General features: G+C 59.4%; 25 protein-coding genes and 2 tRNA genes (1 of these 27 running past the window's edge). 15 read left to right on the top strand and 12 right to left on the bottom strand.

The genetic code is table 11. The features are described from left to right. The 3 genes from ACYASS_RS13015 to ACYASS_RS13005 form a co-directional block, all read left to right on the top strand. On the top strand, positions 1-69 hold the final stretch of the coding sequence (locus ACYASS_RS13015) for an ABC transporter permease (protein ID WP_463586434.1). The gene continues 729 nt to the left of window position 1, outside the view; 69 of the gene's 798 nt are visible here — the last part of the coding sequence; its start codon lies off the left edge, out of view; its stop codon occupies positions 67-69. Between the two features lies 1 nt (position 70). Next, the gene (locus tag ACYASS_RS13010) at positions 71-1,060 is read left to right on the top strand and encodes an ABC transporter ATP-binding protein (RefSeq protein WP_463586433.1); all 990 of its coding nucleotides are present in this window, start codon (positions 71-73) and stop codon (positions 1,058-1,060) included. A gap of 185 nt (positions 1,061-1,245) precedes the next feature. Then, on the top strand, positions 1,246-1,899 hold the full coding sequence (locus tag ACYASS_RS13005) for an HAD family hydrolase (protein WP_463586432.1): 654 nt from the start codon (positions 1,246-1,248) through the stop codon (positions 1,897-1,899). Between the two features lie 166 nt (positions 1,900-2,065). Here ACYASS_RS13005 and ACYASS_RS13000 read toward each other — a convergent pair whose 3' ends face one another. Continuing rightward, complete coding sequence (locus tag ACYASS_RS13000; RefSeq protein WP_463586431.1) at positions 2,066-3,028, bottom strand: NAD(P)H-quinone oxidoreductase; 963 nt, start codon at positions 3,026-3,028, stop codon at positions 2,066-2,068. 142 nt (positions 3,029-3,170) lie between these two features. Here ACYASS_RS13000 and ACYASS_RS12995 point away from each other — a divergent pair, with 142 nt between their 5' ends. Next, entirely contained in the window at positions 3,171-5,252 is a 2,082-nt protein-coding gene (locus tag ACYASS_RS12995; RefSeq protein WP_463586430.1) for a carboxy terminal-processing peptidase, read from the top strand. Positions 5,253-5,658: 406 nt separating this feature from the next. Further along, complete coding sequence (locus ACYASS_RS12990; protein ID WP_463586429.1) at positions 5,659-7,434, top strand: bifunctional diguanylate cyclase/phosphodiesterase; 1,776 nt, start codon at positions 5,659-5,661, stop codon at positions 7,432-7,434. Between the two features lie 106 nt (positions 7,435-7,540). Here ACYASS_RS12990 and ACYASS_RS12985 read toward each other — a convergent pair whose 3' ends face one another. The 5 genes from ACYASS_RS12985 to ACYASS_RS12965 form a co-directional block, all read right to left on the bottom strand. Further along, the gene (locus ACYASS_RS12985; RefSeq protein WP_027899633.1) at positions 7,541-7,900 is read right to left on the bottom strand and encodes a hypothetical protein; all 360 of its coding nucleotides are present in this window, start codon (positions 7,898-7,900) and stop codon (positions 7,541-7,543) included. After that, the gene (locus tag ACYASS_RS12980) at positions 7,897-8,244 is read right to left on the bottom strand and encodes a helix-turn-helix domain-containing protein (protein WP_463586428.1); all 348 of its coding nucleotides are present in this window, start codon (positions 8,242-8,244) and stop codon (positions 7,897-7,899) included. The genes ACYASS_RS12985 and ACYASS_RS12980 overlap by 4 nt, the downstream gene beginning before the upstream one ends. Before the next feature lie 127 nt (positions 8,245-8,371). Then, on the bottom strand, positions 8,372-8,824 hold the full coding sequence (locus ACYASS_RS12975; RefSeq protein ID WP_243249059.1) for a YkvA family protein: 453 nt from the start codon (positions 8,822-8,824) through the stop codon (positions 8,372-8,374). Positions 8,825-9,206: 382 nt separating this feature from the next. Continuing rightward, the gene (locus ACYASS_RS12970; protein ID WP_122667440.1) at positions 9,207-9,956 is read right to left on the bottom strand and encodes an FKBP-type peptidyl-prolyl cis-trans isomerase; all 750 of its coding nucleotides are present in this window, start codon (positions 9,954-9,956) and stop codon (positions 9,207-9,209) included. Between the two features lie 408 nt (positions 9,957-10,364). Continuing rightward, positions 10,365-10,844 (bottom strand): sigma-70 family RNA polymerase sigma factor, encoded by a 480-nt coding sequence (locus ACYASS_RS12965; RefSeq protein WP_463586427.1) that lies wholly within the window; start codon positions 10,842-10,844, stop codon positions 10,365-10,367. Between the two features lie 309 nt (positions 10,845-11,153). On the opposite strand from ACYASS_RS12965, the gene ACYASS_RS12960 reads away from it, so the two are divergent. From ACYASS_RS12960 to ACYASS_RS12950, 3 genes are read left to right on the top strand one after another with little or no spacing between them, the layout of a single operon-like run. After that, positions 11,154-12,320, top strand: a complete 1,167-nt coding sequence (locus ACYASS_RS12960; RefSeq protein ID WP_463586426.1) for an efflux RND transporter periplasmic adaptor subunit — start codon at positions 11,154-11,156, stop codon at positions 12,318-12,320. Then, positions 12,321-14,288 carry a MacB family efflux pump subunit gene (locus ACYASS_RS12955; protein ID WP_463586425.1) on the top strand — a complete coding sequence of 656 codons (1,968 nt, stop codon included), beginning with the start codon at positions 12,321-12,323 and terminating at the stop codon, positions 14,286-14,288. A 7-nt stretch (positions 14,289-14,295) separates the two neighbouring features. Then, a complete protein-coding gene (locus ACYASS_RS12950; protein WP_463586424.1) occupies positions 14,296-15,702 on the top strand; it encodes an efflux transporter outer membrane subunit in 1,407 nt (468 codons plus the stop codon). 200 nt (positions 15,703-15,902) lie between these two features. Here the strand turns inward: ACYASS_RS12950 and pvdP are convergent, their stop codons facing one another. Continuing rightward, the gene (pvdP, locus tag ACYASS_RS12945; protein WP_463586423.1) at positions 15,903-17,528 is read right to left on the bottom strand and encodes a pyoverdine maturation tyrosinase PvdP; all 1,626 of its coding nucleotides are present in this window, start codon (positions 17,526-17,528) and stop codon (positions 15,903-15,905) included. Between the two features lie 329 nt (positions 17,529-17,857). Between pvdP and pvdM the strand changes: the two genes are divergently transcribed. From pvdM to ACYASS_RS12920, 5 genes are all read left to right on the top strand, one after another. Further along, positions 17,858-19,225 (top strand): pyoverdine-tailoring dipeptidase-like protein PvdM, encoded by a 1,368-nt coding sequence (pvdM, locus tag ACYASS_RS12940; protein ID WP_463586422.1) that lies wholly within the window; start codon positions 17,858-17,860, stop codon positions 19,223-19,225. 8 nt (positions 19,226-19,233) lie between these two features. Then, positions 19,234-20,517 carry a pyoverdine-tailoring periplasmic protein PvdN gene (pvdN, locus tag ACYASS_RS12935; RefSeq protein WP_463586421.1) on the top strand — a complete coding sequence of 428 codons (1,284 nt, stop codon included), beginning with the start codon at positions 19,234-19,236 and terminating at the stop codon, positions 20,515-20,517. A gap of 32 nt (positions 20,518-20,549) precedes the next feature. Further along, positions 20,550-21,428, top strand: coding sequence for a dihydropyoverdine dehydrogenase (gene pvdO / locus ACYASS_RS12930; protein ID WP_463586420.1), 879 nt, complete (start codon positions 20,550-20,552; stop codon positions 21,426-21,428). Between the two features lie 280 nt (positions 21,429-21,708). Next, positions 21,709-23,364 (top strand): cyclic peptide export ABC transporter, encoded by a 1,656-nt coding sequence (locus ACYASS_RS12925; protein ID WP_463586419.1) that lies wholly within the window; start codon positions 21,709-21,711, stop codon positions 23,362-23,364. Between the two features lie 125 nt (positions 23,365-23,489). Beyond that, on the top strand, positions 23,490-25,976 hold the full coding sequence (locus ACYASS_RS12920; RefSeq protein ID WP_463586418.1) for a TonB-dependent siderophore receptor: 2,487 nt from the start codon (positions 23,490-23,492) through the stop codon (positions 25,974-25,976). Positions 25,977-26,065: 89 nt separating this feature from the next. On the opposite strand, the gene ACYASS_RS12915 is transcribed toward ACYASS_RS12920, so the two are convergent. The 3 genes from ACYASS_RS12915 to ACYASS_RS12905 all read right to left on the bottom strand — a co-directional run bounded on the left by ACYASS_RS12915 (position 26,066) and on the right by ACYASS_RS12905 (position 54,539). After that, entirely contained in the window at positions 26,066-27,025 is a 960-nt protein-coding gene (locus ACYASS_RS12915; protein ID WP_463586417.1) for an alpha/beta hydrolase, read from the bottom strand. 92 nt (positions 27,026-27,117) lie between these two features. Next, the gene (locus tag ACYASS_RS12910; RefSeq protein ID WP_463586416.1) at positions 27,118-44,877 is read right to left on the bottom strand and encodes a non-ribosomal peptide synthase/polyketide synthase; all 17,760 of its coding nucleotides are present in this window, start codon (positions 44,875-44,877) and stop codon (positions 27,118-27,120) included. Continuing rightward, positions 44,877-54,539, bottom strand: coding sequence for an amino acid adenylation domain-containing protein (locus tag ACYASS_RS12905; protein WP_463586415.1), 9,663 nt, complete (start codon positions 54,537-54,539; stop codon positions 44,877-44,879). The genes ACYASS_RS12910 and ACYASS_RS12905 overlap by 1 nt, the downstream gene beginning before the upstream one ends. A gap of 342 nt (positions 54,540-54,881) precedes the next feature. Between ACYASS_RS12905 and ACYASS_RS12900 the strand changes: the two genes are divergently transcribed. Continuing rightward, positions 54,882-56,015 (top strand): cupin-like domain-containing protein, encoded by a 1,134-nt coding sequence (locus ACYASS_RS12900; RefSeq protein ID WP_463586414.1) that lies wholly within the window; start codon positions 54,882-54,884, stop codon positions 56,013-56,015. 228 nt (positions 56,016-56,243) lie between these two features. On the opposite strand, the gene ACYASS_RS12895 is transcribed toward ACYASS_RS12900, so the two are convergent. Together ACYASS_RS12895 and ACYASS_RS12890 are read right to left on the bottom strand one after the other, a co-directional pair. Then, positions 56,244-56,320: transfer RNA gene (locus tag ACYASS_RS12895), tRNA-Asp, on the bottom strand. Positions 56,321-56,340: 20 nt separating this feature from the next. Beyond that, positions 56,341-56,416 (bottom strand) — tRNA-Val (locus tag ACYASS_RS12890). A gap of 161 nt (positions 56,417-56,577) precedes the next feature. Here ACYASS_RS12890 and rdgC point away from each other — a divergent pair. Then, positions 56,578-57,498, top strand: a complete 921-nt coding sequence (rdgC, locus tag ACYASS_RS12885) for a recombination-associated protein RdgC (protein ID WP_087265406.1) — start codon at positions 56,578-56,580, stop codon at positions 57,496-57,498. Positions 57,499-57,671: the final 173 nt, after the last annotated feature.

Here is a 57,671-nt window from a genome sequence, read left to right as displayed (position 1 = left end):
ATTTCCTACTTCCTCTTCGTGTTGCTGCTGACCCTGGTCGCCAATCGCTTGAATAAGGACAAAGACTGATATGAGTTTTGTCAGCGTCGAAAACCTGCAAAAAAATTACGGCAGCACAGCGGTGTTCAGTGACATCAACTGCACCATCGAGCGCGGTGAATTCGTCACCCTGCTCGGCCCGTCCGGTTGTGGCAAGTCGACCCTGTTGCGTTGCATCGCCGGGTTAACTTCGGTCAACAGTGGGCGCATCGTGCTCGATGGCCTGGACTTGGTGCCAGTCACCCCGCAGAAGCGCAACATCGGCATGGTATTCCAGAGCTATGCGCTGTTTCCCAACATGACCGTGGAGCAGAACGTCGCCTTTGGTCTGCGCATGCAGAAGGTCAATGCCGACGACACCCACAAACGGGTTGCCGAAGTGTTGAAGCTGGTGGAACTGACTGATTTTGCCAACCGTTATCCGCATCAAATGTCCGGCGGCCAGTGCCAACGCGTAGCCCTCGCCCGCTCGCTTGTGACTCGCCCGCGCCTGTTGCTGCTGGATGAGCCACTGTCGGCGCTGGATGCGCGGATTCGCAAACACTTGCGTGAGCAGATACGTGCGATTCAGCGTGAACTGGGCCTGACCACGATCTTCGTCACCCACGATCAGGAAGAAGCACTGACCATGTCAGATCGCATTTTCCTGATGAATCAGGGTCGTATCGTGCAGAGCGGCGACGCCGAAACCCTTTACACTGCGCCGGTGGATGTTTTCGCCGCTGGCTTTATCGGCAACTACAACCTGCTCGAAGCCGAAGACGTCAGCCGCCTGATGCAGCGTCCGATCAACAGCCGCATCGCCATTCGCCCGGAGGCCATTCAACTGAGCCTGACCGGCGAACTTGAAGGGCAAATCCGCAGCCACAGCCTGTTGGGCAACGTGATCCGCTACCGGGTCGAGGCCCGCGGTGTGGAATTGGTGGTGGACGTGCTCAATCGCTCGGCAGAGGATTTGCTGGCTGACGGGACGCGAGTGACGCTGAGTATTGATGCTTTGGCGCTTTGCGAGGTGGCTTGATCACGAGGCGGTGTTAATCCGGCCAAATACCAAGGCCTGATCAATGTCCTCTGTAGGAGTGAGCTTGCTCGCGATAGCATTCTCGAATTTGATGGTTGCGTCACGAATAGAACGCCATCGCGAGCAAGCTCACTCCTACAGAGAACCGCGCCGCAGCTCAGTTAATTTTCAGAGGACAGCTTTTAATGGCTTTAGCAATTTTTGACCTGGATGAAACCCTGATCGCCGGTGACTGCGCCAGTCTGTGGAGCGAGCAGATGGCCAGGCTTGGCTGGGTTGACTCAGCCTCATTCATCAAGCGCGACCACGAACTGATGCAGGCCTACAGCGAAGGCAAACTGGCGATGGAGGACTACATGGCCTTCAGCCTGGAGCCGATGCTTGGCCGTACACCTGAAGAAGTCGACCACCTGGTCGGGCCGTGGGTCGAGGATTACATCGAGCCGATCATTTTCAGTGACGCCACCAAATGCATCGCCGAGCATCGCGCTGCCGGTGACCGGATCCTGGTGATTTCAGCGTCCGGCGTTCATCTGGTAAAACCGATCGCAGAACGCATCGGTATCGATGAAGTGCTGGCTATTGATCTGGACGTGGCTCACGGTGTTTACAACGGCAAGACCGTCGGCACACTGACTTACCGCGAAGGCAAGATCACCCGCCTGATGGAGTGGCTGGACGCCGAAGGTGAAAACCTTGAAGGCGCGAGCTTCTATTCAGATTCACGCAACGATTTGCCGCTGCTGCTCAAGGTGGATCATCCGCATGTGGTGAATCCGGACCCGACCTTGCTGGAACATGCGCAGAAGGCCGGATGGCCGATTCACAGCTGGAAATAACCCGTACATTGACGACCTCGCGGGTGAATCCGCTCCTACGGACTAAATCGGTAGGAGCGGATTCACCCGCGAGGCGTTAGTTCAGACACAAAAGCTTTTGCTGACACGCCGCCTCGCCAACAAGTCGGCTCCTACCGGTTTGGAGCCGGGGTTCCAGACTCAGGCTTTAAGCCAGGCTCTCATCAATCACCAGCACCAGCTTGCCATTGACCTTGTTGGTCGCCAGCTCGGCATAAGCCGCTTCAGCGTCCTGGATCGGGTAGCTGCGGGCCAGCTGTGGTTTGAGGCGGCCTTCGGTGAACAACGGCCAGACGTGCTGCCCCAGATCGCGTAACAGATCAGCCTTGAACGTGTCGTCACGGCTGCGCAAGGTCGAACCCAGCAACTGGATACGTTTGCCCAGAATCTGCGCCATGTCCAGTTGCGCCTCGCGGCCGCCCATCAGGCCAATCAGCACCCAACGACCGTCAACACTGAGCAGCTTGACGTTCAGTTCAGCGTAATTGGCGCCCACTGGATCCAGAATCACATCGAATGGCGCGAAATCCTTCAGGCTGTCCAGGCTTTCATTGCGCACGACACCGCCCTGCGCGCCCAGATCGATGCAGTACTCCAGACGATCCGCCGAGCCAACGCTGACCCAGACCGGGTTGCCGAATGCCTTGCAAAGCTGAATGCCAGCTGAACCAACTCCACTTGCCCCGGCGTGCAGCAATACTTTCTCGCCGGGCTTTAGTCCGGCGAGCTGAAACAGGTTCAGCCAGGCGGTGGCATAGACTTCAGGAATAGCCGCAGCCTCGGCCAGTGACAAGCCTTCCGGGACCGGCAAAACGTGTCGTCCATCGACCACCGCTTCCTCGGCCATTGCCCCGCCAGCCAACAGCGCACAGACCCTGTCGCCGACTTGCCAGGAGGCGCCTGGTCCTACTTCTGCGATCACGCCAGAACACTCCATCCCGAGTATTTCGCTGGCCCCCGGTGGTGGCGGATAGAGCCCGGCACGCTGTAATAAATCGGCCCGATTCAAACCCGCAGCGGCAACTTTGATACGAACTTGCCCTACATCCAGAGCCGGACTTGGCTCATCGACCCATTCCACACGACCTTCAACGCCTTGCAATGCCTTCACAGTGCCTCCATAGTGAGTCTGGACTGAGCCCGAAGCTGAAGCAGCACGGGCTTTCTTGCATTATGCGACCGGATCCGACGGAACCGGCGACTTCCAAAGACGGCCTAATATGCGTTATCAATTGTCCCCGCGTCGAATCAGCATGAAGCATTTCTTACCAAGTACCGCCCTCGCGCTGGTTGTGGGTCTCAGCATTTTGCCGATGTCCGCCAGCTCCTTCGCCGCCAATAGCTGGGATAACCTCCAGCCTGATCGCGATGAAGTGATTGCCAGTCTCAACGTAGTTGAGCTGCTCAAACGGCACCATTACAGCAAGCCGCCACTGGACGACAAACGTTCGGTCATCATCTATGAAAGCTACCTAAAGCTTCTGGACCCGGCGCGCAGCTATTTTCTCGCCAGCGATATCGCAGAATTCGACAAGTGGCGTACCCAGTTCGACGATTTCCTGAAAAGCGGCGATCTGAATCCCGGTTTCACCATCTATAAGCGCTATCTGGATCGCATCAAGTCGCGTCTGGATTTCGCCCTGGCTGAGTTGAACAAAGGCGTCGACAAGCTCGATTTCACCGCCAAGGAAAGCTTGCTGGTGGATCGCAAGGACGCTGCCTGGCCGAAGAACGAGGCCGAGCTGGATGACCTGTGGCGCAAGCGTGTCAAAGACGAAGTCCTGCGCCTGAAGATCGCGGGTAAAGACCCGGCGAAGATTCAGGAAACGCTGACCAAGCGTTACAAGAATCAACTGGCCCGTCTGGGCCAGACACGTGCTGAAGATATCTTTCAGGCGTACATCAACACCTTCGCCATGTCTTACGATCCGCACACCAACTACCTGTCTCCCGACAGCGCGGAAAACTTCGACATCAACATGAGCCTTTCGCTGGAAGGCATTGGCGCTGTGTTGCAGAGCGACAATGACAACGTGAAGATCGTGCGCCTGGTGCCGGCCGGCCCTGCCGCCAAAACCAAGCAAGTTGCACCGGCCGACAAGATCGTCGCCGTCGCTCAGGGTGACAAAGAGATGGTCGACGTGATCGGCTGGCGTCTCGATGAAGTCGTCAAACTGATTCGCGGTCCGAAAGGCTCTGTTGTGCGTCTGGAAGTCATTCCGGCCAGCAATGCACCTAACGACCAGACCACCAAAATCGTTGCCATCACTCGCGAAGCGGTGAAGCTGGAAGAGCAGGCTGCGAAGAAGTCGATCCTGCATTTGAAACAGGATGGTCGTGATTACAAACTTGGCGTGATTGACATCCCTGCGTTCTATCTGGACTTCAAGGCCTATCGCGCAGGTGATCCGCAGTACAAGAGCACCACCCGTGACGTGAAGAAACTGCTGACCGAGCTGCAGGCCGAGAAGGTCGACGGCGTGGTCCTGGATCTGCGCAACAACGGTGGCGGCTCGTTGCAGGAAGCGACCGAGCTGACCAGTCTGTTCATCGACAAGGGCCCGACCGTGCTGGTGCGTAATGCCGACGGTAAGGTCGATGTGCTTGAAGATGAAGATACCGGCGCGTTCTACAAAGGCCCGATGGCCTTGCTGGTCAACCGCCTGTCTGCCTCGGCTTCAGAGATTTTCGCTGGCGCCATGCAGGACTATCACCGCGCGCTGATCATCGGTGGCCAGACCTTCGGCAAAGGTACCGTGCAGACCATTCAGCCCCTCAACCATGGTGAGCTGAAACTGACCCTGGCCAAGTTCTACCGGGTTTCCGGGCAGAGCACCCAGCATCAGGGCGTCGTACCGGACATTACTTATCCGTCGATCATCGATACCAAGGAAATCGGCGAGAGCGCACTGCCTGAGGCGATGCCTTGGGACAGCATCAAACCGGCGATCAAACCGGCCATTGATCCGTTCAAACCATTCCTGGCTCAGCTCCAGACGCGACATGAAACCCGTTCAGCGAAAGACGCAGAGTTCGTGTTCATCGAAAACCGCCTGGCGCTTGCCAAGCAGTTGATGAACGAGAAAACCGTCAGTCTCAACGAAGTGGACCGTCGCGCCGAACACGCAGCTATCGAAGGCAAACAACTGGCGCTGGAAAACGCCCGTCGTAAAGCCAAAGGTGAAGAGCCGCTTAAAGAGCTGAAAAAAGAAGACGAAGATGCTCTGCCGATGGACGACGACAAGACCAAGCCGGAAGACGACGCGTACCTGTCCGAGACTGGTCGCATCCTGATCGACTATCTGGGCTTGAGTTCATCGGTCGCCAAGAAGTAAAGAGGCTCTTGTAGGAGCGCACGGAGGTTACGACGCCCGCGATAACGGTGTGTCAGGCGAATCGCTATCGCTGCCTCGCGTTGCTCGTGAGCTCCTACAGGAATTTGCAACTTCTGTAGGAGTGAGCTTGCTCGCGATAGCTCCAGCACAGGCAATATATTCATCGCCTGACAGACCGAATCGCGAGCATTGTGGATCGCCACCCCGGTCACTCCTACAGGTCCCATGTTTGTTGCGCGACAGCGCAGTGTCAGGACACTGCGCGACCTCGTAAAGAAATTCGAATTGAATCCTGGGGACTGGCTAATTGATAGCAATCGTCATCAAACAGTCATGAATCTGTCGTGAAATAAGGGGGTTAAGCGCACCAGCGCTTAACCCCCTTTTTCTTGCCACCGAGATCGCCATGACCATGACAGAACAGCTGAGCGCATTGAGCTCGATTCTTGCTCGAAGTGATTTGCACAGCCTGTTCCAGCCAATCGTGTCGCTGACGGAGCGTCGTATTCTGGGTTATGAAGCACTCACCCGTGGCCCGTCCAACAGTATCCTGCACTCCCCCGTCAGCCTGTTCGCCGTAGCCCGCCACGCCGGACGGCTAAGCGAGCTGGAAATGGCGTGCCGCGAAAGCGCCTGTCGCCGGTTCAGCGAGCAAAAGCTGGAGGGCAAGCTGTTTCTCAATATCTCTCCCGAATCCTTGCTGGAGGCTGCACACCCGCCCGGCCGGACACTGGAGTTGTTGCAACGCTACAGCATCGCGCCCAGCAAGGTCGTGATCGAACTGACCGAGCAGACGCCGACAGAAGACTTTGAGCTGCTTTACACCGCCCTGCACCACTATCGCGACATGGGTTTTTCCATCGCCATGGACGACCTGGGCGCCGGTTATTCCAGCCTGCGTTTATGGTCAGAGTTGCGCCCCGACTACGTGAAGATCGACCGCCATTTCATCGACGGCATTCACCAGGATGCCGTCAAACGCGAGTTCGTCGGTTCTATGCTGCAAATGGCCAAAGCTTCACGCGCCTCCGTCATCGCCGAAGGTATCGAACTGCCGGAAGAACTTGCGGTACTGAGTGAAATGGGTGTGGAGCTGGTGCAGGGCTACCTGCTGTGTCGCCCACAGGAACAACCGCCTCGCGACGCACGCACCTTGCTACCCAAGCTGGACGCACTGGCGACGCCCACCCTGGCAGACGAAGGCAGCGATTTGAGCGCCCTGCTCAGTGAACAACCCGCCGTTGAGCAGAGCACCCCGACCGCAGCAGTGCTGGAGGCCTTTCGCAAACAGGCAGCGTTGAACTCCATGGCGGTGGTGGATGACCAGGGCCGACCGTGCGGTATCGTGCACCGGCACTCGCTGTCTGAGGTGCTGCTCAAACCCTTTGGCACCGAATTGTTCGCTCGCAAGCCGATCAGCCGCCTGATGAGCGATGATTTTCTCGCTGTCGAACTGAACCAGTCCCTGCAAAAAGTCAGTCGTTTGTTGACCAGTCGGGCCCGTCAACGCATCGAAGAAGACTTCATCATCACCCTTAACGGCAATTACCTGGGACTGGGACGGGTGATCGATGTCCTCAAGCTGATTACCGAGCTGAAGATCCAGCAGGCCCGCTACGCCAACCCGTTGACCTTGCTACCGGGCAACGTGCCGATCCAGCAGTGTCTGACGCGTTTGCTGCAACAGGGGCGCGAATCGATGATCTGTTATGTGGACATCGACAGTTTCAAGCCTTTCAACGACATCTACGGTTACGGCCGGGGCGACGAGGTTTTACTGTGTCTCGCGCAATGCCTGAATGACCGTATCGACCCCAGTCAGGACTTCGTCGGCCATATTGGCGGCGACGACTTCCTGATGGTGCTCGGCTCTGAAGACTGGCAGAAGCGCCTTAATCTGCTGCTGGAGGACTTTCAGAATCAATGTCGGCGCTTCTATCGCGCCGAGCACCTTGAGGCAGGTTGCTTCATTGCCTCCAACCGACAAGGACAGCGTCAGGAATTCCCCCTGCTGTCGCTGTCGATCGGCGTGATTCACCTGCATCCCGAATCATGCGCCGACCTGGACGCCAGCCAGTTGGCCGAACTCGCCTCGGAAGCCAAGCACCACGCCAAAGACATCATGGGCGCGAGCGTGCATGTGATTGATACGCGGGAGTTAGGGTTGGCTCAGGTGGGCTGATGGGCTACTGGTATGAGCACAATCCCATGTGGGAGCGGTGCTTGGTCTGGGACACCAGGGCGACTCCCACCCAGGATTTCATTCCAGATTGACAAATTCTCTGCCGCTACTCGGGATAACTGAACTCAAAAACCCGAACCACTTCCGATGCATGCCATGACGCCGCAGCCACACCATCCGACGGTCCCGAAAACCGTCCCAAACGCTCAACGCATTCAAAAAAGCCGGTACGCGGTAAACGACTCGCGCCCTGGCTGATCACCAGCGAGCTGCGCAATGGTTGCTCTGCCTTGGCGTCGATAGCCGCCAAGTGTTCCAGCGCGGCGGTCAGGGTCTGCATGGCCGGGCTTGGCAACTGCAAACGCTCCAGCAATGCCCGATAGGTCAACAGATGACGTTGTCTACGAGCCTGATCCAGTTCAGCCAACAGCCCATCCCAGTGCTGACGGCTGATACGCACACTCATGACTCCCCCCTCCAGCCCATGACGCCCAGTTCCCAGGCGAGGCTACGGAGAATAGCGGCATCCGGTTTACGCTCGCCGCTTTCGATCATGTCCAGATAAGACGGGCTGATACCGACGGTTCGGGCCAACTGCGCCACTTCCAGCCCCTTCGCTGCACGCAGCGTAGCCAATTGCTCAAGCCCGGGTAACTCGGCAGCGTCGGCGACATTCACTGTCGATGCTGGCGCTGTTTCAGCGCCCGACGGGGTGGAGAAACCGGCTGCCTGCAGTAAAGCCTGATACTGAGCCCAAGGCAGAACTGCGTACTCCGGCTCCCCATCACGAGAAATGACCTGCAGATCCATACAACCCCCATGTAGAACAACTACACATATCGAGTAAGTTTATTCAGATGCTGGCATCTTAACAGCGGTCTGCAACTCCCCGCCCACCTGAATACGTTCCCGGTATCTCGTTCCGCCTCCCCCTCGGTCAGTCCCTGGCTTTTTCCTGCTCCAGCAAGGCTGCTGTCGCCGGCAGACGCTCGACCACAATCAACTTTTCTGGTGACTGACGCGCACGCCAGGCGCGGAAAGCATCCAGCTCGGCATCCAGACTCTTCATGACCCATGCCAGCACGGCAATATCGTCAAGCATGCCGATCCCCGGGATCCAGTCAGGCACGGCGTCCAGCGGGCTGAGGAAGTACATTAACCCCGCCACGATCGACAGGATCGCCTTGGGACTGATTGCTCGATACTCACCTCTCCAGTACGCCAGGCACAACGCCTGCAGCAAGCGCAAATCGTCTTTTATCTTACCCAGACGACTGCCTTCGGCCGAGCCTTTGCGCGCCACCGCAAATAACAGGCCTGGCAAGCGGCCGGCAGCAATCAGCCTCCGCGCCATGGGTAAGTACCGGAGCAAATTCCAGGGTGCCTTCATATCCACTCCCATTGAGTGTCGTCCGTTGCCGATAAACACCCATCCTACAAAAGGGGGTGCCTGATACTCAAAAAGGTTATCCACACAACTTGTGGATAACCTTGTGAACAGAGCCTCTTTTTGAGGCCACAAGCCGCGTTTTACTTGGTCCGCAGTCAAATCGGGCGTTTTTTAGTCACATAAAAAAAGCCATAAAAATCGTTGACTTGAGGCTGATCAGAAGTTACCCACAGCCGCTGTCACAAAAGTGTTGGATCGTCCGACAACGCTCTGGTGCCTTGACGCGTGCCATGTTACTCCGACTACGCATATCTGGATCCGTTCGACCAGAAACGACAACGCCCCGTCGAAACGGGGCGTTGTGTTGAAGCCGGTGCGTCGCTTATTTGGAAGCGGGAGCAGCCGGTTCTTCGTCAGCATCAGGTGCGCCTGCAGCTGCAGGGTCCTTGATACCCAGCAGTTCCAGATCGAATACCAGTACCGAGTTGGCAGGGATCGTCGGGCTAGGGCTCTGTGCGCCGTAAGCCAGATCGCTCGGGATGAAGAGCTTGATCTTCTCGCCAACGTGCATCAGTTGCAGGCCTTCAACCCAACCCGGAATCACGCCACTGACTGGCAGATCAATTGGGCTGCCACGCTCTACGGAGCTGTCGAATACCTTGCCATCCGTCAGCTTGCCTTCGTAGTGAACAGTCACTACGTCAGTTGGCTTAGGCTGCGGGCCATCGGCTTTCTTGACGATTTGGTACTGCAGGCCTGAAGCGGTGGTGACTACACCTTCTTTCTTGCCGTTTTCTTCGAGGAATTTCTTGCCAGCAGCTGCCGACTCTTCGCTCATTTTGGCCATACGCTCTTCGGCACGCTTCTGCAGCGCCGAGAATGCCTCAACCAGTTCTTCGTCTTTCAGTTTCTGGTCTTTCTTGCCGACGGCATCTTCGATGCCCAGTGCTACGGCTTTGGAGTCCAGATCGTCCATACCTTCCTGAGCCAGGCTTTTGCCCATGTTCAGACCAATGCCATAGGACGCTTTTTGTGCCGGGGTTTTCAGCTCAACAGTGCTGGCTTGCTTATCACAACCTGCGAGTACCAGACCGACCAGGGCAATCGCCGCTGCCAACCGATGCTGTTTCATTCTGATTCCTTGTTCATGCGCCAATAGGGCAAACGAGTAAAGCCGCGAGCTTATCAGGGTGCCGCGATCAATGGCTACCGGCATGAGAGGCAGAAAATGCAGATAAGTTCAGGTATCCAAAGGTTTTCTTGGCAAGAGCGTGGGATGTTCAGTTGGGGTTCAGGTCTGAGGGGCAATCGGGCTTGCAGAGACCTGACCTTCTTTTGGTGCGTTTAGTGCATTTTGTGTACATATCCGTTTTCAGGGTAATGGCTAATATTGGTTGCGCATTTACAGCGCCTCACTTTTGATAGATCCGGAAGCCGGCCCAGACAAAAGTAAGGCGCCGTAAGGGCGTAACCAATAGCCGCCATAACTCGGAAACGGATATGTACACAAGATTCACAGGTAGCGATCGCTCATCAGAAATCACCCCTCCCACTGCCTCATCCGCACCCGACAATGCTTCATCGCATTCACAATATGCTTCTCGACCAGACTGTGGGAAATCCCCAGACGCTCGGCTATCTCCGGATGAGACAGCCCTTCAAGCTTGCGCAGCAGAAAGCTCTCGCGACAGAGCTCGGGCAACTCGGCCAGCGCCCGTTGCACCATGTCCAGGCGCTGCCCCGTGTCTATGCTCGCCTGAGGAGACGGGCTGAAATAACGCTCCTCCTGATCAAGCACCTCCAGCGACTCAGTCTGGCGCAACACATTGCGCCGATGACCGTCGATAACCAGGTTCAACGCGGTGCGATACAGAAATGCCCTTGGCTGCTCGATCGGCGTGGAACTCGACCGTTCGAGCACGCGCAGGTAAGTATCCTGGACGATGTCCTCCGCCGCCTGGCGATTTCCCAGCCGGGCGTTCAGAAAAGACATGAGTTCACGATAGTAGTTTTCCAACATCACCTCTGGCCCGCATCGTCGCGGAGCCGATCCTTGAGCATGATCATCGCGCCCCGGGGAGGGACGAGCGGTACTGGCATTTTGTACGCAGGCGCAATTTATAACAATTCTCATCTAGATTTAAAACAACGCGTATAAAAGCTGTAGCAATAATGTGTAACAGACACGCTTTAGCCAACCTCCCTCCTTAATTTCCTGCGCGGGTTTCTCGTCTATTGGGCAGTTCCCCGTTTCTGTCGGCATTAGCGACAGGATCCACCTTGCACCGAGCGTGGTACGACGGGCCGATCCCATTGGCCGGAACCCTGCATGAAACCTCTGCGACGCACCCGACGCGCGCTGTTAATAGCGCTATGCCTGATCCCTGTCGTTGCCCTGGCGGCCTGGCAGGTGTTGCCTGTTGGTCAGGAAAATCTGGCCACCGTGGCAGTGACCCGCGCAGACATAGAAAGCAGCGTCACTGCGCTGGGTACACTGCAGCCCCGCCGCTATGTTGACGTGGGTGCCCAGGCTTCCGGGCAGATTCGCACCATCCACGTTGAAATCGGCGACGAAGTCCAGAAAGGCCAACTGCTGGTAGAGATTGATCCCTCCACCCAGACGGCCAGACTCGACGCCGGACGTTACGCCATCGACAACCTCAAAGCGCAATTGCAGGAACAGCGCGCCCAGCATGAACTGGCAAGGCAGAAATACCACCGCCAGCAAAGCCTGGCCGCTGGCGGCGCTACCCGCGAGGAGGACGTGCAGACCGCTCAGGCGGAATTGCACGCCACTCAGGCGCGCATCGATATGTTCAAGGCGCAGATCGCCCAGGCTCAGGCGAGCTTGCGCAGTGACGAAGCAGAGCTGGGTTACACCAAAATTTATGCACCGATGTCCGGCACGGTGGTGGCGCTGGATGCCAGGGTTGGCCAGACACTCAACGCTCAGCAACAGACCCCGCTGATTCTGCGCATCGCCAAGCTGTCGCCGATGACCGTATGGGCGGAGGTTTCCGAGGCGGATATCGGCCACGTCAAACCGGGCATGACGGCCTGGTTCACGACACTCAGTGGTGGCAGCAGGCGCTGGAACAGTACGGTTCGGCAAATTCTGCCGATTCCGCCCAAGCCCCTCGATCAAATCAGTCAGGGCGGCGGCAGCCCGGCCAGTGCCAGTAAGAGCGGCGGCCGTGTAGTGCTGTACACCGTGCTACTCGACGTGGAAAACCCTGATCACGCACTCATGGCGGAAATGACCACTCAGGTATTTTTTGTCGCCGAACGCGCCCAAAACATCCTGACCGTTCCGGTTGCTGCGTTGCACCGCGATAGCCAGCAACGTCAGACCGTCCAGGTGGTTGCGCGCAATGGCGATATTCAGCCAAGGGAGGTTCGCACCGGCATCAGTGACCGGTTGCGAGTGCAGGTGCTGGACGGGTTGGCGGAAGGTGAGCGGCTGCTGATCGGCCCCGTGTCCGGCAACGGTGGTTGAATGCAAACGCCGCTGATTGACCTGCAAGACATCTGCAAAACCTACGGTGGCGGCGACAAGCCGACTGTCGAAGTATTGCGCGGTATCAATCTGTCAATTCACCCGGGTGAGTTTGTGGCCATCGTCGGCGCTTCGGGTTCCGGCAAATCGACGCTGATGAACATCCTTGGTTGTCTCGATCGCCCGACCTCAGGCGGCTATCTGTTTGCTGGCCAGGCCGTAGCGTCACTGAACAGCGACGAACTGGCATGGCTGCGGCGCGAAGCGTTCGGCTTCGTATTCCAGGGCTATCACCTGATCCCGTCCAGTTCCGCACAGGAAAACGTCGAGATGCCGGCTATTTATGCCGGGCTTCCCGCAGCCGAACGTCACGCACGTGCCGCAGCCCTGCTTGATCGGCTGGGCCTGGCCAGCCGCACCGGTAACCGCCCGCATCAACTGTCCGGCGGTCAGCAGCAACGTGTGTCGATTGCCCGGGCATTGATGAATGGCGGGCACATCATTCTGGCCGACGAACCTACCGGCGCTCTTGATAGCCACAGCGGTGCAGAAGTCATGCTGTTGCTGGACGAACTGGCGCAGCAGGGACACGTGGTTATTTTGATCACCCATGATCGGGAGGTGGCTGAGCGCGCCAAACGCGTCATTGAAATCCGCGACGGCCTGATTATCAGCGACAGCGTATCGGCTGACCTTTCGCAGCAGCCCGCAGCCAGTGGAGCCTTGCAAGCAGTGGACCTGCGTCAGCGCCTGAGCGACGGCAGCAGCCCGAGCGGCGCCTGGAAAGGCGAACTGCTCGATTCGATTCAGGCCGCATGGCGGATCATGTGGATCAATCGCTTTCGTACCGCGCTGACCCTGCTCGGGATCATCATCGGCGTCGCATCGGTGGTGGTCATGCTCGCGGTCGGCGAAGGCAGCAAGCGACAGGTCATGTCGCAAATGGGCGCGTTCGGCTCGAACATCATTTACCTCAACGGCACTGCGGCCACACCTCGCGCTGCTCCCGGCATTATCAGCCTCGATGACGTCGCCGCACTCGCTACGCTGCCGCAGGTCACCCTGGTCATGCCGGTCAACGGTGGCAAGGCAAGCGTACGCTTTGGCAGTGTTGATCAGCGGGTCTACGTCGGCGGCAGTAATACTTCGTTTCCGGGCATTTTCAATTGGCCGGTGGTCCGGGGCAGTTACTTTACCGATTCCGATGAAGCGAGCGCCGCCCCCGTCGCGGTGATCGGCGAAAAGGTCCGTGAGAAATTCTTTACCGGGGTCGACCCACTGGGTCGCTACATCCTGATCGAAAACGTGCCTTTCCAGGTGATCGGGGTACTGGTCGCCAAAGGCGCCAGCTCGGGTGAGCAGGACAGCGACATGCGAGTCATGATCCCCTACTCCTCTGCCAGCGTTCGGCTGTTTGGCAATCGCGATCCGGAGTACGTCGTGATCGCTGCAGCTGACGCACGCAAGGTCAAGGAAACCGAACAGGCCATCGATGAACTCATGCTCAAGTTGCACAACGGCACACGGGATTACGAACTGACCAACAACGCAGCAATGATCCAGGCCGAGGCACGCACCCAGAACACCCTGTCACTGATGCTCGGCTCGATTGCGGCCATTTCACTGTTGGTGGGCGGTATCGGGGTGATGAATATCATGCTGATGACCGTGCGCGAGCGAACCCGGGAAATTGGCATTCGTATGGCCACCGGCGCTCGCCAGCGAGACATCCTGCGTCAATTTCTCACCGAAGCCGTGATGCTCTCGGTCGTCGGCGGGCTGACGGGCATAGCCCTGGCATTGCTGGTCGGCGGGGCGCTGCTGCTGAGCAAGGTCGCAGTAGCGTTTTCCCTGCCCGCTGTGCTGGGTGCCTTCGCCTGTGCGCTGGTGACCGGGGTGGTATTCGGCTTCATGCCAGCGCGCAAGGCTGCCCGTCTCGACCCGGTGACGGCCCTTACCAGTGAATGAGCGATCAATGAAAACCGTCCCGAGTCTGCTGACCGTGTGCCTGGCTCTGGCAGCATGCAGCCAGCAGCCCACTCCGCCTGACAGCGGAATCCCCTCTCCTGCCGCCTGGCAGTACGCCGGGCACCTTACCGATGCGGCAGACAACCGGCTGTGGTGGCAGCATTTCAACAGCCCGGAACTGGACACCCTGATCAGTCAGGCTCGCGCGGGCAGCCATGACCTCGCGGCAGCCATGGCCAGAGTGCGGCAGGCGCAGGCATCAGCACGAATCGCCGGAGCGCCTCTGCTACCGGAGCTGAACGGCAACCTCACCAATAACCGGCAAAGCCTGATCAGTGGTGACGGCTATCGTCAGCTGGATGTCGACCGGTACGACCGTAACGCCGAGTATTTCGAAACCTCGCTGGTGGCCAGTTATGAGCTGGATTTCTGGGGTGGCAAACAGGCGTCAGTCGACAGTGCGGGCATGAGCCTGCGCGCCAGTGAATTCGACCGTTCGACAGTGGAGTTGACCTTGCTCAGCGGTGTTGCCAGCACTTACCTGCAAGCACGGGCATTGCAGGCGCAGGCGGGCATCGCTGAACTGAACCTGACCAACGCCGAGCGAGTTCTGCAACTGGTTCAGACCCGTTTTCAATCAGGGGCCGCTACCGCACTGGAGCTAGCTCAACAGAAAAGCCTGGTGGCAACGCAGCAACGCCAACTGCCGCTGCTCAGGCAGCAAGCCCGAGAGGCGCTGATCAGCCTGGCGACGCTACTGGGAGAGCCCGTGCAGAACCTGCGCGTACTGGGCGTCGACTTCGAAAGTCTGACCAGTCCCGACATTGGTGCAGGTTTACCCAGCGAACTGCTCGGCCGACGCCCCGACATCGCCGCCGCCGAAGCGCGGTTATCGGCAGCGCAGGCGGATGTTCGGGTAGCACGTGCGGCAATGCTGCCCAAAATCACCCTGACAGCCACCCTGGGCTCGGGCGCCGACAAGGCCCACGACATTCTGCAAAACCCGTTTTACAACCTGACCAGCGGGCTCGTGGCGCCGATCTTCAACAACGGCCGCTTGCGCGGAGAACGAGACAAGAACGTTGCGAAACAACAGGAGTTACTCGAGAACTATCGCGGCACAATTGTCAGCGCTCTCGCCGATGTGGAGAAAGCGCTGAACAGTATTGACGGCCTGGACCAACAGCATCGCTGGCAGCACGAGGAACTGAGTCAGGCCCAGCGCGCCTTCGATATCGCCGAAGCACGCTACCGTGCCGGTGCCGAAGACCTGCTCACCGTGCTGCAGACCCAGCGCACGCTGTACGAAGCACAAAACCTCAACGTCCAGTTGCGGCTGTCGCGCCTGCAAGCCAGCGTGGCGCTCTATAAAGCGCTAGGGGGTGGGTGGAAGGCGCAAGCTGAAAGGATGTGAGAAGCACACCCATTCCCGTGGAAGCGCCCCGTCGCGCAGTAAACACAAGACCTGTAGGAGCTGCCGAAGGCTGCGATCGCGGCATCTCAGGAAAAAGGCTTCGCAGCCTTCGGTAGCTCCTACAGAAAAATCATTTAAATTCAGATAGTTATTTTATGTTTGGTCTGGGCGGCATTCCGACGATGAACGCACCAAAGATATCAGAGCGACGCCCGCAATTTGAGATGCCGCGCATACCACGGACGCTGCGGGACGCGGCGTAGCAGGTCGCCGATGGATTTGTCTTCGCCAAACGTAATGCGCAGGGCGAGCTTCATGACCTCGGGATCCATTTCCACTGTCTTGCCAGGCAACAGCCCCGGCGTGGTACTGCACCCATGCGTGCTCGGCCCCAGCCAGGGATCGGCAATTTCCACGTAGCGGCCCGGCGCAAACCAGTTCACGCCTTTGACCGTCATGCGCTGCACGACGCCCGGATGAAAACGCTCGTGAGCCCTGAACCAGTCCTCAATACGATCATCGATCCAGCCGTGGAAACGCCAGAACACCGGGTTGACATGCGAGGAAAACGGATCGCCAAGGAAGTCGTTTTCCGCCTCGAACCACCGCGAGGCGAAATCCGCCTGCCCCCTGCCCATCGGGACCGGCCCACCGTTGGATGGATCTCTTGGCACCGTGGCCCAACGCATGTGCAGCCAGTCATGCAGCCCCAACTCCATCTCGGAACCAAACTGCCCAAGGGTCAGTTTCGACAAATAACGCGGGTCACGATAACGGGATTCCCACACTTCGAAATTGCTGTGATAGACCTCCGCCGTCTTGATGTCACTGACCCACTGGGTGTATTCGGCATCATCACCGGCCAGCCAGGTCGGCGGTACGGAGGTCCCATCATGATTATCAAAGTAATCGGCAAACCCCGCCCGGTCCCGCTCTACATCCGGCTGAGTCAGCGGGAAACGCCGCCATGACGGCAAGTCCTGAAACTTGCGAGCCTCGCCCAGCATGTGTCGATGCATGAAGAAAAAATCGATGCCAGAACCATTACGATCCTTGCGCTCGCCACGAGCATCACGCTCCTGTTCACGCGGGCCGGGCTGCCAGCCCAGCCCACGCAGTGCATTGCGCTTGTCCTCGGACAATTTATGCCACTTGTCTCGCGACGCATGCCACAACTGGTGGAACAGCCGATGCTCGGGATTGATCAGGCTGGCCAACAAATCAGGATGCAGCGGGATGCGTTCTCGCGCTTCGGGGAACAGCTGTTTCAGGGCGACAAAACCTTTGTTCGTCGCAGGCAGCGCCAACGGTTGATCCATACGCAGCGACTTAACGTTCAGCGTTGCCCTGCCAGCATTACCAAACCCGGCCCAGACCTCATCGAGCACCACCAGACACTCGTACTCGGGGTCCCCGGAGCTGGAGTCAGAGCGGGTCATCCTCCAGCTCAATTTCCCGCCATCGGCCTCGACCAGTTCACCGATCACCTGATAGCGCGGCTGGACACTGTTGTTACGCAGGTTTTGCGCCGTGTCCAGATAACCGCGCAGCCCACGGCCGCGCTGGGCGATATCCAGAAAAAGCTCCAGCCCTTCACGAGGCATGCCATCGATGCCTGCATCGCCCTCCAGGAAACGGATTTGCCAGACACCGCGCAGCTTGTCCGCCAATTGCTGCCCAGCCGTTTCCGGCAGGTCGACCGTGGCCTCACCCGGGGTGATGGGGAACTCCGGCTTTGTCCACTCACGATGGGCGTAATAAACCGCCGGGACCGCCGCCCCGGTCAATGCCAGCCCCGCCATGAAACCGCGCCGAGAAATCGTCATCGCCCTACCTGTGTCAGCCCTGAAGCGGGCTTGTCCAGCTAGTAACGAGGTGTCATGAGGGAAATTTACTCGGCTGGGAGATGTGGTCATCGGTAATACCGCGCTGCTATGTAGCAACCCCGGCCACTGTTGGAGCGAGGCTTGCCCGCGAACCAGTCGACTCGATAGATCAGAATCACCGCGTTATCGTTCTTCGCGGGCAAGCCTCGCTCCAACAGAAACAGCGCTCCACGTCAGGCACATGCCACAAACACCACGCCTAAATTTAGAGATAAGCGAATCGTTATCCGAACAGCAAACAGCCAATCTCCAACCATGCTGGGACGGCAATGACGATCAAACGCTCGAAGAAGACCTGGTATATCGCCGTGCCTCTGAGCCTCGCGATACTCGCGGGCGCAGGTTTTGCCGGCTGGAAATATTTCATCGACGACGGTGTTCATTACCCGCGAGCGATCATGAAACAGGCCACTGAATTGCAGGATCGCATCCTGTCGTTCGACAGCCACATCACGGTACCGATGGATTTCGGCACGCAAGGCAACGAAGCAGATAAAGACGGCAGACGCCAATTCGACCTGGCAAAGGCCGCAAAAGGCCGATTGTCAGGCGCGGCGCTGACGGTGTTTGGCTGGCCGGAAATGTGGAACGGCCCGAATGCGCCCCACCACCCGACGCCAGGTTTCGTCGACGAAGCCCGTAAACAACAGGAAATCCGCTACAAGATCATTACCGGCATCGTGCGCGATTTCCCCAATCAGGTCGCCATTGCGTACACCCCGGATGACTTCCGACGCCTGCACGGTGAAGGCAAATTTGCCATTTTCATCAGCATGCTCAATGCCTACCCATTGGGCCACGACCTCGATGAACTGGATAGGTGGACGGCGCGCGGCATGCGCATGTTCGGCTTCAGCTATGTCGGCAACAATGACTGGGCTGATTCATCCCGACCGCTGCCCTTCTTCAACGACTCGCCAGACGCGCTTGGCGGTCTTTCCGATCTGGGACGTCAGGCGGTCAAGCGTCTCAATGACCTGGGCGTCATCATCGACGTCTCGCAGATGTCCACCAAGGCGCTTGAGCAGGTTGCCCAGCTCAGCCGTACCCCCATGGTGGCCTCGCATTCAGCACCCAGAGCCATGGTCGACATCACTCGCAACCTCAGCGACCACGAACTGCAACTGATCAAGAAAAGTGGCGGCGTAGTGCAGATCGTCGCGTTCCCGGCCTACTTGCGCCCACTCAGCCAGCCGACTCAGGACAAGCTCAACACGTTGCGCGCCCGCTTCGACCTGCCGCCGCTGCCTAACCTCAACGTGGCGCTGATGCCCGGCGACCCGATCATCGCCGCGTGGCCGGAGCAGCGTTTCGGTGAGTACGCCAGCGCGCTGTACGCGATCCTCGAAGAAGAGCCGAAAGCGGGCCTTAAAGAGTTCGCGGACGCTATCGATTACACGGTGCGCAAGATCGGTATCGATCACGTCGGTATCAGCTCTGACTTCAACGACGGTGGCGGCGTGAAAGGCTGGAAGGACGTCAGCGAAATCCGCAATGTCACCGCAGAGCTGCTGCAACGCGGTTACTCGGAAACCGACATTGCCAAACTGTGGGGCGGCAACTTCCTGCGGGCCTGGCAACAGACGCAGGACGCGGCCCGCCCCGTGGCATCCACCTCTCCATCGAATCCGCATTGAGTTCAGTCATGTCCGATCGCCGTACCTTCCTCAAGCAGGCCGGTGTGCTGGCTGCCAGCTTGCCACTGGCGGGATCGCTGGTGCCGAACGCCACTGCCGCCAACGCCGTCCCGGCACAGGCTTCTGACAAGTGGGGCGCCTTGCGCCAATTGTTCAACCTGGACCCGGACTACGCGCACTTTTCAAATTTTCTGGTGACCTCACACCCCAAACCGGTTCAGGACGCCATTGATCACTACCGTGCCGAGATCAATCGCAACCCCGCAAAATGGGTCGATTGGGAAAGCCAGATGGAATGGAAGCGCGAAGCTGAAGTCCGCGAGTGGGCCGCTCGATACCTGCAGGTCAACCCACGGCAGATCGCCCTGACCGGCAGCACCACTGAAGGCCTGGGGATGATCTACGGCGGGCTGCGCGTGGCTGCAGACAAAGAGATTCTGGTCAGTGAGCACGAGCACTATTCCACCCGGCGCAGCCTGCGATTTCGCACCGAACGCGAAGGTACCCAGGTTCGGGCGGTACGCCTCTTCAAGGATCCTCACACGGTGTCCACCGACGAGGTGCTGGGGGTGTTATCGAAAAGCATCCAGCCCAACACTCGCGTGCTGGGCATGACCTGGGTTCAGTCCGGCAGCGGCGTGAAGCTGCCCATTGGTGAAATTGGCAAACTGGTCCGGGAGATCAACCGTCAGCGCGACGAATCAGACCGGATCATCTACGTGGTGGACGGCGTACACGGCTTCGGCGTTGAAGACATTCAGTTCAGTGATCTGGCATGTGACTACTTCATTGCGGGCACTCATAAATGGATGTTCGGCCCGCGCGGCACAGGCATTATCTGCGCGGCATCGACCCGTATGGACAACCTGATCCCGACGATCGCCACGTTCTCCGAAGAACAGGATTTCGCCACCATCATGACCCCGGGTGGCTTTCATGCCTTCGAACATCGCTGGGCGTTGGGGAAAGCATTCGAGCTGCACCTGCAACTGGGTAAGGCCGCTGTGCAATCACGTATTCATGAGCTCAACAGCTACCTCAAACAAAGGTTGCTGGAGCACCGCAATGTAGAACTGGTCACGCCGCTGAGCCCGGATTACTCGGCGGGGTTCACCTTCTTCAGGGTCAAGGGCAAGAACACCGACAAGGTTGCTTCCGAGCTGACCGCAAACCGGATCATCGTCGACGCTGTGAGTCGAGACGTCGGCCCTGTGGTGCGCATGGCGCCCGGCTTGCTCAACACCGAGCAGGAAGTCGACCGGGCCATGACGGTGCTGGCCAGACAGCTATGACCAAGCCTTCTGTATACGAGCGAGAACTTCACATGTTTCGAATCACCTTTCGTCATTTACCTGCAGGCCTGCTGCTGTGCGGATTGGCCTCGGCCATTCAGGCCGCACCCGCCTCCCCCACGATTTCCGCTCCTGGCACCGTCTACCGTGGCTGCGAAAAGATTTGCCCGGAAATGGTCGTGCTGCCTGCTGGCAGCTTCCTCATGGGCACGCCGCAGGATGAAGTCGGCCGTCAGGATGACGAAGGCCCGCAACACACTGTGACCTTCGCCAAGCCGTTTGCGATAAGCCGCTTTCATATCACGGCGGGCGAGCTGGATGCTTACATTCGCGAAACCGGGGTGAAAATTGCCAACGGTGACACTCGTCCGGGGCGTGAATGCGTGGCCAGCAAGCCTCGTTACAAGCAGGGGCCTCGCCAGCCAGCCGTGTGTGTCAGCTGGTTTGACGTGCAGGACTACGCGGCCTGGCTGTCGAAAAAAACCGGCAAGCATTACCGCATGATTTCCGAGGCAGAGCGCGAGTATGCCGCCAGAGCAGGCAGCACCGGGCCGTTCCCGTTTGAGATGGATCCGGGTGGCGATTATCAGATCAGTCGCAACGCCAACACTTACGGCCCCAAGGACGGCTACACCTACACCGCGCCGGTAGGCAGTTACCCGCCGAATGCTTTCGGGGTGTATGACATGCACGGGAATATTTATGAGTGGACTGCCGATTGCTGGCACGGCAACTACAACGGCGCACCCACTGACGGCAGCGTATGGGACGAGCCGGGCTGCATCACGCGGCAGATGCGCGGTAATGACTGGGGCGAAGCACCGATCTTCTCTCGTTCAGGTAATCGCAACGATCGTCATCCGGATGTGAGAGGTGATTTCCTCGGGTTCCATGTTGTCGAGGAGTTTTGAAGACCGGGCTTGAGATGCATTTCTGTAGGAGTGAACTTGCTCGCGATAGCGCCAGGTCCGGCGATGATTTATCGAAGGAAAAATCGAATCGCGAGCAAGCTCACTCCTACAGGATCCCCGTTTGCTGCGCGACAGCGTGGTGACAGAGACTCGGGGCAATCTCCAACCACACAACAGTTCTCGCTAAATTGCAACGCCATCCGCTCGTTCTATGGGTAGTTGGCGACACGCCGCAAACGCGTGTCGCCCCCTCCTTTACCCATCCGATGCGGAGACCTCAATGTCCAGCCAACCTCGCAGCGCCTTGCGCGAACTGTTCGGCCTGCTCAAACCTTTCTGGCCACTGGTAACGCTCTCCACCGCACTGGGTATCATCGGCGGCCTGTCCGTGACCGCACTGCTGGCGACCATCAACAATGCCTTGCACTCCGACGCGGGCTTGACCCAAGGCGTGGTCCTCGGTTTTGCCGGGCTTTGCCTGCTGGCCTTGTTCAGCTCGATTTGCTCCGACATGGGCACCAACTACGTCGGGCAGCACATCATCGCCACCCTGCGCAAAGAACTGGGCGAAAAAGTACTTTCGGCGCCCATCGACCAGATCGAGCGTTATCGCAGCCACCGACTGATCCCGGTGCTGACCCATGACGTCGATACCATCAGCGATTTCGCTTTCGCCTTTGCCCCACTGGCTATCTCGTTCTCTGTGACCCTGGGCTGCCTGGGCTATCTGGCAATGCTGTCCTGGCCAATGTTTCTGATCATGCTGGTAGCGATCGTGATCGGCACCGTGGTGCAGTTCATCGCACGCAGCAGAGGCATTGCCGGTTTTGAAACGGCACGTGCCGGTGAAGACGAACTGCAGCGGCACTACAACGCCATTGCCGAAGGCGCCAAAGAACTGCGTATCCATCGCCCGCGCCGCCATCGCATGTTCATCCGTGGCATACAGGAAACCTCCGCGCACATCCGCGACACACAAATTCGCTCGATCAACACCTTCGTCATCGCCAAGTCCTTCGGCTCGATGCTGTTTTTCGTGGTGATCGGTCTGGCACTAGCGCTTCAATCGTTCTGGCCAAGTGGTGACAAGGCGGTCATGAGCGGTTTTGTACTGGTGCTGCTGTACATGAAAGGCCCGCTTGAACATCTGATTGGCACACTGCCGATTATCAGCCGGGCGCAAATCGCTTTTCGGCGCATCGCAGAGCTGTCCCGACAGTTTTCTTCACCGGAGCCGCATCTGCTGCTCAGCGATCAGGGCAGTGCAACCACCGCAGTGCACAGCCTGGAACTCAACAACGTCAGCTACAGTTTCCCGCCGGTGGAAGGCAGCCAGCCCTTTCAACTGGGCCCGGTCAACCTGCGCATCAATGAAGGCGACATCACTTTTATTGTGGGCGAGAACGGTTGCGGCAAGACCACACTGATCAAACTTCTGCTGGGTTTGTATGCGCCGCAGACCGGAGAAATCTCGCTCAATGGGCAGGCAGTCAACGCAGAGACTCGTGACGATTACCGGCAGCTGTTCACGACGATCTTTGCTGACTACTACTTGTTCGATGACGTGATTCAGGGTGACAAACAGATTCCGGAGGATGCCACCCGCTACCTCAAGCGCCTTGAGATCGACCACAAAGTCAGCGTGCGCGACGGCGCGTTCACCACCACCGACCTGTCCACGGGGCAGCGCAAGCGTCTGGCGTTGGTCAGCGCATGGCTGGAAGAGCGTCCGGTATTGGTATTCGACGAATGGGCCGCCGACCAGGACCCGACGTTCCGGCGTATTTTCTACACCGAGTTGCTGCCGGACCTTAAACGCCTGGGCAAGACCATCATCGTTATTTCCCACGATGACCGGTACTTCGACGTCGCCGACCAGATCGTGCGCATGCGGGCGGGCAACGTTGTTGCCGAAGCGCAATCAGTGGTGGCATGAGCCCTGCTGAGCACGCGTTAAAAAAACCGGAAAAACTTTTCCGGTTTTTTTCGGGTACAACGTCTCATAGTCGCCAATACAAATAATTCCCGTTTACAACGCAACTTCAAGAGCTAGAGCCAACGATGCCAGCACTACACAGCCTCTCGCCCCTCACCCGGGCCATTACTCTGCGCCGTCTGTTCCAGCCACGCGTGTTGGGCGCGGCAATCGGCGTGGCCATGATCGCTCCCTTGTCGGCTCAGGTCAGTGCCCAGGAAATCGATTTCAATATTCCTGCGCAGCCACTGGCTTCGGCACTACAGACGTTCGGGCAGCAAGCCAATGTGCAACTGCTGTACAGCCCTGATGACACGCAAAGCCTGAACAGTACGGCATTGCGCGGTCGCTACGAGCCCAAGGACGCTATTGGCGTTCTGCTTAAAGGCACCGGTCTGGCGTATAGCCTGCAAGGCAATACCTTGACCGTGACAGGCCGCGGCACTGCAGGATCGATGGAGTTGGGGGCAACCAACATCGACGGCAAAGGCCTGGGCATGACCACCGAGGGTACCGGGTCGTACACAACGGGGGCGACCAATACCGCGACCCGCCTGAACTTGTCGTTGCGCGAAACACCGCAGACCGTTAGCGTTATCACCCGCCAGCGGCTGGATGACCAGAACCTGAACAGCCTCGCCAAAGTGCTGGAGCAGACACCGGGCATTTCCTTGCAGCCCCTGGACTCAGAGCGGGTCAACATCTTTTCCCGCGGCTATGGCATCGACAGCTACCAATACGATGGTGTGCCCACCACGCTGGTGGTCTCTACCAGTGCGACACCGCAAAGCCTGTCGGACATGGCAATTTACGACCGCATCGAAGTACTACGCGGCGCCACCGGCCTGCTGACCGGAGCCGGTGATCCGTCGGGTACGATCAACCTGGTGCGCAAGCGCCCCACTGACCACTTCCAGGGCTATGTCAGCGCGGGGCTGGGCTCATGGGATCAATACCGTACCGAGATGGACGTCTCCGGTCCGTTGACTCCAACCGGCAACATTCGTGGGCGCATGGTCAATGCCTATCAGCAGGGCAACAGCTTCGTCGATCACTACCAGACCGAAAAACAGGTTTACTACGGAATCATCGAAGCCGACCTCACCGACAGCTTGCTGCTGACCGCCGGTTACGACTATCAGAAACAGGACCCGCGTGGAGTTTCATTTGCCAGCTTCCCGCTGTTCACCAGGACTGGCAGTCAAACTGACTTTTCCCGCTCGACCAACCCGGCATCACGCTGGAGTAGCCGCCAGCAAGACACACTCAACGTGTTTTACTCGCTGGAACAACAACTGGCCAACGACTGGTCGCTAAAAGCTTCGGTCAATCAGATGTACAGCAAGCGTGACTCAAAGCTGGCGTCCGCGAGCTGGGGCTTTCTGAATGAAACCACGGGTGAAGGTGTGCAGCTCTATGGCGGCTCATCGACTGGCTGGCAAAAGCAGACAGGCCTGGATGTCAATGCAAAAGGCCCATTCCAGTTGTTCGGGCGCGAGCACGAACTGGTAGTCGGTCTGACCTACACCAAGTACGAAGACCACAATGACCCTAACGCAGGTGAGACCGTCGAAGGTCGTACTATCAACTACTACTCTTGGGACAATTACACGCCTGAGCCTCAAGGCAATGGTCAGATTCTGTTCGACAACGACACCACTATTCGCCAGTTGGGTAGCTACGCGGCTGTGCGCCTGAGGCCGACTGATGACCTTTCAGTCATTCTCGGCGCGCGAACCAGTGACTACAAATATGACAGCTACGTCCATTACCGTGCTGCTGCCAGTACTAGCCGGAACACGAACTCCAACTACCAGGAAACTGGAGAGGTTACGCCGTATGCCGGTATCGTCTATGACCTGACCGACCAACACTCGGTCTATGCCAGCTACACCAGTATCTTCCGTCCTCAAAGCTCGCGCGACCGTAGCGGCAAGCCTTTGGACCCACGCACTGGCGACGCTTATGAGCTCGGTCTTAAAAGCGAATTTCTCGATGGCAAGGTCACTACCAGCTTCGACGTATTCCTGACCAAACAGGACAATCTGGCCCAACTGGATCCTGGCCAGTTTGTAGTTGGCACGGTGAACGAACGAGCCTATGTACCGGTAAAAGGAGCCAAGACGCGAGGCTTTGATGCTGAGATCAACGGTGAAATTCTGCCTGGCTGGAAAGTCGCTGCCAGTTACACTCACGCTGTGACCAAGAATGCAGACGGCGACCGGATCAACACCGTCGCCCCTGCCGAACTGGCGAAGTTCTGGACCACCTATCGCATGCCTGGCGAACTGGACCACCTGACTGTTGGCGGTGGCGTGAATTGGCAGAGCGGTATGCACTTCACCGCCACTCCCTTTGGGTTGGGTGGCACTACCACAGTCAAGGCCAAGCAGGATGACTTCGCGGTATTCAACCTGATGGCACGCTACGAATTCACCGACAACCTGTCCACGCTGGTCAACGTCAACAACCTGTTCGACAAGAAGTACCTGAGCTCTCTGGATGAAACCTTCCTTGGCGGTTACTACGGTGATCCGCGTAACGTGATGGTGACGACCAAGTACCGCTTCTAAGCAAAGCTGACACGCAATAAAAAACCTGGCCGGGTCACCGCGCCAGGTTTTTTATTGCCTCAACTGCCGTATCGCTTACGACCTTACCTTCAGTGCTGAAGCTGCAGCCACGCCCCCACCCGATGATAAATTTCAGGCACCGTGGCAACCATGTCTGTCATCCGCAGAAAGTCATGGGTCAGCCCGTGCTCCGTCTCCAGGTGCACCGGCACGCCATGCTCCTTGAGGTGCTCGGCAAACAACACGCCTTCGTCATACAACGGATCGAACTCCGCCAGGCTCACATACGCGGGAGCGACATCTGCGATATCCCTTGCCAGCAACGGTGAGGCACGCCAGTCCAGGCGACTCGCCGGATCAGGGCAGTACTGCCGATAGAACCATTGCAAGGTCAGGCTTTCCAGCAAATACCCCTCGGCGAACGTGCGATGTGATTGCTGCTCGCGACTCATGTCAGTCACGGGATAAAACAGCAGTTGTGCGACGGGTTTAACCGTTAAAGGACTCTGCGTGTTCGCAGCCTGAATAGCCAACGATGCGGCCAGGCTGGCGCCCACGCTGTCCCCCGCAAAAACCACTCGTGCGGTATTCAAGGCAAAGTCGCTGGCCAGCGCCGGGATCGCATTCACGGCATCTTCCGCGTCTTCGAATGCAGCCGGGAAAGGATGCTCCGGCGCCAACCGATAGTCTGCTGCCAGCACTGCCCAACCGGATGCCGCCGCCAATTGCGCACAAACTGAATCGTGAGTCTGCAAGCTCCCCACGACATAACCGCCGCCGTGAAAAAACAGCAACACCGGTTGCCCGTTCGGGTCACCGCAAGGCTTACGGTATAGCCGCGCCGAGAGCGTGCGACCATTTCGTGCAGGCAGTCGCAGCGCCTGGACCTTTACGCCCTCAGGTACAGGGCTCTGGAACAATTCGGAGGTGAGTTCAAACGTCTCACGGGCTTCAACCGCCGTCAGCTCATGCAGCGCCTTGCTGCTGCCACTCAAACGGCCGAATTCCGCCATTTCGAGAAAGGCTGCTAGATCGGGATGTACTGGCATGGAAAATCCTTTGATTACAGATGAGGCATCGACAAAGCCCTGGCTGGCAGGGCTGTCCTTTCGATAAAGCGTGATTGAGGTATTGGCGCTCGTTATGTCTCCATCTGCGGCACCGGCTCCAGTGTTTTCAGGAAGGTCTGCAGGAAATACCCGTGACTCACGATGCCGTTATGGTCTGCGGCCACCGAGGTACTTTGCCCCTGATCAGTCAGGGTTCGTTCGAATGAAGCGCGCAGTTGCTCATCCGTAGTCTCAGCCCACCAGCAGTGAACCGTCGAGGCAACCGGCGGCAACGGCTCAGCTTGCCCTGCCAGTACGGCAAGGTGCATGCCGACCAGAAAGGTCTGCGCCAGATCATCTGCATCAAAGGCCGCGTAGGCACTGGAACCGTCTGGACTGGCACACTCGCTCCGCGCCTGCTGAATGATCGCCGCGAGCTGTTCTCTACCGGGCTTGTCGGGAACAGGCAGAGTTTGCGCAGGTGCCTGACCCAGAACCGAGGTCAGGAAACTTGTCCACTCGTGTTGCCCGTCAATCGACGACCCGCTTTCAGCGCCTGGAATAAAGCTGTCGATCAAACCCACAAAGCTGACCGTTTGCCCCTGACTCTCAAGCTCCTGAGCCACCAGTACGGCCAACGCACCGCCCAGTGACCAGCCCGCCAGGTTATAGGGACCCTCGGCCTGTTTCTGGCGAATGTACTGGGCATAATCAATGGCCATGGATTGCAACGAAGCGTCCTGCCAGTCGCGGTCGAGCAACATGCGACATTGCACACCGTAAACACTGCACTCGCCATCCAGACGACGGGCCAGGGGCTCATAGTCAAAGACTGTCCCGTAACCGGCGTGCATGCAGAACAGAGCAGGCACGCCTGGGGACGGAGCATTCAATAACAGGACAGGATCCAGTTCGGTCTGAGCCTGGTAGCCAGACAATTCGGCAATGGTCGGCTTGCTCATCATGTCGCGCAATTTCAGCTCGAAATCCGGCAACTGCAATGCCCTGACTTTGCTCAAGACTTTGAGGGTCCGGAGCGAATCGCCGCCGAGCTCGAAGAAGTTATCCGTGATGCCAACCTGAGGGACCTCAAGCACTTGCTGCCAGACTTTCGCCAAATGCCTCTCCAGCGCATTGCGGGGAGCCACATATTGACCGCCCTTGAAGTCCGGTTCAGGCAAGGCAAGACGATCCACCTTGCCGTTAGGGTTCAAGGGCAGTCGATCCAGCAGCATCAACTGCGCTGGCACCATGTAGTCAGGCAGACGCTCTTGCAGCCGGGCGCGCAGTTGCTCGGCCAGCCCGGTTTGCGACGAGGCGACCACATAACCTACCAGTTGCTTGCCGCCCGCACTGTCACGGGCGATGACCACGGCGTCGCGTACCAGAGGCGACTCACGCAAGCAGGCTTCGATCTCACCGAGCTCGATCCTGAAACCGCGGATCTTGACCTGGTTATCCAGTCGTCCAAGGTAATCAAACACCCCGTCAGCTCGTTGCCGCACCAGGTCGCCGCTGCGGTACATCCGCCCGCCCGTCTGGCTGAACGGATCCGCTACAAAGCGCTCGGCAGTCAATCCCGGACGACGGTGATAGCCGCGCGCAAGCTCCTCGCCGCCGATGTACAGTTCACCCGCGACACCGGTCGGCACGCGATTGAGTTGCGCATCCAGCACATACAGCGAGCGCTGCCCGACGCCGGTACCGATCGGTGCATAAGCCGCTTCGCAGCGGGCATCGACGTCAGCCTTCCAGAGCAACGGCGTCACCACGGTTTCAGTCGGGCCGTAGCCGTTGGTGATATAGCGTGGCTTGAGCGCAGTCTTGACCAGTTCAAAACTTGCATCAGCCACTGCATCGCCGCCAAAGCAATAGATCCTTACCGGAGGCGGATTACCGTGTGCCTGAGCATGTTCCGCCAGTTGCTGAAGATAGGCAGGCGGGAAACAGGCGATGGTGATCGCATGAGCATGCAACGCATCAAACGTCTGCTCTGGCGTCCATAACGTATTGTCCCGGACCACCAGTCGACCACCACTGATCAACGTCGACAACCAGCGCTCCTGAGCGCCGTCGAAGGCGAAGGACATGAACAGTAACTCACGGGTATCGACATCCATTTCATAGCGTTCGGCTATCGCCTGACAATGCTGGCGCAATGGACCGCGCGCTACAGCGACGCCCTTGGGTTTGCCGGTTGAGCCAGAGGTGTAGATCAAATAAGCCAGTGCTTGCTCACTAACGGATCTCGCCGGGAAATCAACCGGTGACGCCACGCTGCCCAACTCATCAATATTCACCCGGGTGACAGAGGGCGGACACGGTAAGCGGTCGCTCAACGAGCTGTGGCTGAGCAATACCTGCATACCCGAATCTTCGATGATCCATTCCAGGCGATCACGCGGGTAATCGATGTCCATCGGCACGTAAGCGGCGCCCACCTTCAGCGCTGCATACAGCGCAATAATGCTCTGAACGGAGCGCTCCAGACCGACGCCGATCACCGACTGCGGCCCCACGCCCAAGCCATGCAGCGCGTAAGCAAGCTGGTTGGCCCGCTGTTCGAGTTGCTCGCGCGTCAGCACCTCATCACCACAGACCACGGCCATCGCGTGCGGATCAACCTGCGCGTGACGGGCAATCAGTGCAGGCAGTGAATCGCTGTCTGCCTGCTTCGAGCCACCCTCCTCCTGACGGATCAAAGCATCTTCAGCGTCCATCATGCACAGGCTGCCAAGGGTCGCGTGCGGTTGTTCCAGCAAGGCGTTCAGCAGGGTCTCGAAACAGGTCATGACCTGCGCAGCGCCTTCATCGGTGAAGCTGTTGCGCAAGTACAGAAACTCGATCTGCAGGGTTTGCGCCAGTTCTACCGCCAGGTCCATCGCATAGTTGGTCACATCACGGGTGCTCAACTCGCCAAACTTCAGTTGATGGCTGTCGGTGTCGCGCAGACGCTCATCCACCGGGAAGTTCTCGAACACAACGATGCTGTCGAACAAAGGTCGGCCACCATGGCCCGACCAGCGCTGCACATCGGCCAGCGATGCATGCTCATGGTCACGCACTTCAAGGTTGAACGCTTGCAGTTGCGCCAGCCATTGATCTACCCGCTGCTGTGGCTCAGGCGCCTGAACGATGGGCAAGGTGTTGATGAACAGCCCAAGCATTTCATTGCAACCGCTCACCGCAGCCGGACGTCCGGCGACCGTGGCGCCAAAACACACCGACGCCTGCCCGGTAAAGCGCTGCAACAGCAACAGCCAGGCGCCCTGAACCAAGGTGTTCGGTGTCACACGCAGGGCCTGCGCCCGCTCACGCAAATGGTCGGTCGCTGCCTTGTCCCAACGCAGGTAATGCGCAGCGTGGCCACTAAGCGTTGCATCCGGCCGTGGATAAACCGCAGTCGCCAGTTGCGTCGGCCCTTCCAGCGCCTGGACGTGGGACTGCCAGAATGTTTCCAGAACCTTTGCAGGCTGGGCCTGTAGCCACGCGATGTAATCGCGATAGCGCCCGATACGTGGCCCTGACGCCTGTCCGGCGTAGCACTGAAAGACCTCGCCGAGCAGACGTGAGCTGGACCAGCCATCCATGAGGATATGGTGGCTGGTCCAGATCAACTGGTAACGCTGCTCCGCCAGATGAACCAGTGTCAGGCGGATCAATGGCGCGTTGAGCAGATCAAAGCCCTGCTCGCAGTCTTCGGTGGCCAGCGCTTGCAGATCGGTTTCGAGGTGACTGCGGTCGCGCCAATCCAGCTGTCGTACTGGCAACTGAGCGTTGCGATAAACAATCTGCACCGGTTCGGCCAGGTCACTTGCTGCCCAGAAGCCTGTGCGCAGGATTTCATGCCGCCCGATAACCGTGTTCCACGCGCTGATAAAACGCTGTGCGTCCAGCCCGTCAACAGCCACGTTGACCTGGCTGATGTAGAACGCTTCGCCCGGCATTTCGAGGGTATGGAACAACATCCCGCTCTGCATCGGCGAGAGTGGATAGATATCCTCGACCGCCGCCAGTGGGACAGGCAAGGAATCCAGCTGAGCCTGCGTCAGGCGTGTCAGCGGGAAGTCGCTGGGGGTAAAAGCCTGAACCGGTCGAACCACACAATGCTCGACTACCGCGCGCAGTTCTACGCAGAACTCGTCGGCCAGACCCTGAATCAAGCCTGTATCGAACATCTGCTCGCTGAAGGTCCAGCCCAGTTCAAGGGTGTCGTTGTAGACCTGCCCGTTGATGGTCAGCCAGTTATCCAGCGGAGCCGACTCATCGCGCTCGATCCCTTTGTTTTCCGAGACCGGCCTGAACAGGCTGTCACTGTCGTCAAAGCTGCCGTCGAACTGGCCGAGGTAGTTGAAAGTGATTCTTGGCGTCGCAACACCTTGCAGGGCCTGACGGGTCTGCGCATCGCCCAGATAACGCAACACGCCCAGCCCCAGCCCACGTTGCGGCACCGCACGCAGCTGCTCCTTGATGTTCTTGATGGAGGCTGGCAACTGCGCATGCGCGGTCAGCTTCACGGCAAACAGACTGGTAAACCAACCCACGGTGCGGGTCAGGTCAATGTCGTCGAACAGATCTTCACGGCCATGCCCTTCCAGCTGGATCAGCACATCGGCATGTCCGGTCCAACGCGCAATTACCCGCGCCAGCGCCGTCAGCAAAAGATCATTGACCTGAGTGCGGTAGGCCGCTGGAGCCTGTTGCAACAGGTGGCGGGTCGTTACCTGGTCGAGATGACAGTGCACAGTGGCGGCATGACGAACCTGCTGCGCGTCTTGACGACGGACATCAGGGAGACCCTCCGGAACACCTTGCAACTGCGTTTGCCAATAGCTGATCTGTTGCTGCATCGCGTCCGTCGATGCATGTTCCTGCAGGCGCTCAGCCCAGCGCTTGAGGCTGCTGGTGCGCATAGGCAGTTGCACTGGCGCACCCTCAAGGGCGAGGTTGTACAGGCGTTGCAGGTCCTCGAAGAGAATCCGCCAGGACACGCCATCCACCACCAGGTGATGAATAACCAGCAGCAGGCGCTGTTCGCCATCAGGCAAGTCAGCCAGCACTGCACGCAACAGCGGGCCATTGTGCAAATCAAGGCTGCGCTGGGCTTTATCGAAAAGGAGCGGTAACTGCGCAGGATCACCCACCTGCTCTGCCCACAGCATTTGCGTCGCATGACCGTCGATGACAGCACCAAAGGAGCCGATGTCGCCCTCGATGGACGGAGCAAACGTCAGGCGCAAGGCGTCATGATGATTGACCAACGCAACCAGAGCAGTGTCCAGCACATCAGCATCCAGCGCCTGACGCGGGGCCAGTAGCACTGACTGGTTCCAGTGCTGACGAGCAGGGATATCCTGTTCAAAGAACCATTGCTGGACTGGCACCAGTGGCATTTCACCAGTCACTGGCCCCTGATCCAGGCTTGGAGCGTCATCCTCCAACCGCGCCGTTTGCGCGAGAGCCTGAACGGTCTGACACTCGAACAGGTCTTTGGGCGTGAAACGAATCCCCTCCTGACGCGCCCGACTCACCAACTGAATCGACACAATCGAGTCGCCACCCAGCTCGAAGAAGTTGTCGGTAAGACCCACACGCTCCAGGCGCAGCACGTCCTGCCAGATCGTGACGAGCCTTTGTTCCAGTTCGCTATGCGGCGCCACGTAGTGTTGTTGGGCGAGGCTGGCGTCGGGTTTTGGCAGCGCCTTGCGATCGAGCTTGCCGTTGACGGTCAACGGCATACGTTCGATAAACAGCAGATGCGCAGGCACCATGTAGTCCGGCAACGTGGCTTTGAGTTCTTCCTTGATCTGCTCTCTAAGCCCGGCTTGCCCGCCAGTCTCGAAGACCTGCGGCACGATCCACGCCACCAGTTGCTGACCGCTCAGCCCGTCGATGGCCAACACCACAGCCTCACGGACGTCAGCACTGTCACGCAAACGCGCTTCGATTTCACCCAGTTCGATACGGAAGCCGCGAATTTTCACCTGATGATCGATACGCCCGATGTACTCGATGGAGCCATCGGCGCAGTAACGCGCCAGGTCGCCGGTGCGATACAAGCGCCCGCCCTGCGCTTCGAACGGGTTCGGTACAAAGCGCGTGGCGGTCAAGCCTGCGCGGTTCAGGTAACCACGGGCCAGACCCGCCTGCCCCACATACAGCTCGCCGACACAGCCGCGTGGCACCGGATGCAGATCAGCGTCCAGCAAATACCAGGACAAGTCAGGAATCGGTTCGCCAATCGGGCTTGCCGCCCCGGCTTGCAGGTCTGCCAGACTGACCGGGCGCCAGGTCACGTGCACCGTGGTTTCGGTGATGCCATACATGTTGATCAGTTGCGGGGCTTGCTCACCGAAACGATCAAACCAGGGGCGCAGGCTGCCGACATCCAGCGCTTCGCCACCGAACACCACGTAACGCAGTGAAGGTGTCGCGTCCGATGCGACCGCAACTTGCATCAGCTGCTTGAAGGCCGATGGCGTCTGATTCAACACCGTCACGCCTTCGCGGCACAGCAACGTATGGAAGTCCTCCGGCGAGCGGCTGGTTTCGTGCGGCACGATCAGCAGACGACCGCCGTGCAGCAGCGCACCAAAGATTTCCCAGACCGAGAAGTCGAACGCGTAAGAATGGAACAGGCTCCAGACATCGCTTTCGTTGAAGTTGAACCACTGCTCCGTGGCGCTGAACAGACGCACCACGTTGCTATGCGGCAGCAGTGCGCCCTTGGGTTGCCCCGTGGAACCGGAGGTGTAAATCACGTAGGCAAGGTTGTCAGGGCTCACCGACACCTGAGGATCGTGGCTCGGCTGTGCGGACAGGTCCGTGTCGATCAGCAAGGTGCGTACCGATGCATAAATCGGCAGCTGCTCACGCAAGTGGCTTTCAGTCAGCAACAACGACAGCCCGCTGTCTTCAATCATGTAGGCCAGGCGATCCTGCGGATAATCCGGGTCGAGTGGCACGTAAGCCCCGCCCGCCTTGAGGATCGCCAGCAGGCCGACAATCATTCCCGGCCCGCGCTGCACGGCAATACCGACACGAACGTCCGGCCCGACTCCGGCCTCGATCAGCAGGTGAGCGAGGCAGTTGGCCTGGCTGTCCAGCGCCTGGTAGCTGAGGCTCTGATCCCGGAAAGACACGGCCACCGCTTCAGGTGTGCGCGCTGCTTGCGCGGCGATCAATTGATGCAGGCACTGCTCGACCGGGAACACCTGAGTCGACGGATTCCACTGAGCAAGGCTTGCTTCGATGTGCGCATCGTCCTGCAACGTCAGCTCGCTCAAGCGCTGCCCGGCCTGACTGGCAGCCATTTGCAGCAGCACATGCCGAAGCTGGCCAGCGATCTGCTGCACGGTGTGCACCGGAAAATTCGCCTGGCGATAGTTGAAATGCAGTGACAGCGTTTCGCCCAGACCGACGATCAGGGTCAGTGGATAGTGAGTCTGCTCGTGGTTGTCGACCTTGCCGAAGGTCAATTCCTGCGGCGCTTCCTGTTGCAGAGCTTCCGACACCGGGTAGTTTTCGAACACCAGAATGCTGTCGAACAAGGCGTCGCTGCCCAGCCCTGACCAGCGCTGAATATCCGCCAGCGGTGTGTGTTCATGTTCGCGCAGCGCCAAGTTATCCGCCTGAACCGACTGCAGCCAATCACTCACCGACTGCTCCGGCTGCGGTGTAGCAATGACTGGCAAGGTATTGATGAACAGACCGATCTGCTGCTCGACACCTTTAAGCCCTGCCGGGCGCCCGGAAACCGTCGCGCCAAAGGCAACCGAGCGTTGTCCGGTGTAGCGCTGCAACAGCAGCAACCACGCCGATTGCACCACGGTGTTGAGGGTGACTTTTTGCTGACGGGCAAACTCGCCCAGTAATCGAGTCTGCTCGGCACTGAACACTTCGAAGTGGTCGCCGTGGGCCTCAACAGCTTCTTGCGCGGGCAAGTCGAGGGCGCGGGTCAGCCAGGCAGGCTCGTCCAGCACACTGAGCCGTTCCTGCCAGAACTTCTCGCTGAGGGCTGCATCCTGAGCCTGCAACCAGGCGATGTAATCGCGGTAGTTGCCACTGTGCTGCTCCTGGTATTCACCGGCATAGCGTTGCAGCACTTCACCGAGCAACTGCGAGTTGCTCCAGCCATCCATGAGGATGTGGTGGTTGGTGTAGATCAGGTGGTAACGATGCTCGGCAACGCGCACGGCCACCAGCCGCAGCAAAGGTGCGCGACTCAGGTCAAACCCAGCCTTGAGCTCAGCATCGGCCAGCCTGTGCAGTTCGTGGGCAAGATCGGTTGCGTGGCGCAGGTCGACCACCGTGAACGGCATGGCGATGTCTTTGAATACCACCTGTAGCGGACGTTCCAGACCGCCTTGCCAGTAGAACCCGCTGCGCAGAATCGCGTGCTGGTTCATGGCTGCCTGCCAGGCCTGACGGAAACGCTCGGGATCAAGGCCATCCACATCCAGACGCATCTGGTTGGTGTAGTCGCCACCCGCCTGTTCTTCATACAGGGTGTGGAACAACATGCCCTGCTGCATCGGTGCCAGCGGGTAGATATCTTCCACCTGAGCGGCCTGGAGCGGCAACGCGTCCAGTTGCTCCTGGCTGATGCGCGCCAGCGGGAAGTCAGACGGCGTCAGCCCGGCCTGCTGCGGATCGCAGCAATGCTCGATGACGCGAGTCAGTTCGGCGATGTACTGGTCGGCCAGTTGTTGCATGGCCTGCTCGGCGAACATGTCGGCACTGAAGGTCCAGGCCAGGCTCAACTCCCCGGCAAACACCTGACCGTTGATGCTCAGCCAGTTATTCAGCGGCGCATCGGCGCTCTGATCGGCCCCGCTGTTTTCCCGGGCCGGGACGAACAATGCATCCGCATCGTCAAAGCTGCCATCGAACTGGCCAAGATAGTTGAAGGTGATGCGTGGCGTCGGTAATGCCCGCAGGCTATTGCGGGTTGCTTCGTCGCCCAGATAACGCAGTACACCAAAACCGATGCCTTTGTCCGGGATCGAGCGCAGTTGTTCCTTGATGTGCCTGATCGAGTGTTTCAGCCCGGCTTGCGCAGTCAGGCGCACCGGGAACAGGCTGGTGAACCAACCCACCGTACGGCTGAGGTCGGCGTCTTCCAGCAGTGCCTCGCGGCCATGGCCTTCCAGTTGCACCAGGACGTCGTCACGTCCGGTCCAGTTGGCAATGACTCGCGCCAGGGCGGTCAGCAGCAGGTCATTGACCTGCGTGCGATAGGCCGCCGGTGCCTGTTGCAGCAACTGGCGGGTCAGCTCGGCCGAGAGCTTCGCGCCGACGCTGGTGCTCTCGCTGGCCCGAAGGCTGGCAGCGTCGTTCAGGGACGGCAGGTCTGTCGACGCGCCGCTCAGCAAAGACTGCCAGAAACCCAGTTGCGACGACAGGCCGCCGTTGCGTGTCAGGTCTTGCAAACCTTGCGCCCAGTGCTGGAAAGCAGTGGTTTTACCCGGCAATTGTACGGGTTTGCCTGATTCGATCTGGCGGTAAGCGCCCTGCAGGTCCTCGAACAGAATCCGCCATGAAACGCCGTCCACCACCAAGTGGTGAATCGCCAACAACAGGCGTTGTTCGCCGCCCGGCAACTCGGCGAGTACCACTCGCAGCAGCGGGCCTTGTGGCAGGCAGAGGCTGCGTTGCGCTTTGTTCAGCAGCGTCTCAAGTTGCGTCGCGTCGCTGACAGTTTCACACCACAACGGCGAATGCGCCGGGGCTGCATCGAAGCGGCCCAGATTGAAAGGCTCAGCGAACGTCAGACGCAAGGCATCGTGATGATTGATCAAGGCGTGTACGGCCTGGCTCAGCACTTGCGCGTCCAGACGTTGGCGCGGGTTCAACAGCACGGACTGGTTCCAGTGATGACGGTCCGGAATGTCCTGCTCGAAGAACCACTGCTGGATCGGCAACAGCGGCATGTTACCGGTCACCGGTCCCTGATCAATAGTCAGCGCGTCCTCGCCCAGTTGCGTCACCTGAGCCAGTGCGCGCACGGTCTGGCGCTCGAACAGGTCTTTAGGCGTGAAGCGAATACCTGCCAGACGCGCACGGCTGACCACCTGAATCGAGATGATCGAATCACCACCCAGCTCGAAGAAGTTGTCGGTAACGCCGACCTGTTCAAGCTTCAGCACGTCCTGCCAAACCGCTGCGATCTGCTGCTCAAGGGTGCTTTGTGGCGCGACGTAATCAAGCTGTGCCAGACCGGCATCCGGCGCTGGCAATGCCTTGTGATCCAGCTTGCCGTTGGCGGTCAGCGGCATGCGCTCCAGGAACAGCAGGTGCGCAGGCACCATGTAGTCCGGCAGGTTTTCACGCAGCGACGTCTTGATCTCGTCGCGCAACGCTGCCTGCTCCAGCGCTTCAGCGCTGTACTGTTGCGGCACAATATACGCCACCAGTTGCGCACCACTGGCCGCGTCATGAACCCGCACCAGACCTTCGCGAACGCTCGCCAACTCATTGAGGCGAGCATCGATTTCACCCAGCTCGATACGGAAGCCGCGAATTTTCACCTGATGGTCGATACGCCCGATGTACTCGATAGAGCCATCGCCGCAATAGCGCGCCAGGTCGCCTGTGCGATACAAACGCCCGCCCTGCTCGTCGAAAGGGCTCGGCACAAAGCGCGTCGCGGTCAGGCCAGCGCGGTTCAGGTAACCCCGGGCCAGACCCGCCTGCCCGACATACAGCTCGCCGACACAGCCACGCGGCACCGGATGCAGATCAGCGTCCAGCAGATACCAGGACAAGTCGGGGATCGGCGCACCAATCGGGCTTGCTGCCCCGGCTTGCAGGTCTGCCAGAGTGACCGGGCGATGGCTCACGTGCACCGTGGTTTCGGTGATGCCATACATGTTGATCAGTTGCGGGGCCTGATCGCCGAAACGAGCAAACCAGGGGCGCAGGCTGCCGACATCCAAAGCTTCACCGCCGAACACCACGTAACGCAGTGAAGGTGTCGCATCCGATGCGACCGCAACCTGCATCAGTTGCTTGAAGGCCGATGGCGTCTGATTCAACACCGTCACGCCTTCGCGGCACAGCAACGTATGGAAATCTTCCGGTGAGCGACTGGTTTCGTGGGGCACGATGAGCAGACGGCCGCCGTGCAGCAGCGCACCAAAGATTTCCCAGACCGAGAAGTCGAACGCGTAGGAGTGGAACAGGCTCCAGACATCGTTTTCGTTGAAGTTGAACCACTGCTCAGTGGCGCTGAACAGGCGCACCACGTTGCTGTGCGGGAGCATTGCGCCCTTGGGTTGCCCCGTGGAACCGGAGGTGTAAATCACGTAGGCAAGATTTTCCGGCCCGACGCTGACCGCAGGCGTTTCGCTGCTGTAAGCGCTGAGGTCAGCATCCAGCAGCAAAGTTGCAACGCCATTAAGGTCTGGCAATTGATCAACGACGCGTGGCTGGGCAAGCAGCAGCCGCAGACCGCTGTCTTCAATCATGTACGCCAGACGATCCTGCGGATACACCGGGTCCAGCGGCACATAAGCGCCGCCCGCCTTGAGAATCGCCAACAGCCCGACCAGCATTTGCACCGAACGCTCAGCCGCCAGACCGACCAGTACATCAGGGCCGACGCCTTGCTCGATCAAACGATGCGCCAGACAGTTGGCTCGCTGATTGAGTTCGCCGTAGCTGACGTGCTCATCGCCGAAGCTCAAGGCAACCGCATCAGGCGCGCGCTGGACCTGAGCTTCGATAAACTCATGCAGGCAATGCTCGACGGCAAAACGTTGTGGCCGGGGGTTCCAGGCCTGAATCGCTTGTTGCTGTTCTGCCGGGCTGCCACCTTGCAGGCTGCCCAATAGCGTCTCGCCGACCGCCATCGACAACTGCTGCAAAACGCGCGCGAAATGGGCGCTGACCTGCTCGATGGCTTCAGCGTCCAGATGCTCGCGCTGGTAATGGAAATGCACTGACAACGATTCACCCAGGCTGACCGCAAGGGTCAGCGGATAGTTACCCTGTTCGCGGCTGCGTACTTCACCAAAGCTCAACCCTTGGGGCGCCCCCTGCTGCAGCGCTTCGGACACCGGGTAGTTTTCGAACACCAGCAGGTTATCGAACAGCGCTTCACCGCCCTGTCCGGCCCAGCGTTGAATATCGGCCAGCGGCGTATGTTCGTGCTCACGCAAGGTGAGGTTGCGCGATTGCAGATCGACCAGCCAGGCCCCTAACGCTTGCTCAGGCGTCGCCGAGGCAATCACCGGCAGCGTATTGATGAACAGGCCGATCTGTTGCTCGATACCGGCAATGTCTGCCGGACGCCCCGCCACTGTTGCACCGAAGGCCAGCGTGCGCTGCCCGGTAAAGCGTTGCAGAGTCAGCAGCCAGGCCGCTTGCACCAGCGTATTCAAGGTGACTTTGCTCTGCCGCGCAGCATCAGCCAACGCGCGGGTCTGCCCGGACTCAAGGCGCAGGTAATGGTCAGCAAAACCGCTGCCCGGCGAGGCCGATTGCAATGCTTGAGCCAACAAGGTCGGCGCTGCAAGATCAGCGGTTTGCGCCGTCCAGAACACCTGATCGGCCGTCACGTCCTGACGTTGCAACCAACCGATGTAATCACGATAACGGCCGGTTTGTGGTTGTGCGGGCTGACCGGCGTATTGCTGCAGGACTTCACCGATCAACTGCGAGCTGCTCCAGCCATCCATCAAAATGTGGTGGCTCGTGTAGATCAGGTGATGACGTTGTTCGGCCGTGCGCACCAGTGTCAGCCGCAGCAACGGGGCCTTGCCAAGATCAAACCCGGCGAGCCGATCACTGTCCGCCAGAGCCTGCAATGCTTGCTCTGGCGCGGCGTGATCACGCCAGTCGAGAACCTGAAACGGCAGCTCGACGCGTTTGAACACGACCTGTAACGGCTGCTCCAGCGTGCCCTGCCACAGGAAGGCACTGCGCAGAATGTCATGTCGTTCGACGACGGCTTGCCACGCTTGCCGGAAACGCTCGGCATCGAGGTTCTCGACGTCAACGCACATCTGGTTGACGTACGCACCCTGCTGCGTTTGTTCGTAAAGGCTGTGAAACAGCATGCCCTGCTGCATGGGTGCCAGCGGATAAAGGTCTTGAACCTCAGAGGCCAGCAACGGCAAGGCGTCCAGTTGGGCCTGATCGATAGTAGCCAGCGGGAAGTCTGACGGCGTGAAACCACCGCTCTGATTGCTTACGCAATGGGCGATCAGGTCCTGCAGTTCGCGGCCGAGTTCATCTGCCAAATGCTGCACGGTAGCGCGGTCGAACATCTCCCGGCTGAAGGTCCAGCCCAGCTTGAGTTCACCACCGAACACCTGACCGTTGATGCTCAGCCAGTTGCCCAGCGGCGCATCCGCGCTTTGCTCGGCGCCAGCCGTTTCTTTGGCCGGGACCAGCAAGGCCTGCTCGTCATCAAAACTGCCGTCGAACTGACCGAGGTAATTGAAAGTGATCCGCGGCGTTGGCAAAGCGGCCATGGCTGCCTGGGTTGCGGTGTCGCCCAAATAACGCAGCGCGCCAAACCCCAGGCCTTTGTTGGAGATCGCCCGCAGTTGCTCCTTGATGTGTTTAATTGCTGTGCCGGTTTCGCCGTGGGCTTTCAGGCAGACCGAATAGAGGCTGGTAAACCAGCCCACGGTGCGGGTCAGGTCGATCTGTTCGAACAGCTCCTCGCGACCATGGCCTTCCAGTTGCACCAGCACTTCATCGCGGCCGCTCCAGCGCGCGATCACACGGGCCAGTGCGGTCAACAGCAAGTCGTTGACCTGAGTACGATAAGCCGTCGGTGCCTGCTGCAACAACTGCCGCGTGGCGTTGGCATCCAGCCGGGTATGAACAGTCTCGGCCAGTCGTTTGTGCAGCGCGGCATTCGGACGCTCGCAGGGAATGTCACCGTTGATACCGGACAGGCGCGTTTGCCAGCCTGCCAGCTCGACCGCCAGCTCATCACTCTGGGTCCAGCGCTGCAGCTGCTCGCCCCATGCTTTGTACGACGATGTTTTCGCAGGCAGGGCCAATGGTTTTTCGGCCAGCAACTGTTGATAGGCCAGTTGCAGGTCGTCGAACAGAATCCGCCACGACACGCCGTCCACCACAAGGTGATGCACCACCAGCAGCAGACGTTGACTGCCATCCGGCAGATCAGCCAGCACAGCCCGCAGCAAAGGGCCATTTTGCAGATCAAGGCTGCGTTGAGCCTCCTCGAACAAGGGTTCAAGCTCGAAGGCACCGTTAAGAGTGACCTGCCACAACAGGCTCAAGGCGCTGTCAGCAGCGTCCGCCAGCGGTTCGGCAAACACAGCCTGGTTCGATATGGTTTCGGGGAAGCGCAAACGCAGCGCGTCATGATGATTGATCAGCGCCAGCAACGCTGTACGCAACACTCGCGCATTCAATGGCTGACGAGGTTGCAGTACCACCGACTGATTCCAGTGATGCTGCTGCGGGATCGATTGGGCGAAGAACCACTGCTGAACCGGCAGCAGCGGCGTTTCGCCGATCACCGGCCCTTGATCAATCTGCTGCGCTGGCGCGCCACGTCGGGCGACCACCGCCAGCGCCTGAACGGTCTGGTGGAGAAACAGATCTTTCGGCGTAAACGCGATATCAGCCAGACGCGCGCGGCTGACCACTTGAATCGAGATGATCGAGTCGCCACCCAACTCGAAGAAGTTGTCAGTGACACCCACCTGTTCAAGCTTGAGTACGTCCTGCCAGATCGCCGCTATATCTCGCTCCAGTGCATCACGCGGGGCGACATAGTGCTGCTGCAGCTGGCTGGTATCTGGCAGCGGCAGGGCCTTGCGGTCCAGCTTGCCATTGGGTGTCAAAGGCATGCGTTCAAGGAACAACAGGTGCGCGGGCACCATGTAGTCGGGCAGCTCTGCTTTGAGCTGCACTTTGAGACGTTCGCGCAGATCGAGCTGCGCTTGAGGGTCGCTCAGAATATCCAGCGCATCAGGAACGATGTAGCCCACCAACTGCTGACCGCTCAGCCCTTGCTGAGCGACCGCCACGGCATCACGCACACCATCCAGCGCCAACAGCCGCGCCTCGACTTCGCCCAGTTCGATACGGAAACCACGCACCTTCACCTGACGGTCAAGACGGCCCAGATAATCGAACGTCCCATCGGCGCGCTGGCTGACCAGATCGCCGGTGCGATACAGCCGCCCGCCCCGGTCACTGAACGGGTCAGCGACAAAACGCTCGGCGGTCATGCCCGGACGGTTCAGGTAGCCGCGAGCCAGTCCCAAGCCACCCAGATACAACTCACCCGCCACACCCAGCGGCAACAGGTTCAGATCGGCGTCCAGCACATACGCGCTGCGCTCGCCGATCCGGCTGCCAATCGGCGCGTAGGACGCGCCACAATTATCTTCCGCGCCGGCCTTCCAGATCAGCGGCGTGACCACGGTTTCAGTCGGGCCATAGCCGTTGATGATGTACTGCGGCTTGAGGGCGCGCTTGGCCAGTTCGAAACTGGCCTGCGGCACTGCATCGCCACCAAAGCAATAAATCCGCACCGGCGGCGGGTTGCCATGACGCTCGGCGTGTTCAGCCAGTTGTTGCAGGTACACCGGCGGGAACGCCGCGACCGTCACCCCGTGCTCATGCATCGCCTGATACGTCTGCTCCGGCGTCCACAGCTCTGCATCACGGATCAACAGACGACCGCCATGGGTCAACGCAGTCAGCCAGCGCTCGTGGGCGCCGTCAAACGCAAACGACATGAAATGCAGTTCGCAATCGGCAGGCGTCATCTCGTAACGCTCGCCGATGGCCCGGCAATGCATCGCCATCGGACCGTGAGCCACGGCCACGCCTTTGGGCAGGCCCGTCGAACCTGAGGTGTAGATGACGTAAGCGAGATGATCGGCATGCAGCGCTACAGCCGGATTCGTCACAGGTTGCGCACGGTTGTCGAGCTGATCGACTTCCAGCACTGCAAGATCATCTGGAATCGGCAAGCGCTGACGCAACAGCGAATCACTGAGCAACAGCGCCATGCGGCTGTCACGCATCAGATACGCCAGGCGCTCTTGCGGGTATTCCGGGTCCAGCGGCGCATAGGCGCCACCGGCCTTGAGCACGGCCAGCAGCGAGACGACAATCTCCAGGCCGCGCTCCAGCGCAATACCGACGATCACGTCAGGCCCGACGCCCTCTTCGATCAGACGATGCGCTAGGCAATTGGCCTGTTGGTTGAGTTCGGCAAAGCTCAACGTCTGCTTGCCGAAAATCAGCGCGGTGGCGTCCGGCGTTTGCTGAGCCAACTGCTCGATGCGCTGATGCACCAGCAGTCCGGCGACATGCTTGTCGTTGAGGCCGTTGCGCTCCAGCAGCAGATGATCCAGTTCACGCTGGCCGAGCATCGGCAGCGCGCCAATGTGCTGCTGCGGATCGGCGACGATACCTTGCAGCAGATTGAGCCAATGCTCGCTCAGGCGCTGTACGGTGGCGGCGTCGAACAGGTCGGTGGCGTAGGTCAACGACGCCCACAGGCCCTCGGCGCTTTCCACCGTGTCCAGCGTCAGGTCAAACGAAGCGTTGTGGCTGTCCCACACCAGACCTTCGATGATCAGGCCCGGCAAGCGGGTAGCACGCTGGCCACGGGCATGCTGGTCATCGCTCTGGTGGTTGTACATCACCTGAAACAGCGGGCTGTGGCTCAGGCTGCGCTCGGGATGCAGCGCTTCCACCAATTGTTCGAAAGGCAGGTCCTGATGCGCTTGCGCACCCAGTGCGGTTTGCCTGACCTGTTGCAGCAGTTCGCTGAAACGCTGGGTAGCATCGAGTTCCGCACGCAGCACCTGCGTATTGACGAAGAAGCCGATCAAGCCGTTGGTTTCAACCCGGTTACGGTTGGCGGTGGGCACACCGACGCGAATGTCTCGCTGCCCGCTGTGGCGATGCAGCAGAACCTGAAACGAGGCGAGCAACAACATGAACGGCGTGACGCCTTGCGCCTGGGCAAGGGCCTTGAGCTGACGACTCAATTCAGCGTCAAGCGGCAGGTCGAGTCGGGCACCGCGATGGCTTTGCGCGGCCTGACGCGGGCGGTCCGTGGGCAGCTCCAGCACCGGCTGTTCGTTGCCCAGTTGTTCGGTCCAGTACGCCAGTTGCTGCGTCTTGCCGCCCGCCTCCATCCAGTGCCGTTGCCAGATTGCATAGTCGGCGTACTGAATGGGCAGCGCAGGCAACTCGACCGGTTGCTGCTGACTGAAGCCGACGTAGAACTGCACCAGCTCATCGACCATGACCTGCATCGACCAGCCATCGGAAACGATGTGGTGCTGGACCATCACCAGCACATGGTCATCCGCCGCCAGTTGCAACAGCGTGATGCGCAGCAACGGACCGTTGGCCAAATCAAATGTCAGCCGGGTCTGCCCTTCAACGAACGCTTGAATCAGCGCATCGCGCTCATGCGCTGCATGGCCTGGCAGCGTTTCCCCCGCCAGCGTCAGTTGGCCTTGAGCGTGAATCACCTGATGCGCACGCTCGCCGTCGTGGGCAAAGGTCGTGCGCAGCGTGTCGTGGCGTGCGACCAGCGCGTTGAACGCCTGCTCCAGCGCGCCGGTATCCAGTTCGCCCTGCAGACGCAGTGCCGTGGGCATATGGTAGGCGCTGCTGTCCGGCTCCAGTTGCCAGAGAAACCACTGCCGTTCCTGAGCGTAGGACAAGGGCAGAACATCCAGTTCTGAACCCAGCGCTGATCTCACTTCAGGGATCGGCAGGTTGGCGGGCGATACCCGCTGCTCCAGCATTTTTTCCAGGTACGCCTTGCGCTTGTCCAGCGGCAGCAGGATGAAACGACGGGCGATACGTGCAGCAGCGGCCTGATCCATCACGCCTCCTCCATTTCGTCGAGCAGGGCTTCGAGGCCATCAAGGGTCGAGGCCTCAAGCGGCCCGCCGAGGGCTTCCAGTTGCGTAGCGAAATCCCCCAGAACCGGGAATTGGAACATCAGTTGTACAGTCGCTTTCATACCAAGCTCGAGTTGAATGCGTGAGACCGTGCTCACGACCAGTAAGGAGTGGCCGCCCAGCTCGAAGAAGTTATCGGTGCGACCGACCCTCTCCAGCTTGAGCACGTCTTGCCAGAGCGCGGCGATGCGCTGCTCCAGTTCGGTACGCGGTGCGGTCCAGGTGTTTTGCAGTTGGCTGAAGTCCGCAGCGGGCAGCGCTTTACGGTCCAGCTTGCCGCTCGGGCTCAGCGGCAGACGCTCCAGCAGCATCAGGTGCGCCGGGATCATGTAATCGGGCAGGCTACGTTTGAGCTGCACTTTGAGCCGGTCGCGCAGCGCCTGAGCCTCTTGCTCGCCCTTCACCACCACGTACGCCACCAACTGCTGACCGCCAACGCCATCGACCGCCAGCACCAGCGCTTCGCGGACCTCGTCCTGCTCCAGCAGGCGCGCTTCGATTTCCCCCAGCTCGATGCGGAAACCGCGAATTTTTACCTGGTGGTCAGTACGCCCGGCGTACTCGATCACCCCGTCGGGGCGATAGCGCGCCAGATCTCCGGTGCGATACAGACGACCGCCCTGCCCGTCGAATGGATCGGGAATGAAGCGCTCGGCGGTCAGGTCAGGACGATTGAAATAGCCGCGTGCAAGCAGGCTGCCCCCGATGAACAACTCACCGACTGACCCGATCGGGACTGGTTGAGCGTTTTCGTCGAGCAGATAAATACTCCGGCCTGACAGCGGCCTGCCAATCGGCATCATTAGCGGCACGTCGTATTCGCCGCGAATATAGGCCTCGCAGTCCAGCGTGGTGGCGGTCACTGTCGCCTCGGTCGGGCCATAGGTATTGAGCAGGGTCACGTGCTCCAGGCCCGCGTCGCGCCAGGCCTGAATGCCCTCCGGCGGCATCGCTTCGCCACCGGTGTTCATCTGCCGCAATGCGCCGTAATCCCTGATGCCCTTGGCAGCAAAGTCGCGGATCAGCAGGTGCCAGTAGGAGGTCGTCAGCCCCACCACGCTGATGCGTTGCTCGATCAGATGACGGTGGAAAGTTTCACTGTCCCACAAGTCAGGACCACGCAATACCACGACCGCACCGCACGTCAGTGCCGGGAAAAGCTGCTCGACGAATGTGTCGAAGTTGAACGTCGAGAACTGCAACACCCGGTCCTCGGCCGTCAGGTTGTAGAACCCGCGGGAAACCCGGGTATGCCCGCTCAGCGCCGACTGGTCGATGCCCACACCTTTGGGGCGGCCCGTGGAACCCGAGGTAAACATCACGTACGCCAGATGATGGCCGTGCAGCTTGTTCGGCAGATTGGCTGTCGACTGTGCTTGCCACTGCTCGGCATGGTCCAGGCACAGGCAGGCCACGCCTTCGGGGATCGACAGGCTGTCGAGCAAAGACGTCTGGGTCAGCAGTAACCGCAGACCGCTGTCCTGCATCATCTGGTGCAGCCTTTCCTGCGGGTATTGCGGGTCCAGCGGCACGTAAGCGCCACCAGCCTTGAGCACCGCAAACACGCCAATGACCATGTCCATGCCGCGCTCGGTGGCGATACCCACCAGGCTCTCCGGGCCGACATCCAACGCCCGCAACGCATGAGCCAGCTGATTCGCCCTGGCATTGAGCTGGCTGTAGCTCAGTTGACGATCATCATGGACCAGTGCCACAGCGTCCGGCGTCAGGCTGACCTGATGCTCGAATGCCTCATGCACGCAGGCAAAATCAATCGGACATTCCTCGACCCGGTTCCAGTCGCGCACCACTTGCTGCTGCTCAGCCGCGCCCATCATCGACAGTTCGCCGATACGCTGGCCCGGCTGGGCAACAATGGCAGCCAACAGGTTCTGCCAGTAATCGCCAAGGCGCTGAACGGTTTGTGCGTCGAACAGATCGGACGCGTAAGTCAGGGTGGCCTTGAGGCCGTCCTCGGTTTCAAAGGTGGCCAGCGACAGGTCGAACTGTGCGCTGTCATTCTCGACGCCGAGGTTCTCCAGGGTCAGGCCGGGCAGATCCAGATTGCGCAATACGCTGTCATCCACCCGGTTCTGGTGGTTGAACATGACCTGGAACAACGGGTTCTGGCTGAGGCTGCGTTCCGGCTGCAAGGCCTCTACCAATTGCTCGAAGGGCAGGTCCTGATAAGCCTGGGCGTCCAGTGAGGTACGGCGGACCTGTTGCAGCAACGTGTCGAAACCCTGCTGACCGTCCACCTCGGCGCGCAGCACCTGAGTGTTGACGAAGAAGCCGATCAATTCCTCGGTTTCGATCCGGTGACGGTTGGCGACCGGCACACCGACACGAATATCGCGCTGCCCGCTGTAACGCTGCAGCAGGATCTGGAACGACGCCAACAGCAGCATGAACAATGTGGCGTTGTGCTGCCCGGCCAATGCCTGCAAGGCTTCGCTCAGTTCGAGCGGCAGACGCATTTCGACCCGCCCGCCACGGAAGCTCTGAATCGCCGGACGCGGCCGGTCAAGCGGTAACTCCAGTACCGAATCACCGCCACTCAATTGTTCCTGCCAGTAAGCAAGCTGGCGCTCGCGCTCACCGTCCGCGAACCACTGACGCTGCCACAGGGCGTAGTCGGCGTACTGCACCGGCAAGGCTGGCAGGGTCAGATTCTGCCCGGCGATCAGCGCGCCGTAGCCCCGCAGCCATTCCTCGATCAACAGCGTCAGCGACCAGGCATCGGAAACGATGTGATGTTGTACCAGCGTCAACACATGATCGTCGTCAGCCAGACGCAACAGCGCCAGACGCAGCAACGGATCGCTTTCAAGATTGAACGGCTGGCGTGTCTGTTCGGCAATGAACGCCCGGATATCGGTATCGGGAGCGGCGTCCTGCACTGCGATGGAGAGCTTCAACTCAGGGAGTATCTGCTGACGCGGCTCGCCATTCTCCTGAATAGAGCCCTGAACGAATCGGGTACGCAGGCTTTCGTGACGAGCGATCACGGCGTTGAGACTGCTTTCCAGTGCCGCCCGGTCCAGCGGGCCTCGCAAACGCAGAGACATGGGAATGTGATAGGCCGCGCTGCTCGGCTCCAGTTGCCAGAGGAACCACAAACGCTCCTGAGCAAACGAAAGCGGTGCCAAATCACCACGGGTGAACGGCTGTAATGCAGGCACACGGCGCACATTCAACTCACTCAGTGCCTGAGTGAAACCGCCCAGCGTGCTGTGCTCGAATAGAATATCCAGCGGCACCTCAAGGCCCAGCGCCTCGGCGGTGCGAGCCACCATCTGGGTCGCAAGCAGCGAGTGGCCGCCCAGTTCGAAAAAGTGATCGTTGAGGCCTACCTGCTCCAGACGCAGTACTTCACTCCAGATCTGCGCGACCTGACACTGCAGATCGGTTTGCGGCGCCTGCCAGTCTTGCTCCCTGGACACTTGCGGTGCAGGCAGAGCCTTGCGGTCGAGCTTGCCGTTCGGGCTGAGGGGCATCTGATCCAGCAGTACAAACTGGTTGGGCACCATGTAGCCTGGCAGCGCCTGCTTGAGCAGCGCCTTGACCAGCGTCAGGTCGGTTTCGCCGGCCTCCAGTACCAGATAAGCAACCAGTTGCTGGCCCTGATCATCGGTGTGCACCACGACAGCCGCGTCCTTGACCAACGCTTGCTCCAGCAGCCGCGCTTCGATTTCACCCAGCTCGATACGCTGGCCGCGAATCTTCACCTGGTGATCGAGACGGCCCAGATATTCGATAACGCCATCGACGCGATAACGCGCCAGGTCGCCGGTACGATACAGGCGCTCGCCATCACCAAACGGGCTGACCACAAAACGCTCGGCGGTCAGCGCCGGACGACGGTGATAACCACGGGCCAGACCCGCGCCCTCCAGATACAGCTCGCCTGCCACACCCGGTAATACCGGTTGCAGCGCCTGATCGAGAATCCAGGTGTGCAGGTTGGCAATCGGCTCTCCGATCGGCACGCTGTCCAGCCCTTCGTCACGGCAGGTCCAGTGCGTCACGTCGATGGCAGCTTCGGTCGGCCCATACAGGTTGTAGAGCGCGGCGTGAGGCAATCGGGCAAACACCTGATTCTGCGCGTCGACCGGCAGCGCTTCACCGCTGCAAATCACCCGCCGCAGGCTGACGCAGCGTTGATGCGGCAGCGCCTGCAAGAAAACCTGGAGCATCGACGGCACGAAATGCAGGGTGGTAACGGCATGTTCTTCGATCAGGCGCATAAGCTTCGCCGGATCGCGATGGTCACCCGGTTGGGCCACGACCAGCTGTGCGCCGGTCATCAGCGGCCAGAAGAACTCCCACACCGACACGTCGAAACTGAACGGCGTTTTTTGTAGCACTGTGTCCCGTGCCGACAGGCCGTAGGTCTGCTGCATCCACTGCAGACGATTGGTCAAAGCGCTATGCCGGTTGCCCGCGCCTTTCGGCTTGCCGGTGGAACCCGAGGTGTAGATAACGTAGGCCAGATTCTCGCCATCCAGATCGATCTCCGGATTGCTGTCATCAGCGGCCTCGTCAGTGTTCAATGGCGCCTGCAAGACCAGAGTTTTAACGGAATCAGGCAACTGACCTGCAAATTCAGGCTGGACCAGCAGCAACTCGATGCCGCTGTCCTCGATCATGTAAGTCTGACGCTCTTGCGGGTACTCCGGATCAATCGGCACATAAGCGCCACCCGCTTTGAGCACCGCCAGCAACGCCACAACCATTTCGATGGAACGCAGGGCCGCGACGCCGACCAGCACGTCCGGCCCAACACCCTGCTCAATAAGTTGTCGGGCAAGACGGTTGGCCGCGCGGTTGAGCTGGCGATACGTCAGCGACTCAGCGCCAAACACCAGTGCTACGGCGTCAGGCGTGCGCTGGACCTGAGCTTCGATCAAGCGCTGTACGCAGACTTCATCGGCATAGCGAACATCGGTGGCATTCCAGCGCACTGCACGCTCGACGTCCTGGCTGGCCAGCATCGGCAGATCACCCAGCGCACGCTGGTCGTTGTCGATCATGGCTTGCAGCACACGCTGCCAGTGAGCGGCCAAGCCTTCGATGGTGGCGGCGTCGAACAATTCGGCGGCGAACACCAGCGCGACATCAATGCCTTGCGGGGTTTCCAGCGTTTCCAGGGCAAGATCGAACTGCGCGGCCGCACCCGGCAGCGGCATTTCTTCAGCGCGCAGGCCGGGCATGCTTGCGCCGGTTGCGGTGCCGCCCAGTGTGCTCAGGTGGTTGTACATCACCTGGAACAGCGGGTTGTAGTTCAGCGCCCGATCCGGATTGAGCGCCTCTACCAGCTTCTCAAAGGGCAGGTCCTGATGAGCCTGAGCTGAAAGCGTGCTGTCCTTGACCTGATCCAGCCACTGCTGCACGGAAACCTGCACGTCCGGCTGCAAACGGATCACCAGCGTGTTGACGAAGAAACCGACAACCGACTCTAGCTCCTCGGCATTGCGGTTGTTCACCGGCACGCCGATGCGCAGGTCTGACTGACCGGAGTAACGCTGCAACACCAATGCGAAAGCGCCAAGGAATAGCTGGAATAACGTCACGCCGTTGCGCTGAGCCACTGCACGCACGCCACTTTCCAGCACGCTCGGCAAACGCAATGCAACCCGGCCACCACGATAGCTGCGCGTCGCAGAACGCGGACGGTCCAGCGGTAGCTGCAGCAATTCGTGGTCATGGCCCAGACGCGCCGTCCAGTAGTCCAGCTGACGTTGCAGTTGACCCTGCTCCAGCCAGGCATGTTGCCATTGCGCGTAATCGGCGTACTGCACCGGCAAGGCTGGCAAAGCGGGCTCGCGCTGCTCGGTAAACGCCTGGTAATACTCGACAAACTCGTGGACCAGCAGGCCCATTGACCAACCGTCGGAGGTGATGTGGTGCAGGGTCATGACCAGCACCGCCTGCTGCTCGGCAATCGTGATCAGCTTGACCCGCAACAACGGCCCATTGGCCAGATCGAACAGCCGCTGGGTTTCCTCATGAATGGCTTGTTCAACAGTGGCGTGGTCTGCCCCCGGCAGGGCTTGCCGATCAAACTGCACCGCAGCCGTTGGCTGAACCTGCTGATAGAGCACGCCGTTCTGCTCGATAAAAGTGGTGCGCAGCGACTCATGGCGAGCCAGCAATGCATCGAAACTGCGTTGCAATGCTTGCAGGTTCAGATCGCCGCTCAGCTTCACCACCAGCGGCGTGTGGTACGCCGTGCTGTTGGGCTGCATGGTCCAGAACAACCATTGCCGCTGCTGGGCAAACGACGCGCGCAATGGCTGGGAGCGATCAGCCGGGAGCAACGCCAGGGTTTGAGTCTGAGGCGCCAGTTGGTCAACCACGGCGGCGAGTTGCTCAAGGTTTTCAGTGTCGAACAGCGCCCGCAGTTGCAGGTCGACACCGAACTGGCGACGCACCCGGGAGACGATCTGCACCGCCAGCAAGGAATGGCCGCCCAGATTGAAGAAGTTGTCCTGCAGTCCGACTTGATCGACCTTCAGCACTTCAGCCCAAATAGCGGCAAGGCGAATCTGGCTGTCGGTGTGCGGCGCGATATGCGCTTGCCCCTCGCTGGCGCGCTCAGGCATCGGCAAGGCGCGTGCATCCAGCTTGCCGTTGGCCGTGAGCGGCAATCGTTCCAGGGTCATGAATTGCGTGGGCAACATGTAATCCGCAAGGCGCTCGGCCAGATACGCCTGTACCGCCTCCAGCGAACCCGGCACCGACCAGACCAGCCAAGCGGCAATGCGTCGGCTGCTCTGCTCACCGACTACCTGCACGGCAGCGTCCTTGATCAACGGATGACTGCGCAACGCAGCAAGTACATCGCCCAGATCAATTCGGAAACCGCGAATCTTCACCTGATGATCGATACGCCCGATAAACATCAGGCTGCCATCGGCCTGCTGCCGAACCCGATCTCCTGTGCGATACAGACGAGCACCTGGTGCGCCGAACGGGTCTGGCACGAAACGCTCGGCGGTCATCGCTGCCTGCCCGAGATACCCCCGCGCCAACTGAGCGCCGCCGATGTACAACTCGCCGTCACTGCCCTGTGGTTTCAACTGCAGGGCGCTGTCCAGCACGTAGGCCTGGACATTGGGCAACGGGCGACCCAGCGCAATCGAGCCAGAACCTTCGACAGCCTTGGTCAGCACGCCGACGGTGGTTTCGGTCGGTCCGTAGTGGTTGACGATCCTGCAGTTGCCCAGCGCTTTTACTTTGTCGATCAGCGCAGGCGAACTGGCTTCGCCGCCCAGTACCAGACAAGTCTGCGGCAACACATTTTGCGGTGCCTCACCACTGAGCAGCGCTTCAAGATGAGACGGCACGATCTTCAGCACATCGATGGCATGCAGGTTCAGGTAATCGCCAAAACGCTGCGGATCGAGTGCCACATCGGCTTCGATCACATGCAACTCACGCCCGGTGCACAGCGCCGCAAACAGCACGGTATGCCCAAGGTCCGCCGCCAGCGTGGAAACGATGGCCATGCTGCGGGCCTGCTCGATTGGCAGCGTCTGCACGATGCCCTGTACATAATTGAGCAATGCGCCGTGGCTGACGGCGACGCCTTTGGATTTACCGGTGGAGCCGGAGGTGTAGATGACATAGGCGAGCTGCTGTGGATCGATGATCAATGCGGGTGCCTGATCGCTCTCGTCGCGGGTCACGCCCTCAAGCGCCAGTACCTTTATCTCGTCGCTGACCGGCAACACGGTATGTTTCGGACTCAACAGCAAACGCACGCCGCTGTCAGCGATCATGTCGGCCAAACGGCGCGGCGGTAGCTCAGGATCGAATGGCACATAGGCCGCGCCCGCTTTCCAGATGGCGAGCAACGCGACCAGAGTCTCCAGGGAGCGCTCGGCGACCAGGCCTACCCGGCTTTCAGCGCCCACGCCTTCAGCGATGAGCCTTGCAGCAAGGTGATTGGCACGGTGATCGAGCTGTCTGTAGCTCAACTGCTGACCGGCGAACACCAGCGCCGTCGCCTTCGGCGCTTGCAGGGTTTGCGCCTTGATCAGCGAGAGAACGCTGTCGCTGACCGGGAAACCCTGCTCAGTCTGGTTCCAGTCACTGCGTTGCTGCGTACGCTCTGTGTCGTCAAGCAAGGGCAGATCGCCCAGTCGAGCCTGCGGATCACGAACCATGGCGCGCAGCAGGTTCAACCAATGACGGGCCATGCGCTGCACGGTGTGCGCGTCGAACAGCTGGCTGGCGTAGGTCAACGAGGCAAACAGCTTGCCGCCGCGCTCATGAGTGGTCAGGGTCAGATCAAATGGCGTGGTCCGGTTTTGCCACTCCAGCGGGCTCAGCTCCAGACCATCGCCGACTTTCAGCACTTCGATATCAGCGACATTCGGCAAATGGTTGTACATCACCTGAAACAGCGGGTTATGGCTCAGGCTGCGCTCCAGTTTCAGTGCATCCACCAGACGCTCGAACGGCAGGTCCTGGTGCGACTGCGCGCCAAGGGCGGCTTCCTTCACGGAGGCCAGCAACTCGCTAACCCGCGTCTGGCCGTCCAGTTGCGTGCGCAACACCTGAGTGTTGACGAAGAAACCAATCAGACCCTCGATGTCACTGCGATTGCGATTGGCGACCGGTACGCCGACACGCAGATCGGTCTGATCGCTGTAACGGTGCAACAGCACGTTGAACGCGCCGAGGAGCAACATGAACAGCGTGACGTTCTGCTGACGGGCCAGCTCACGCAGCTCACCTGCCAGTGCTTCGTCGATCACAAAGTCATGCCGCACGCCACGATGATCCGGCCGCGCCGGACGTGGGTGATCGGTGGCCAGCTCCAAAGGCGGATGCTCGTCCCCCAGTTGCTTGAGCCAGTAACCCAACTGGCGATCCTGCTCCCCGGCTTCCAGCCAGCGCTGCTGCCACAGGGCGTAGTCGCTGTACTGAACCGGCAGCGGCGCAAGCTGAGCGGTTTCGCCACGGTCATGAGCGTCATAAAAACGCACGAACTCGTCGATCAGCACATTCATCGACCAGCCGTCGGAAACAATGTGATGCAGGGTCAGCAACAGCACATGGTGCTTTTCAAGCTGGATCAGCGTGACACGCAACAGCGGACCGTTAGCCAGATCAAATGGCTCGCGGGACTGCCGTTCAGCTTCTTCAGCGACTCGAGATTCCTGCTCTTGGGGTTTCAGGTGACGCCAATCCTTGTGGATTACCTGAAATGGCGTAGTGGCCGAAATCAGCTGTACGCCGTCGTCCTTTTCAGCGAAGGCGGTGCGCAGGGTTTCGTGACGCTCTATAAGGCTGCCAAACGCCTGCTCCAGCGCTGTTTTGTTCAGCGCACCGGTCAGACGCACCGCACTGGGCAGGTTGTAGGCGCTGCTTTGCGGGTCAAGCTGCCAGAGAAACCACATGCGCTGTTGGGCAAAAGACAGGACTCGCTCTTGCTCGGCAGACACGCCCTGAGGAATGGGAAACAGCGAAAAATCGACGCCTTCACGCTGCAGCCCCTCGAGAAACAGCCGCCGCTTTTGCAGGGGCAACTCGATAAAACGGCGGGCTAGTTTCAAGGCGTCTTGTGCATTCATGGCAGTCATCCGTTGTGAAGGTGGGAGCTATCCGGCTCAACCAGTCCTCTGAAAACGGATGAAACACTTTGAAATTAAGGGCGCGGGTGGGTTGTTTATGTATTTTTGCTTTAGATTTCTGCTTTGAATGCACCGACGCCATCGCGAGCAAGCTCGCTCCTACAGATGACCGCATTCCAACTGTAGGAGCGACCGGAGTAGCGTTCCACCTTGCTCCCGATGGCGATGTAATAGGCAATGCAAAAATCAACTGAATCTCAGGCTATCGGAACGCCACACCCCGCATAAATTTCCCACCCCTCCATTCGTTCCCTCTTCACCACACCTACAAGAGCGACCGCCATGGATTTGCAGAGCGTCCTGTCAAAGCTGTTCGTCAATGCCGGCTCGGTCGGTATCGAAGGCGTTTTCCAGTTCGTGTTCGGTCCGCAACTGGCGTTCTGGTCGGAGGTCAAGGCGCAGAGCCGGACCGAGGCCGGGCGGCACAGCTCCCCCGATGTAACCATTGAGGTCGCGGAAAAAGATTTCATGGGCATCATGGGCGGCATGGCCAACGTCGAAGAACTGTTCGCCAGCGGTCGCTTGAAGATCAACGGCAACATGGGCCTGGCCACGCTGCTGCCACAGATCATCAACAGCGCGCGGCGCGGTACGGGCCAGGCGAAAAAGGTCGACATGAACCAGCGCTACCCGACGCCAGCGCGGGTCAGCGAGCGGGTTTCAGCCAGCCTGCCGGTCCAGCGCACCGTGGAGCGCAGGCCCTATGAAGACGTGTCGGTCAGCGAATTCAAAAGCCGTTATCTGCCAGAGGGCATTCCGCTGATTATCAGCAATGCCTTGCAGGACTGGCCGCTGTTCACCATGGGCCGGGAAGAATCCTTGCGTCATTTCGCAGAACTGCAAGGCATCACTCGCCATGGCGACTACGTGAAGAAGACCTTCTCCACGGATCGCGACTTCCGCTCCACCTCGATGGCCGACTTTATTGCCTCCCTGGAAAAACCGGCGACCAAGAGCGCTGACGGCTCACCGCCCGCCTACATGGGCAACAACATCATGCCCACCCAGTTGATGAAGCTGATTGAGTACCCGCAGTACTTCGAACGCCAGCTTTATATACCGCCCAGAATCTGGATCGGCCCGAAAGGCACGCTTACACCGCTGCATCGGGACGATACCGATAACCTGTTCGCACAAGTCTGGGGGCAGAAGTCTTTTATTCTGGCCGCGCCCCACCACCGCCCGGCATTGGGCACCTGGTCGACAGCGCCGAAAGGAGGACTGGATGGCTGCGACTTCAACCCCGATGCGCCGGACTATCAGCGCTTTCCTACAGCACGAATGGTCACATTCCTGCGGATAACCCTGGAGGCAGGCGATCTGCTGTTTCTGCCGGAAGGCTGGTTTCATCAGGTGGAGTCAGTGTCGACGTCGCTGTCGGTCAACTTCTGGGTCAATTCGGGGCGAGGTTGGTAGGAAGGGTCATTCAATCATCACTCCCTGTAGGAGCCAACTTGTTGGCGAAGCGTCGTGTCAGGCAAATGATTTGCTGAATGTGCTATCCCTTCGCGAACAAGTTCACTCCTACAGATTCAGGGCTGACGCCTGATCAAATCGCAGTAGCACAAAATCCAGACAACAAAAAGCCCGCACTAGGCGGGCTTTCTGTTGCTTCAAGGAGTTCAAGGGCCTTGAAGCGGAATATGGCGCAGCGGACGGGACTCGAACCCGCGACCCCCGGCGTGACAGGCCGGTATTCTAACCGACTGAACTACCGCTGCGCGTAACACTTTGAGCGAGATGGTGGGTGATGACGGGATCGAACCGCCGACCCGCTGCTTGTAAGGCAGCTGCTCTCCCAGCTGAGCTAATCACCCTTCACTCTCGGTGTGGCGCGCATTCTACGGAGCGACCTAACCTCTGGCAAGCACTTTTTTAAATAATTTTTATAATCGTTCCAAAGGCTTAGCACAGGGTTGGCCGCGGGGTAATAGCAGCGAATAATGCCCCCCTTTGTATAGAAGGAGAGATTCACCTCATGTGGTTCAAAAACCTGCTTGTCTACCGCCTGACCCAGGATCTGCCTTTTGACGCCGAAGCACTGGAAACCGCTTTGGCGACCAAACCGGCTCGCGCCTGCGCCAGCCAGGAGTTGACCACTTACGGTTTCGTCGCCCCTTTCGGCAAAGGCGAAGACGCTCCATTGGTGCACGTCAGCGGCGACTTCCTGCTGATCTCGGCCCGAAAAGAAGAACGCATCCTGCCGGGTAGCGTTGTGCGCGACGCATTGAAGGAAAAGGTCGACGAGATCGAAGCCGAGCAAATGCGCAAGGTCTATAAGAAGGAACGCGAGCAGCTCAAGGATGAAATCATCCAGGCGTTCTTGCCGCGTGCCTTTATTCGTCGCTCATCGACCTTCGCCGCCATCGCACCGAAGCAGGGCCTGATTCTGGTGAACTCGGCCAGCCCGAAACGCGCCGAAGACCTGTTGTCGACCCTGCGTGAAGTGATTGGCACATTGCCGGTACGTCCGCTGACTGTGAAGACCGCACCTACCGCTGTAATGACCGACTGGGTCACCACGCAGAAAGCCGCCGATAACTTCTTCGTCCTGGACGAATGCGAACTGCGTGACACCCATGAAGATGGCGGGATCGTGCGTTGCAAACGTCAGGACCTGACCAGCGATGAAATCCAGCTGCACCTGAGCACTGGCAAAGTCGTCACCCAATTGTCCTTGGCGTGGCAGGACAAGCTGTCCTTCGTGCTTGACGACAAGATGACCGTCAAGCGCCTGAAGTTCGAAGATCTGCTGCAGGATCAGGCAGAACAAGACGGTGGCGACGAGGCCCTGGGCCAACTGGACGCCAGCTTCACCCTGATGATGCTGACCTTCGGCGAATTCCTGCCGGAGCTGTTTGAAGCACTGGGCGGCGAAGAGATTCCGCAGGGCATTTAAGCAGCACAAGTAATCCACCTCTTTTCGGAACTTATTGGCTGAATTGAGAGATGCTTTCTGTAGGAGTGGGGGGGGGGGGGGGGGGGGGGGGGGGGGGGGGGGGGGGTGGGGGGGTGGCGTGCGGTCGGGGGGGCGGTGGGTGGCGACCCCGGGCGCGCCGACGGGAAAAAAAC

It is taken from the genome of Pseudomonas sp. HP_14 (assembly GCF_055283875.1).
This window is presented reverse-complemented; position numbering and strand designations above follow the sequence as displayed.

What these genes read in the sequence shown, in the direction of transcription:
- ACYASS_RS13010 (WP_463586433.1), top strand. Translation starts at nt 71, where the DNA reads ATGAGTTTTGTCAGCGTCGAAAACCTGCAAAAAAATTACGGCAGCACA.
- ACYASS_RS13005 (WP_463586432.1), top strand. Translation starts at nt 1,246, where the DNA reads ATGGCTTTAGCAATTTTTGACCTGGATGAAACCCTGATCGCCGGTGAC.
- ACYASS_RS12995 (WP_463586430.1), top strand. Translation starts at nt 3,171, where the DNA reads ATGAAGCATTTCTTACCAAGTACCGCCCTCGCGCTGGTTGTGGGTCTC.
- ACYASS_RS12990 (WP_463586429.1), top strand. Translation starts at nt 5,659, where the DNA reads ATGACCATGACAGAACAGCTGAGCGCATTGAGCTCGATTCTTGCTCGA.
- ACYASS_RS12985 (WP_027899633.1), bottom strand. Translation starts at nt 7,900, where the DNA reads ATGAGTGTGCGTATCAGCCGTCAGCACTGGGATGGGCTGTTGGCTGAA.
- ACYASS_RS12980 (WP_463586428.1), bottom strand. Translation starts at nt 8,244, where the DNA reads ATGGATCTGCAGGTCATTTCTCGTGATGGGGAGCCGGAGTACGCAGTT.
- ACYASS_RS12975 (WP_243249059.1), bottom strand. Translation starts at nt 8,824, where the DNA reads ATGAAGGCACCCTGGAATTTGCTCCGGTACTTACCCATGGCGCGGAGG.
- ACYASS_RS12970 (WP_122667440.1), bottom strand. Translation starts at nt 9,956, where the DNA reads ATGAAACAGCATCGGTTGGCAGCGGCGATTGCCCTGGTCGGTCTGGTA.
- ACYASS_RS12965 (WP_463586427.1), bottom strand. Translation starts at nt 10,844, where the DNA reads ATGTTGGAAAACTACTATCGTGAACTCATGTCTTTTCTGAACGCCCGG.
- ACYASS_RS12960 (WP_463586426.1), top strand. Translation starts at nt 11,154, where the DNA reads ATGAAACCTCTGCGACGCACCCGACGCGCGCTGTTAATAGCGCTATGC.
- ACYASS_RS12955 (WP_463586425.1), top strand. Translation starts at nt 12,321, where the DNA reads ATGCAAACGCCGCTGATTGACCTGCAAGACATCTGCAAAACCTACGGT.
- ACYASS_RS12950 (WP_463586424.1), top strand. Translation starts at nt 14,296, where the DNA reads ATGAAAACCGTCCCGAGTCTGCTGACCGTGTGCCTGGCTCTGGCAGCA.
- pvdP (WP_463586423.1), bottom strand. Translation starts at nt 17,528, where the DNA reads ATGACGATTTCTCGGCGCGGTTTCATGGCGGGGCTGGCATTGACCGGG.
- pvdM (WP_463586422.1), top strand. Translation starts at nt 17,858, where the DNA reads ATGACGATCAAACGCTCGAAGAAGACCTGGTATATCGCCGTGCCTCTG.
- pvdN (WP_463586421.1), top strand. Translation starts at nt 19,234, where the DNA reads ATGTCCGATCGCCGTACCTTCCTCAAGCAGGCCGGTGTGCTGGCTGCC.
- pvdO (WP_463586420.1), top strand. Translation starts at nt 20,550, where the DNA reads ATGTTTCGAATCACCTTTCGTCATTTACCTGCAGGCCTGCTGCTGTGC.
- ACYASS_RS12925 (WP_463586419.1), top strand. Translation starts at nt 21,709, where the DNA reads ATGTCCAGCCAACCTCGCAGCGCCTTGCGCGAACTGTTCGGCCTGCTC.
- ACYASS_RS12920 (WP_463586418.1), top strand. Translation starts at nt 23,490, where the DNA reads ATGCCAGCACTACACAGCCTCTCGCCCCTCACCCGGGCCATTACTCTG.
- ACYASS_RS12915 (WP_463586417.1), bottom strand. Translation starts at nt 27,025, where the DNA reads ATGCCAGTACATCCCGATCTAGCAGCCTTTCTCGAAATGGCGGAATTC.
- ACYASS_RS12910 (WP_463586416.1), bottom strand. Translation starts at nt 44,877, where the DNA reads ATGGATCAGGCCGCTGCTGCACGTATCGCCCGTCGTTTCATCCTGCTG.
- ACYASS_RS12905 (WP_463586415.1), bottom strand. Translation starts at nt 54,539, where the DNA reads ATGAATGCACAAGACGCCTTGAAACTAGCCCGCCGTTTTATCGAGTTG.
- ACYASS_RS12900 (WP_463586414.1), top strand. Translation starts at nt 54,882, where the DNA reads ATGGATTTGCAGAGCGTCCTGTCAAAGCTGTTCGTCAATGCCGGCTCG.
- rdgC (WP_087265406.1), top strand. Translation starts at nt 56,578, where the DNA reads ATGTGGTTCAAAAACCTGCTTGTCTACCGCCTGACCCAGGATCTGCCT.